Genomic DNA, 57,671 nt, shown 5'->3' with positions numbered 1-57,671 from the left:
GGCCTGAGCTTCAACTTGGACTCGAACGCGCTGGTGTTCGGACAATTGGATTTCAGTATAGTGAGAATACGGGCCAATTCAAGGTCATCAAGGAGGAAGTTGGCGCTTTCTCGGACTCGATCAAACTCTGGGGTTCCGGTGCTGACGGCTCGGAGCCTGACTCCCACATGTGGCTGCCGACCGTGATTGAAGATCTAACTGCAATCGCTTAATCTATGTCGAAAATAATCGCACCTCCGCCATTCTTAAAAGGCGCTGCCAAAGCTGCAGCGAAGCCCTCGGAAGTCATCAAGGAACGGAGCATGCTGCTGCAGAAGCAAATGCTCGGCGACCTTTTCCACGATCTTACCACTGCAAAAGATACCGGACGCAAAGTAGTCTATACGTTCGTGCCGGGTAATCTTTCGGAGTTGATCCTTGCATTCGATATGCTGCCGGTCTATCCGGAAATCAATGCGCTGCAATGGGGCATGCGCAAAAAATCGGGTTCGCTGATTCGCGATGCAGAGAAATATGGATATTCAGAGGATGTCTGCACATATGTGAAGTGTGACGTCGGCATGTTCCTGAATGGAAACATCGGACCGACCGGCGAGAAGCTTCCACCCCCTGACCTGCTTCTTCTGAGCTATACCGGTTGCTTCACTTTTCTGAAGTGGTTTGAGAATCTTCAGAAGCTCTATCCGGGCGTGCCAACGGCCATGCTCCACACGCCGTATGCGGCGGATGGTGTCATAACCGAGGACATGGTGACCTATATGGTACGCCAGCTCGAGGAGGACGTCATCCCTAAGATGGAAATGGTCTCCGGCAAGAAATTCAATCCCGAGAAACTCTCGAGGCATCTCGGACTTGCGAGTGAAAGTGAAGATTGGATTTCAAAGATCTTCGATCTGACGAAGATCGTACCGTCACCGATCGATGCATATTTTGCCGGTGTCTACTATATCGGCCCGATCAACGCCGGATTTCGCGGGGCCGAGAGCGCGGTTGAATATTACCATCAGTTGTATCTTGAAGTAGCCGAGCGCGCCAGAGAAGGTCGCACTCCCGTCACACCGGAAGGCGAACTAGAAGAGGAGCGATTCCGGCTCGTTGTCGAAGGACCCCCGAATTGGACCCACTTCCGCGAATTCTGGAAGCTGTTCTACGATATGGGTGCGGTAGTTGTGGCGTCTTCATATACGAAAGTCGGCGGGCTCTTCGATAATGGATTTCGTCACGATCCGGATAACCCGCTGGAAAGCCTTGCACGATATTGCATGGGGTGTTATACCAATATCAGCCTGCCGGAGCGTGTGAACCTCCTCGAAGGATTCATCAAGGACTACAAAGCCGACGGTTTCCTGATCAACTCGATCAAGAGCTGTAACTCCTTCTCCGCCGGGCAATTGCTGATCATGCGCGAACTCGAACAGCGTCTCGGCGTGCCAGTATCTTTCATCGAGTCTGATCTGGTCGATCCGCGCTACTTTTCTTACGCGAACATTAAGAATCGTCTCGATTCCTTCTTCCAGATGATGGACCAGCGAAAGCGAGTCGGTGGACGGCACCAGTTTAGTAAACCCGAACAGACTTCGTCCGGCGAGCAGTGTAGCATGATCCTACCAGTGCTTCAGCAGGAGGGTGCGCTATGAGCAGCTACTATCTTGGCATCGACTTGGGTTCGACCACTTCGAAGGCGGTCATCATCAATCAGAATGATGAGATCATTGGTCGTGGTATTACAAATACGCGAGCGAATTACGAAGTGGCCTCCGAAATCGCCCGACTGGCGGCGGTCTATAACGCTCGCTTCTCGCTACTGAAGCGAGTTCTTCACTCGGAATTAGAGGCCAACCCGGAATTGAGGCGCTATGTCGCCGATCTGGAAGATGCATTCCAGTATTTGGAATTTCGCGTCCGAGCCGACCGGCTGTATCGGCAGATGGTCTCGACGACGACCGCGTATTTTCCGATCGATCGCCAGCCACGGATCCTTGCGGCACTCGGAAACAATTTCGAAGTCGCAATTCCTGCGATCAAGCAAGAGTACCTTCACGGTAAGTTGGGTTCAAAGAACCAGTTCTTCCGAGACATCTTCTTCGAGCAGTACAATCATCGAGTTGGCAAACTGGATCCTATGCTATTCGAGCCGCTCATGACGGTCTTCGATAAGAGCATCACGCCCGTCGAGAATGAAATCCTCCCTATGGATTTCGCCGCACTGGTCCACGAAGCAATGGACATCCTGAAGGAGAAATATGCGGGATTTGCCGAACGCATTCTCCCACCGGGCGTCTCATTTGACGAGGAGCTTAATCTGCTGGCGGGCAATGTCCGCGAAGTATCCGAAACGATCAAGCGGCACATCGATCGCATTGCCGCTCAAGAGATCGCGATTGCGAACATGGTTGGTACCGGCTATGGTCGAGCGCTTCTTCCGTTTCCGAAGGAGTGCATTCGCTCCGAGATTCTCTGTCACGCCTTTGGTGCACACATCGCATTTCCGGACACGCGAACCGTTCTGGATATTGGCGGGCAGGACACGAAGGCCATCCAGGTAGACGATCAAGGGTTCGTCACGAGCTTTCAAATGAACGACCGCTGCGCTGCGGGTTGCGGGCGATATTTGGGCTATATCGCCGACGAGTTGGGAATCACTCTTAGCGAGCTCGGGGAGACAGCAACTCGCGCAACATGCGACGCGACAATCAGCTCAACATGCACCGTCTTCGCGGGCGCCGAACTTCGTGAACTGCAAAATCTGGGTGTTCCTCGTGAGGACATTTTAGGTGGCCTGCATAAAGCGATTGTGCAACGTGCGATGTCCTTGATCGCGCGTTCTGGTGGCGTCCGAAATGAGTTTACTTTTACGGGGGGTGTCGCCCGTAACCCGGCGGTGCTTAAGTATCTTCGAGGATTCATTACAGAGAATTATGGTGCCGATATTACGATGAACATCCACACGGATTCCATTTTTATGGGTGCGTTGGGTGGCGCCCGATTCGCGCGCTTAGGAGTCAATGTGGAATTGCCACGAGCGAAACGCTCGTCGGCACCAATCATGCCGACGATGGAGGAGGAAATAGGATGAGCGAGAACCGGTTCATATACACGCTCGGCATCGATGTCGGCGGCAGTGTCATCAAGGCGGTTCTCACGGAATATTCGGAGGATGATCGCGGCGTGGCACAGACACGTGTGGTCCGCCGGCGAATGGAGAAGATTCGTAAGCGTAACCCGGTCCCGGTAGCCGACGATTTAATCAAGAGTATTGCCGATGATTATGGGATTGGCCTCGATGGCGTATCCTATATCGCGTCGACGGGCGAGGGCGAAATGGTCGAACGCAAGACCGGTCACTTTTATGGAATGACCACGCACGCACGTGGAGCACACAGTTTCTGTGCAGAGGCACGGACTGTCGTCGACATGGGCGCCCTGTATGCCCGCGCAATCAAGATCGACTCGACTGGCCGAGTGCTCGATCATAAGATGACGGGTCAGTGTGCTTCTGGTTCAGGGCAATTTATCGAGAATATCTCCCGCTATCTAGGCCTTTCAATCGAAGAGGTCGGAGATATTTCGCTCCAGGCGACTAATCCCGAGCAACCCTCGGGGATCTGCGCGGTCCTGGCCGAGACGGACGTCATCAACATGGTTTCGCGGGGTATTGCGACCCAGAATATCATTAAGGGAATCCATCTTTCGGTGGCGACGCGCATTGTTCGATTGCTTTTGTCGCTCAAAGCCGAATCACCGATCGTACTGACCGGCGGGCTCGGACTGAACAAAGGCATGGTACAGGCCGTCGAAGAATTGCTCGCGAAGGATACTAAACAACAATATACTGTCCTGACGCACCCAGCGCCGATCTATGCCGGAGCAATTGGCGCATCTCTTTGGGGAGGATACCGCTATTTCCGTCTCGGACGGAATGGCCGGAACGGGACGGAGAATCGTGTTCCCACAGAGGGCGTGATGAGGGGTTAATCATGAGCGACTCAGTATCGACTATTCTCACGAACACGCAAGGTTCGCCGCTTGGTCCGGTGGTTCCAAACATTGCATCCATGCTCGAGCACAATGTTCGGCACCTTCCGCGAGGCGGGACCTTTTGCCAACTGACCCGGAATGGGTGGCAGGGTCCGAATTGGTTGAATCTTGTGGAGACCGTCTGCATGATTGCACGCGGACTTCGCGAGAACGGACTTCGTGAAGGTGAGGCCGTTGCGATCGTTTCGCAGAATCGGCTGGAGATGCTGGAACTCGAGCTGGCCGTGATGGCAAGCGGAGGAGTTGCCGTTCCGATCTTTCCGTTTTATCCTCCGGCGATGCTCGATCACCTGCTCGAGTTTTCCGGTGCGCGCATCGTCGCGGTTCAGGGAGCGGCGCAACTCCAGCGCATGTCACCGACGTCACAAATTGAGCGGCTGTTTGTATTTGATGATGTGCGAGATGTGCGATTTCCGGATTTATTGCCATTCGGATTGCTTACGGAGGGTGTCGTTCGTCAAACGGATGATGCGCATCTGGATCCATTCGATCTTTCCGCACTTTCATTCGGCGCCGATCCTGATGCGATTTGCCTGCGGCAATATACCTCGGGTACGACAGCAAAACGAAAATTAGTCGAGCTCTCCCATCGGAATATCCTTTCGCAGCAGGCGGCGCTCGAGGAAGTCTGGAATTTGAACGAGAACGATCGGCTGCTCTCGTATTTGCCATGGCATCATAGTTTCGGTGGGATTTTCGAGTTGTTTACCTCGCTCTACCGCCGCGTGCCGATGTGGCTCGAACCATCATTTGGAAAGGACCCTCGGTCGATTCTCGAACAGTGGGAGCAAATCCGCCCGACCGCATTCTTTAGTGTGCCGCGCGTCTATCAATCGCTCGTTGATCTGGTGCGTGGCGATCGTGAAGCACTCGAGGCGTTCTTCCATCCGGATTTGAAATTTGTTTTTACCGCAGCGGCTCCATTGCCGGAGTTCGTGGCGCGTGAGTTCGAACAGCATGGGGTCCGAATCATCGAAGGGTGGGGGCTTACCGAAACCTCTCCATGCTGCACGATCACCGGAGTTCAGTCGAAACGCAAATCCGGAATTGTTGGGCATCCCATACCTGGTATCGAATTGCGAATTGCATCTGATGGCGAAATCCAAGTTCATGGTCCAAATGTGATGCGCGGATATTTTGCCAACGACGAGGCCAATGCGGCCTCGTTTACCGAAGATGGATGGTTCCGAACAGGTGACATTGGGTCGCTTAGTGAGGAAGGCCTTCGGCTTATTGGCAGAAACGATCGGATCTTCAAACTATCGAATGGGGAGAAGATCGTTTCGGCTGACATCGAGCGCGCGCTGCAGGGCGCCTGTCCTTACCTGACATTTGTCGTGCTCGAAGGCCGCGGGGAGAAGTTTCCGGTGGCATTGCTCTTTCCAAATCGCGGGCTTCTTCGTGGTCAGGGCCACGAATCAGACCATCCTGCTAACGCGGGATGCGTATGTCCGCGATCGCTCGATGATCTTTCGCAGTGCTTGCATGGCTGCCTGGTAGAGGCAAACGAGACGATCACGCCGAAATTTGCGCGCGTTCCCTATGCGATCCTCGTCGATGACGAACTCTCGATCGATAGCGGTACCCTAACGCCTTCGATGAAAGTAATTCCGGACAAAGTTGTCGCTGCATATCGCTCGGCAATCGATCGTATCTATCGCAATGTCGAATCCGAGGCTACCCCTCCAATGGGCAATCACTTCGTCGTAGCACTTCAATCTTCCACGTCTGCTCATTAGGAATAACAATGGCAACCCAGGAATTGCACTCGACGCAACTGCTCAAAGAGACCATGCGGAAGTATTTCGCCCGGTTGGGCGAGTGCGAGCAGACTGGAAAGAAAGTTGCCTGGTGTACAAGTACCGGCCCGGCTGAACTATTGCGGGCGTTTGGATTCGAAGTGTATTTTCCGGAGAACCATGGTGCACTGCTTGGCGCAACCCGGCAGGCAAGCGATTTTATTCCGGTCGCTGTCAAGCAAGGATATGCTGCGGACATCTGCTCCTATCTTACCAGTGACATTGGTGCGTTCCTCGAGGGCAAAACGCCGCTAACCCAGCACTATGGCTTGAGCCATGTTCCGCGCCCAGATGTCCTGGCCGTGACGACAAATCAATGCCGAGAGGTACAGGACTGGTTCTCCTTCTACGCTCGGCATTTCAATGTTCCGCTCGTGACAGTCAATCCACCGCGGTTTGTAGATGAGGTTACATCCGAGCACGTTGCCGACGTACGGCGCCAATTTGAATCACTCATCCCGATCCTCGAACAGGTCAGCGGCGTCCATTTTGATATCGATCGGTTTCGCGAAACCGTCAGGCTCAGTAAGGAAGCGTCAGTCTTGTGGCGGTTGGTCCTTGAGACGGCAAAAACCTCACCTGCTCCACTCAACTTCTTCGATGGCTGCATTCACATGGGACCGATTGTGGTCTTGCGCGGTACTGAATACGCAGTGAGCTACTACGAAGCGCTCCTCGTCGAGGTCATGGGCCGGGTCGGCACCGGGGTTGGTGTTGCCCCGAATGAGATTTGCCGGATCTACTGGGATGGAATGCCGATCTGGGGCAAGCTGCGTGCGATCTCCAATCTGTTTCACTCCAACAATTCGGTTGTGGTTGCATCGACTTACTGCAACAGTTGGATTCTCGACACGATGGACGAGACGAACCCATTCGAATCGACCGCGCTCGCTTATACTCAAATCTTCATCAATCGGAGCGAACAAGCCAAAGAGAAAATGCTTGCCGAACTCATGGAGGAGTATCGCGTCGACGGGATCATTTACCATGATGCTCGGACCTGTTTCAACAATACGAATTCCCGGTTCGGAATGCCGCCAAGGCTGCAGGCGGTGACTGGTGTGCCCTCCCTGGTAATCGAAGGCGATCTTTGTGATTTGCGATTCTTCTCGGAAGGACAGTCCATCACCAAGATCGAAGCGTTTCTGGAACAACTGGTGGATGCCAAGCTCGGAGTGGAAGCCTGATGGAACAAACACAGATGGGCGAACCAAAACGCAAGCAGATTGCAGTCGTAGGACTGGGGCCCGTCGGCCAGATCCTCGCGGTGCACTTACAGGAAGCTGCGCAACAAGCGAATGGCGAAGAATTCGACGTATTGCTGTGCGATTTGGATAAGGCGCGGATGCACCTTATTCAAAAGGAGGGTATCGAATTGTCCGGCGTCATGCGCAAGAAGGCAACGTTCGAACATCTCTTCACGTCAGTTCGCGACTTGCTGGCCGTGAAGCCAGATATCATCGTGTTCTGTGTCAAGGCCTATCATCTCGCGGGGCTCATCCGTGAGATGGCGGACTTTCCGAGAGCAGGAACGTTGTTCATTAGCGTACAAAACGGGATCGATACCGAACTGGAATTGGCCGAGGCGTTTGGTGAATCGAACACATTTCGGATGGTGGTCAATTATGCCGGCAACCATCGAGCACCAAACGTGATCGGCGTCAGCTTCTTCAATCCACCGAATTACATCGCCTCAATCGATGACTCGAAAACCGAAGAGGCTCGCTGGTGGGCTGATCTGCTTTCGAGCGTGCATCTGGATACGCTGGCTGTCGATTCCTTCGAGATTCTCCGTCGGGTTTGGGAAAAGACAATTCTCAATTCCTCTCTGAGCGCACTTTGTGGTGTCGCTCAAATGAACATGAAGGAGGTCATGGCCCTGCCCGATATGGTCGATATCATCGAGCAGGTCATCATGGAGTCCATTGCGATTGCAAAAGCCGAAAACATTCATTTTGAAGTGAATTTCATTCGGCACTGCATGCGCTATCTCCGCAAGTCGGGAAGTCACTTTCCATCGCTTGCCGTTGATTTAATGCACAAGCGGCCAACCGAGATCGATTATCTCAACGGCAAGTTTGTCGAATACGGCAAGAAACACTATCTGCCAACGCCGATGCACCTGGCGTTCACAAATATGGTGAAGGCGATCACGCAAAAATCGTTGGCCGTTCAGGGTGCAGCTCCGGTGCGACCATCAATTCAGCGTGGTCAATTTGCACTGCCGAATATTCCGGCAGAAGCCAACGGCCAGAGTGGTAAATACTATCTCGGTGTCGATCTTGGTTCGGCTTACACGAAGATCGTCGTCATCAACGACCAGCGCGATGTCCTGTACCATGAAGTGGTCAAGACACTCACGCGAGATAAGAAACCACTTGCCAATACCCTCGATGAGGTCCGAGACCGCTTCCCGATTCACACAATTTGTGCGACCGGATATGGACGCGAGCAATTTCCCGGCGCGGACGTAACCAAGACGGAGATCCACTGTGCGGCACGTGGAGTCTTCCAACTGACAGGCGCAGGCTCCAACATCATTGATATCGGCGCCGAAGATATCAAGATCATTACTATCGATAAGAGTGGCGCCGTAAAGCATTTTTATATGAACTCGAAGTGTGCCTCTGGCACCGGCGCGTTCCTGACGGAGATGGCCGAGAAGGTCGAAATCCCGATCGACGAGATGAGTAAACTCGCCGCATTGTCTTCGACCGCAAAAGAGCTGAACAGTTTTTGTACGGTCTTTGCAAAGACCGAAGTAATGAAATGGAGCTTCGATCAAGTACCGATCGAAGATATCGCCCGAGGCGTCTATCTTTCATTAGCCAACCGTATCCATAAACTGAAGACCGATTCGGATCTTCCGATCGTGCTTGCGGGCGGTGTCATCGCTTACCATCCATTCCTCCGGACTTTGTTGGCCGAGCGATTTCAGAAGCCGGTTAGCATAGTTTCCAACCCACAGTTTTGCGTGGCATTTGGCGCGGCATTATTTGCGCAGCGCCATGCTAATATCCAGCCCGTGTCGCCGACGCAAGCGCCGACATCAGTGGCCACGGTAACCTCCTGCCCGGATGAGAAATCATCCATACCACTTCCCATCCTTACAGAAGCAACTGCATGAAGAGTTTTCATCATTCTGAGCGCGGAATCGGCATTACGTTCGATGACATCGTCCTTCTCGGAGGAGCTCGGACTCCGTTCGGAGATTTGGGCGGCTCGCTTTCGCGCATTTCACCGACAGATCTCGGTATCATTGCTTCGCGGGGTGCACTTGAACGGACCGGCACGTCCCCAGCCGATGTCGATCAGGCCATCATCGCGAATATCGGACAGGCGAGTTATGATGCGTATTTCGTAGCGCGACATATCGCACTCTATGCTGGCCTTCCAATCGGAGTCCCGGCGCTTCAAGTGCAGCGGATCTGCGCATCGGGAATTGAAACGATGGTGACCGGCGCGGAACAGATCATGCTTGGCAAGGCAGACACGGTGCTATGCTGCGGCGCCGAGAGTATGTCGCTTGCTCCGACGGCTAGCTTCGGCAATCGGATGGGCTATCACTTAGGGCAAGTCGTTTTCAAGGACATGCTTTGGGAAGCACTGGATGATACAGCAGCCGGATTCTCAATGGGGCAAACCGGTGAAAATGTTGCCGAGAAATACGGCATCCTGCGCGCAGACACGGACGCCTTTGGCAAGTGCTCACAAGACCGCGCGGCCAAGGCCCAGGAACGCGGATACTTCGCGCCTGAGATCACCGAGGTCCAATCCACAACATTTGCAGTTGAAGGATTGCAGCCACGGGCAATTCGCGTCGGTAAGAAGGGCAGCATCGTGTCGAAGGACGAGCATATTCGTGCGACGACCGCCGAAGCCCTTGCCGGGTTGCCAACATCGTTCCGGAAGGATGGTGTGCAAACGGCTGGAAACAGTGCAGCAATTGTGGATGGCGCCAGCGCGGTCATCATTAGTTCGGGCTCCAAAGCTGCTTCGCGAAATGGGTCGAAGCCGCTGGCTCGTCTCGTCGCTGCTGCAACGTGTGGCGTCGATCCAAAGTATATGGGCATCGGCCCCGTACCGGCAATTCAATTGCTCCTCGAGTTGGCTGGTCTGACTGTTTCTGATATCGGACTCTTCGAAATCAACGAAGCATTTGCGGCGCAAGTAATTGCATGCGAGCGGGTGCTCGGACTAGATCACGAGAAAGTAAACGTGAATGGTGGAGCCGTTGCGCTCGGGCATCCGCTCGCGGCGACAGGCACGCGGCTCGCGCTCACCGTTGCTCGCTCGCTGCAGGAGCGCAACGTCCGTTTCGGTATCGCCACCGCATGTATTGGCGGCGGCCAAGGCACGGCGATGCTACTCGAAAATCTCAACTAAGCACTTCAATGGCAAAGACACTCTCCTCCTGGCGCATGGTCGCCCGCGATGCGGACTTGGTGCAGACCTCGATTCCGATTCCGACGTTAGCGGCGGGCGAGGCACTCATCAAAATTGCCGGCTGCGGCGTGTGCCACACCGACATTGGATTCTGGCACGATGGCGTAGCGACGCGTCATGCGTTGCCTCTGACACTTGGTCACGAGATCAGCGGCGTGGTCGAGGATGGACCAACCGAACTCATCGGACGTAGTGTCATTATTCCGGCAGTCTTGCCATGCGGTGAGTGCGAGCTGTGCACGTCCGGTCGAAGCAATATTTGCCGCAATCAGAAGATGCCGGGTAACGATTTTGACGGAGGCTTTGCCTCGCACATCACTGTGCCTGCTCGCTTTCTCTGTCCGGTACCCGAGCGACTGCTGCAACATCATGATCTTGCAACGCTCAGTGTGATCGCGGATGCGGTGGCCACCCCATATCAGGCCGTGAGGAAGTCTGGCCTTGTGGCCGGCGATCTTGCGATTGTTGTTGGAATCGGCGGCGTCGGCATTTATGGCGCGCTGATCGCCAAGCTGTACGGTGGCAAGGTGCTCGCTATCGACATCAGCGATGAGCGGCTTGCATCGGCCTCGGCCATGGGCATTCCCGCAACACTGAATACAAGCGGACTCGAACTTAAGGCTATCAAGAGCAAAGTGCGCGAACTCGCGACGAAGCTTGGAACTCCCACCAACGGCTGGAAGATCTTCGAATTTTCTGGTACGAAGGCGGGACAAGAACTGGCATTCAATCTTATGTCCTATGCCTCAACGGTTTCGATCGTTGGCTTCACGATGGATAAGATGGAAGTCCGCCTGAGCAATCTCATGGCCTTCGATGCGACGATGATCGGCACCTGGGCTTGCAAGCCGGAGCTGTATCCGGAGATTCTGGATCTCTTCGCGGATGGCCGGCTCACTGTCGAGCCGTTTGTCGAGAAATTTCCGATGGACGATATCAATCAAATATTTCATAATACGCTCGCGCACAAATACACGAAACGCTCAGTCCTCGTACCGAACGGCAATCCATTACGACCATGAAGCAACTCATCAATCACAATTTGGTGCGGGCCGAATACTCGCACATCAACTTCGAGAAGCGCCCCTGCAGGACCAGTACCGGCGAAGCCATCGATGGCTTGTTCAATGCCTGGATTGTCCTGAACAATCCCGATCAGTATAACTCCTATACGACCGAGATGATCAAAGAGGTGATCCTCGCATTTCGCGAAGCCTCTAACGATCGCAGCGTGTCCTCCGTGGTATTCACCGCCGTCGGTGACAAAGCATTTTGCACCGGCGGCAATACCAAAGAATATGCCGAGTACTATGCCGGGAATCCGCCAGAGTACAAGCAGTACATGCGGCTTTTCAACGATATGGTCTCGGCCATTCTCATGTGTGATAAGCCGGTCATCAATCGTGTCAATGGTATGCGCATTGGTGGTGGGCAGGAGATTGGCATGGCCTGCGATTACTCTATCGCACAGGACCTCGCTCGGTTTGGTCAGGCTGGACCGAAGCATGGGAGTGCTCCGGATGGCGGCTCGACAGACTTCCTTCATCTGTTCGTAGGCATCGAGCGTGCGATGTTTTCCTGTACGGTCTGTGAACCCTGGACCGCACACGAAGCCTATCGATATGGTCTCATCACAGAAGTCGTGCCTGCAACTCGCATTGATGGCGCTTGGGTACCGAATCCGTTAGTGGTCACCGATCGCTGGGTCGATGAGAGTGGCCAGCTTGTATACGGTACGATGAAGACCGGTACTGCGCTCGCCGATGGCAAGGCGCTAATGAAGCGGGCGACGATTGATCTTTCGAAGCTCGATGACGCAGTCGAACGGCTGTGCATGAAGCTCATGAACACATTCCCGAACTGCCTCACAAAGACGCTTGGATCGGTGCGAAAGAAGAAGCTCGAGCATTGGGATGCGAATAAAGAGAGCAATCGCGAGTGGCTCGGGCTCAATATGATGACCGAAGCTTCTGCTGGCTTCAAGGCATTCAATGACGGGCCGAAGGAGCATCGCGAGGTCGATTTTATCCGACTGAGACAATTGCTCGCCGAAGGTACTCCCTGGACCGAAGAACTCGTTCGAGAAATTTCTCCGCAATTTGCGCAAGTATGAAGGTCTCTGACACAGAACTGAGATGCCTTCGCATTGAGCGTGCGCTTGCCACTGGCGCGCCCGAGCCCTCGTGCGTGCGTCTCACATTGACGGGTAGCAAGGGCAATATCCTTACTCGTGCGGCGATGGAGGAATTGCGGAAATCGCTTGCTGCAATCAAACAGGATCCGACGGTCAAGGCCGTTATTATTACCGGAGAGGGAAAACACTTCTCATTTGGTGCGAGTGTCGAGGAACATACACGCGTACATGCCGCCGATATGATCCACGATTTCCATGGCTTAATTCAGGACATCGCGACGCTTGGGATTCCAGTCATCAGCGTTGTTTCCGGATATTGTCTCGGCGGCGCAATGGAAGTGGTGCTTGCCACAAATCTCATTTTTGCCGATGAGACGGCGGTCTTCGGTCAGCCGGAAATCAAGCTTGGGGTCTTTCCACCACCTGCCTCGCTCCTGCTTCCGCTCAAGATTGGCTATGGTCGCGCCGAGGAAGTATTGCTTACCGGTGAGAATATCCCCGCGGCGAGCGCCTATGCAATGGGCCTTGTCAATCGATTGTACCAAACGACAGAGGCCCTGCGGGACGGCGCCGATGATTGGATTCGCACGCATCTCCTTCCGAAAAGTGCGAGTTCTCTTCGGTTTGCCACGCAAGCAGAACGATCGGTTTTTACAGAGACACTTCGAGTGCACCTTCCGCGGCTCGAACGACTCTATGTCCATGAACTTATGGAGACCCACGATGCCAACGAAGGGATCGCGGCATTTCTCGAAAAACGAAAACCAGAATGGATGAGCGCGCCAAAGATCGCGGACATCCAAGGAGTAATCAATGAAAGCGATTGAGACAGTTGGCGTGGTCGGCGCCGGGACAATGGGCGCGGCGATTGCGCAGAAATTTGCACAAGAAGGATTCACGGTTATCCTGCATGACCGAACGCTGGGTTTTGTCGAGCGTGGCATGGCTGCACTCAAAGCAAGTCTAGCTGAAGGAGTGGCTCGCAAGGTATTCACCAGCGATCAGGTAGAAGACATTCTAGGGCGAATCCACGGCACGGCGGAGGCAACGGACCTTGCAGTCTGTGATCTCGTCGTCGAAGCAATCTTTGAAGATCTCGAAGCCAAAAAGGCGCTCTTCGCAAAATTGAGTGCTATCCTGCGCGACGAGGCGATCATTGCCACGAACACGTCATCGTTCTCCGTATCGGTCCTTGCGAAGTCCGTATCGAATCGAGCTCGGTTCTGCGGAGTACACTACTTCTTCCATGCAGCAAAGAACCGGCTCGTCGAGATCATCCCGGGAGAATGCACATCCCCTGAGACAGTCCAGGCGCTGCAACGGTTTGCATTCGAGACCGGAAAAGACCCGATCGTATGCCGTGACCGGCCAGGGTTTGTAGTGAATCGTTTCTTTGTACCATGGCTGAATGAGGCAGCGCGGCTGCTTGAAGAAGGTATTGCAGGCGAAAATCCTGCCGAAGCCACGCGAATCATCGACAGTGTTTGCCGCTCCACGTTCCAAATTGGCATGGGGCCGTTCGCGTTGATGAACGCCACCGGCGTGGCCATCGCGTATCATGCGGAACGGACGCTCGAATCGCTCGGGCCGCTCTATGCTGTTGCGAAGGTACTAAGAGACCAGGGCTCGAAAGGCAACCCATGGGAGATCGCTGAAGATACCGCCGATTCTGCACCGGTCAATCCGGATGTTGAGCAAGCGATTCGCGACCGGATGCTCGGCGTGGTATTCTTTGTTTGCGGCGAACTGCTTGCCGAGGACGTCTGCACGCCTTCGGAACTGAATCGCGGAGCTCGCATCGGTCTGGCATGGCGTAAGGGGCCGATTGAGATGATGCAGGCGGCTGGCCGTGATACTGTGGATCGGATGATTAATGCAATCGCCAAACGGTATGAGTCCGAGGTGCTACAGGGAATCGCAACGGCATTCGAGCCGATGCAATTTGTGTCGCTTCGCTATTCTGCCCGCACGGCGATTATCACGTTCGAGCGACCCGAGGATCTGAACGCATTGAACGAAGATGTCATCACGCAGCTCTCGGAGCGATTCGAAGAAGCTGCGCGCGACCCGCGCTGCGACACGATCGTACTTACGGGAACAGGCAAAGCATTCGTAGCCGGTGCGGATATTGGGTTCTTTATCAAAAACATTCGCAAAGGAAGCATCGAGCGCATCATCGAATTTACCGAGCGTGCGCAACAAGTATTTGATCGCATCGACCGCTGCCCAAAGCGGGTGATTGCGCTGCTAAACGGTCTGACGCTGGGCGGCGGACTCGAGCTCGCGCTGTGCGCCGATGAAATATACGCGCTCAAGGATGCTCAACTTGCGTTTCCTGAGACTGGTATCGGTATCTATCCCGGACTCGGTGGTACGCAACGTACCGTGCGCCGAACCGGAAAAGGGATTGCGAAATATCTCATCTTCACGGGCGAGATGCTCGGTGCCACCGATGCCGCTCAGGTGGGGCTGATCGATAGCGTCATCGAGTCCGATGAGTATTTCCAGATATTACAGGGTAACATGACCCGGCGGCAACTCGAGCAGGCTTCTGCCACACATCCCTGGGCTGCGATCAATAGTCTCTTCGAGGAAGTGACGGTGGATAAGCTGATCAGTGATCAACCGCTTTCGAGCGGCCTGGCCAATGATGAAATCGACCGATTCCGTAAGCGCATTCGCCAGAAGGCGCCGATCGCGCTTCACGTTGCCGAACGGCTCGTCAACGAGGCCAGAGGTTGTTTTTCCGAACTCGAAGAACTTCCGGCCATCTTCCGCACAAGCGATGCCTTGTTAGGGCTCAGCTCGGTAGGGAAGAAGGTAACTTTCACTGGCAATTAGCCGAGGGAGGCGAGGCCGTTTCCTTCTCGCTCTACTGTCCCGTCACGACGAGCGGTGAGGGTGTGAAGCAGAGGATGAAGATCAGGATCGCGATGTAGCCAATAATCGAACGGCGAAGGTCCAACGGACTCTCGTCCTCGGAAGGCGGGTGATGGAAGCGAATGATGAGCGTTGTAATGATCGCCCACATGAGCCACATTTCTCCGCCGGGAATCATAAGGCTTTGCAGCCATCCCGGCGGGGTGTCGAAGATATAAAGCGCCGCCGACGGCAAAGAGATTGCGAAAAGTCCGATCGCGGTCAGTTGTCCGATCGTGCGATGGGCGCGGCGACCGAAGAGCGTGTAAGTCAAGTGTCCACCATCGAGCTGTCCGACAGGCAGCAGATTCAGAGCTGTCACGAATAATCCGAACCAGCCAGCGCAGAGCATCGGGTAGTGATAGATCTCCGTCATGGGCGGGATGTATCCATTGGAATTTGCGAAGAGCTTCTCCATGATCGTGAAGAAGATGGTCTTACCGAAGGTCAACTCCATTACACCAGGCCCGCTGGGCACATTCGGATAGCCGGGGTGAATCTGTTGCAGATACTCGATACCGGGCAGCGTCGCAAAGCCGATGGCAAGTATGATAATGCAAGCGATGAAGCCGGAGATTGGTCCGGCAACGCCGATATCGAACATAACTTTGTTCGATGGCACCCGAGAGCGGGTCCGGATTACGGCGCCGAGTGTACCAAAGTTGATCTGGCCCGACATATAGCCCGGAAATGGAATATAGTAGGGGAGTGTCGCATCAACGCCATGAATTCGCGCGGCGATGAAATGCCCGAACTCGTGCGCTGTCAGGAATGCAAGGATGAGCGCAGCGTATTCAAATCCGAAGTGGAGATTCGCAATATCGCCGAGATCGTGTGCAAGCCCGCGCCACTGAACACCCGCAACGGTCGTGGTGAAGAACGTGAGGACGAATAGCGTGATGTGCAGCCAGAGCCGCTGCTTGCCGAGCGCACGATCGAATAAGCGCTGGACTGGCGTTCGACCCGGAATCGGGGTGGAGATCGATGAGTTAGAGACCTCGGACATCGAGTTGTAATTTGAGTTGACTTACTTTTGCACCCGCATCCGTGCCAGCCCAGGAGGCGCCGTAATAGTAATAGCAAATTAGGTCGGATGTACCTAGGTGCTCTGCCGATTGCTCGAAACGAAAGCCAGTTGCTAAGGAAGGGAAGACCGGTCCCGAATCGCTCGAAACAAATAGGTTTAGTGTACGGCGTGTCCAGGAAAGAAGTCGTCCCTGTTCGCCGGCTTCCCGGGTTGAGTTACGAAAGAAACACCAAGTTAGGTCCGCGGGTGCTGCGATCCACGGCTCTATCTTTGTGACCTGGTGAAAGTAACTCCGAATGCCGATTGTAAGAAGGAAGTTATGATCGATCCAAAGCGGCGTTTGCCACATTGCCTCAACAAATTCGCGGCTATATTTGCTGCTCGATCCCGCTACAACCGTGTCTTTGCCATCTACATCGTGCGAAGAAATGTGACTGATTCGCGCGCGCCAATTTGAGATGCCGTCTCCCCATAGCAGGAAGGCACCAAAGAAATAATCAACCGTCTCGACCGGGAATCGGAAGTCTGAAAGTAATCGAAGACGGCTCCATGCTTCGCCCTCGAGGCCAAGACCGGCTCGGGTTCCAACCTGAAGAATAGGGCGACCAAATCCCATTTGTAGCCACATGGTGCGGTCTGATAATTCTTTCACAATAGCAAATCGATTCGGTTCAAGGAATCGAGTCGGTTCTGATGACCACTCTGGTATTGGGCTCGTGGAAGCCCAGGCGACCCCCGGCTGAGCATTACTAATCACCGGAGCCAGAAATAATATGACGAGTACGACTGCTCGTCTCAATGCTTGTACACCCGCCCCTTCCACTTGACATTCTTCTGCATCATCATGATTGGCATCGAAAAGATAAAGAGGGCAAGATAAACTTCATAGATCGGAAAGAACTTCAGCAACGATTGCTTGCTGGTCCGGGTGAGCACAGGCAGGATGATGAGCAGGTCGGCGGACCATTTTATCGCGATGACGGCAAGCGCTGCGGCGACGGGCAGCACGAAGAGTGCGGCGATCATCGCGGCGTGACCAAGAAGACCAATGATAAAAATAAGGTACCCGAGCGCCTTCAGGCTTTCGCCACCCTTGACCCATCGGTGCTTCTGCCGCCACCAGGCACGGAAGTTCGGGCAGGGCTGGCTCATTACCGTGAGGTCGCCATGGAGCGGGAAGCTGACCTTCCAGGGCTTCTTGCGCCAGATGGCCTGGAACAGTGCATAGTCTTCTGTCACGCTGAACGGAATTGTTCGATATCCACCAACATCTTCATAGGCGGCACGGCGCACCGAGATGTTATTGCCGATGACGCTGAGTGGAATATTCACGTTCGCGCTGGCCATTGCGAGTCCGAGCAGATACGACCAGTCGATCGACTGGATGCCATCGAGAAAGTACTTCACATCGAGCAGCGTGATGCTCGCGACCATTCCTGTGTCATCGTGATAGTACTTCAGATATTGCCGTACCCAGTTTGGCCGGACGTGGCTGTCAGCATCAGTGATCATGACAAATTCCCCGGTAGCGTGATCCATGCCTTGCGTGAGCGCATTGACTTTGCCGCGCATGTGCATGATTTCTTCACCGGTTCGGAGAACCTGCAAGTTTGGCATGCGTTGCTTCCACGCTTCGAGAATTTGCGGCGTGCGGTCGGTCGATTTATCATCAACAATCAAGACCTGAAGTCGGTCTTTTGGATAATCGATTTTCTCGAGTGATGCAAGGCATCGGTCGATGTTCAGCTCTTCATCGCGCGCGCAGACAAGAACCGTACAACTTGGCAATGGCGACAGATCCGCATCGCGATTGGCTATATCGAGATCATCACTTGGTTCTCGCATTGCCCGAAAGACCCCGATGGCATACAGAGCATGCTCGACAAAGTAGATCAAGACGGCCAGCAGAAACAAACCCGAAAGATAGTAGATATTCATCCGTTATGAGCGTGACCACAGAACCCTCATTACCCCGCCTTCATCCCGCATATTCCGCAAGGAGCCATCATCCCCATTCTGTTACTTGCGCGTGAAAATCGAGCAGTACTTCGTCTGGATTTGCGGTATGTAGCTGCATGATGATCTTGTCTTCGATTGCCAGAGGACCGGTGCCGCGGGGTGTCCCAGTGAAGAGAAGATCGCCGGGTCGGACGGCGAAGAATCTCGAGATATACGGCATCAGCATCTCTGGAGAAAAGATCATCTGGTTCGTTGATGCGCGCTGTCGAAGCTCATCGTTGACCCAGAGTGAAAAGCCAAGCTCTTCGAATGGCGGCGCCGATTCGAACGGAATAAAATGGCTGATCTGTGCTGCGCCGTCGAAGCCTTTTGCGACGGTCCAGGGCAAGCCTTTGCGCTTCGCTTCATTTTGGAAATCGCGCATTGTCAGGTCAAGCCCGACGCCATAGCCGGCAATGACGTCGGCTGCACTGTAAGCCTGAATATTTCGACCGCCCCCGCGCAGTAGCAGGATGAGTTCGCCCTCGAAATGAAGTTCCTTTGTACGCGGCGGATACTCGATGATGTTATATGAGCCATGCCGGATGGCATTGTACGGCTTCGTAAAAATAATCGGGTCTTGTGGCACTTCATTGCCGAGTTCTTCGGCATGCTCGACGAAATTGCGTCCGACACAGAAGACCGTTCCTGCTTCGTACTCTTCTTCACTGGGACGATCGAAAATTAGCCTCATAGTTGGTATGGCTCAGGAAGTTTATACAATATCACATTGAAACATAACACCCAAATGGCGTCTCGGAGTCCGCATTGCCCAAATAATGGCAAGGGCCTCATTTACTCCCTCGCGAACATCATATTATCGATCACGCCGTTCGTAATTGTAATCGACTGATGGCTACTGGTCTGCGCTGTAAATGAGAAGGTACCGGACATCCGGCGTGCGACGGTATCGAATTTTGTGATGGTAAGCGTGCCGCTTCCGCCATACATGTTGGAATATACATCCATGCCTGCGCTGTATTGCGCGAAGCCGGTTCCGGACTTTATCGCCCACGTGAGCGGGAATATGCCGACTGCTGGAGCATAGACGTTCAACTGAAGGCTTTGCTGCGTTGCATCCAGCTCGACACAGTGCACAACCAGTTGATCGCTGCCGACGATGTAATCGACCGTCGGATCATCGCGGTTTGGGTTCGGCTTGAACTGGAGGGTTCCGGCAGTGGCTGTCATCGAGCCCTGTCCGAACAATCCACTGTGAAAACAGACATTCCGGAACGTGCCCTTCAGCGTGTCGAACACATTCGGATTGTTCGGAGTCGTTTCCACGACGACAACCGAAAACGAACCGGACATCATGTTCTGGACCGTGTCAATGTTCGTGATTGTAAAGTAGCCGCTCGCATGTACGGAAGAGTACCAGTTATCGACGCTCCGCTCGCTGGCCCAGCAGCCCGTTTGGTCTGCGTTGCTTGTAATGGCATAGGTTGCGGGCACAAGGCCCTTCGTCAATCCGCACCAAATCGTCAACCCGAAATCGCCACGACTACTATATTGTGTCGAGGAATAATTGAAGCCAATGGCGATGCGGTTTCCCGGCGTACCGTCGAAATATTCATTGTAGTAGCTGGCCATCGCGTCGCAATAGGATGGGACGTTCGCGCGATCGAGCGTATCGCCATTGCGAACAAACTTGAACGAGCCGAGCGTGGATGGCAACGCAAATGTTGACGTGTCAATTGCGGTGTCCCTCGTCATGATTGTGATGATGGTCCGCGCAGAATCGCGCGCAACGCCAGTGGAATCCACGTACACCGCCTTGATCGAATGCTTTCCGGAGACATTGAATGTAAACGAACATGTGTCGAGGCTCGTGCGAAACATGCGCACTGTGTCAACTAACCACGTAATGGTGTAAGGCTTTGGCAAGGGGCTGGGCGTTGCGGAAATCTTGAACGTGACTGTGCTGTGAGGCTGGGCCGTGCTCGAATCAGGGGTGATTCGGAGCGCATGCCGAGCCGTGTCGCCTTTGGCGATGGAACCGGAAGATGCAGGCGGCGCAGCAGGATTTGATGAGCAGGAAATGAAGAATGCTGTGACCAGAATGCAGAGTAGGATTGGGCGAAACAGAGCCATGATTTACCTGGACTTAGAAAGGAATGAAACCGACACTGCAAATATACTACGCCGCGAGTCGCAATCTGTCCGTTGCCCTGGGATGGCATCAGAGCGCCCGGTTTCCAGAACTGTCCAAATACTCCTGCAAAATGATCCGCGCTGCCTCCTCATCGTGCAGCCCTTTTTGCTCGCGGCGCGATTTACTCATGCCGCGCTCGGCGATATTGGTCCCCGCAATGATGGAAGTCAGTCGCTCGTCACGTGCCACCACCGCAACGCCAATCGGATCAAGCGCAGCCTGAAGTCGTTTCCGAAATTTCAGGACTTCGCTTGTCATGGCGCTCTCCGTATTCTTAAGTGTGCGTGGGATTCCGAGCAGCACTGTGCGAACGGACTCTGCCTGCACCAATGCAACGATCGTTCGAATAAGATTCTGATCGTTCGGGATCGTGCCCCGAGCCGAGGCAAGCATTCGGCCTTGATCCGAAATGGCGACGCCCACTCGTTTCGTGCCGTAGTCGAGCGCCATTATGCGATAACGGTTATCGTCAGGCACTTAATATGAGGTTTTGGACTCGAGTGAGTTCAGCGTCCGGCATCCGTGGACCATCGTGGGTGGTGAGATAGCCCTGATAGATTTCGGTAAAACGCGGTTCTTTACTGAGGATCGGTTTCCAGGGACCATCAGGAATGCCGTGCATCGGAATGAGCTTCACATGAGCGTGGTCCACACCCATCCCTTCGGCAATCAACCCAACGCGCTTGCAGTTCAGTGCGCGTTCCAGGGTATGGGCGACATTCCGCGCAGCCATCATCAGGTCCAAGTACTTTTCTTCGTCCATTGAGAGGATCGCACCGGTCTCATGTGCTTTGGGGATGACGACAGTAAAGCCGGGGGTGTTCGGGAAAGGAGTTAAGAACGCTATATGTGACGCCGACTCGAAGACCTTCCAGGATGGAAAGTCGCCGCGGACAATCTTGCAAAAGATGCAGTCCTCATTGGTCATGGTCATTCTTCGAATCGTTCCACGCTGGTGACGCCACGGACTTTACGGAGCTTCTCGACCAACCGCGCGAGATGATATGTGTTTTTGACAAAGACCGTCATCTTGCCATCGAACATCGCGTCCTTCGAATCGATATTGACCGAGCGGATATTCGTATTGTTGTAGCTTGAGATTACGTGTGTGAGATCGCTGAGCATCCCAGGGCGGTCCTCGCCAAAAACGCGAACGCCGACTAAGTAGTCCGCGCCTTCTTCCGTGCTCGGCCACGAGACATCGATCAGCCGCTCTTCTCCGCTGGCCTGCAGCTTCTGGATGTTCTTGCAGCTCGTGCGGTGAATCTTGACGCCCTTGCCAATCGTCACGACTCCAATCACTTCATCTCCCGGCACAGGATTGCAGCACTTTGCATAGCTATAGAGCAGATTATCCTTTCGGCCCTGAATCAGGATGCCCGTTGTGGCACGTGAGTGCTCCATATAGGAGACCGTTGTTGGCTCGTCACGTTTCTCGGCTCCACGATCGTCCTTCGCGCTCCCGGGACGCAGCCAATCTTTCAGGCGCTTGAGATAGTCTTCGATCTCGATATCTGCCACGCCAATGGCCGCGTAAAACTTGCTCAGAGTTCCAAGCGGCGTGGAGGAGGCAAAGCGGACCAGCATATCGTCATTGACGTGCAGTCGCGCTTTCTCGAGACGTTTACGCCAGAGATCGCGGCCTTGCTGGATGCGCACGCGCTGCTCGTCGTTCAAGAATCGGCGAATGTGCGAGCGCGCTTTATGGGTGACGACGAACTTCTCCCAGTCCGATGTGGGCGACTGGTTCTTCGACGTGATGATTTCGATCTGATCGCCGCTCGAAAGCTTTTGATGCAGCGGGACAATGCGTCCATTCACTTTCGCGCCGATCGTACGAAGCCCCACTTGTGAGTGGATTTCAAATGCAAAATCGACCGCTGTAGCGCCCTTCGGAAGTATACGCAGCTCACCCTTCGGCGTAAAAACGTATATCTCGTCCTGGTAGAGGTTCAGCTTGAAACTTTCGAGCAGGACACTCGGGGCATCTTCGCCATGCTGCTCGAAGACATCGCGGACCCACTTGACCCACTCCTCCAAATCAGGATCGGCGGCTGTGATATGCTCTTTGTATTTCCAGTGCGCCGCGACTCCTTTTTCCGCAATCTCATTCATCGCCCGCGTGCGAATCTGAACTTCCACCATACGACCATTAGGCCCGATTACGGTTGTGTGAATGGACTGGTAGCCATTCTTCTTCGGCAGAGAGATGTAATTCTTGAATCGCTCAGGGACAGGCGTATAGATCGATGAAACCATGCCAAAGACTGCGAAGCAATCGTTATCGTTGGGCGTATCGAGTAAAATGCGGATCGCAAAAAGATCGTAGACTTCGTCAAGGCCTTTCCCTAAACGGATCATCTTGTTGTAGATCGAGAAGAGATGCTTCGGCCGCCCGACAATTTCGAATTTGAATTTCTGCTCGTTCAGCGCCTCGACAATCGGCTCGATAAAGCTCGCGATATAGGTTTCGCGCTCGATCCGCTTTTCGGCCAGGGCTTTCTTGATGTCATTGAAGGCTTCGCGGTTCAGGACCTTGAACGCGAGGTCCTCCATTTCCCACTTGATGCGACCAAGTCCGAAGCGATTGGCAAAGGGAGCGTAAATATCGAGCGTCTCCTTTGCCATGCGGAACTGCCGCTCCGGCGGCAAGTATTCAATCGTCCGCATATTGTGCAGGCGATCGGCAAATTTGACGAGCATGACGCGAACATCGCCGACCATCGAGAGCAGGAGCTTTCGATAGCTCTCGGCCTGTGTGATTTCGCGGGACTTGAAAATATCGGTTATCTTCGTGGCTCCATCCACAATGTCCGCGACTTCATTGCCAAATTCTTCGCGGATCTCCGAGAGTTGATAGACGGTGTCCTCAACCACATCATGCAGCAGTGCGGAGACGATTGAAATATCATCGAGCGGGATTTCCTGCGCGACGATCATCGAAACCTCGAACGGATGGATGAAATATGGCTCGCCAGAGGCGCGCCGGTCGTTCTTATGCGCTTCGTAGCATAGCCGAAACGCACGAATAATTAGCTCTTCATCGAGCGCACGAAGATTCTTGCGGCATGCGGCGAGAAGATCATTTAGCTTATCGGCATACAACTCATCATTCGTTGCGCTGCTCCACCGCGCAGCGCGTCCTTCCGGGCCGCGTCCTTCCGGGTTGCGCCCTTCCTGGGCGCGAGCATCGGCAGGACGCCCGTCCTTCGCCGGCGTGCGGCGTTCATCGCCATCAATGGATGGTGCGGTTGACCTCGTTGTTGTCAATATTTCTGCGGCCATAACGTAGTACCAATAATAGCAACGTACTGCCGCGCGTAGCTGGTTTCATCGGGACATTAACGGCGCTTCACCCAACAGGGGGACGCGCCACATTACCTGTTAATACAGGTGTATTTCACCGACTTCAGGAATAATCCCAGCTTCCGATCCCAAGCGGAATAGGTACTCCAGCGCCTTTTTGCCGCGCTCGCCCATGTCGATGGTTACATCATTGACATACATTTTGACGAATCGAGCGCCAGTGTCCGCATCGATGCCGCGGCCCCATTGCAGTGCGTATTCGACGGATTCTTTTTCGTCCTGATAGGCCCACTTAATTGAATCGCGAAGTGATTGTGAAATGATGCGAGCCATCTCTTCGCCCAGGTCTTTGCGCACGCAATCGAGTCCGAGCGGAAGTGGCAAGCCGCCGGTCTTCTCTTGCCAGATTTCTCCGAAATCGGCCAGCTTGTTCAAGCCATAGTCTTTCCAGGTGATTTGGCCTTCATGGATGAGCAATCCTGCATCTACGGAGCCATCGAGCACGGCGCTAATGATGGCATCGAACGCCATTTCGCGAGACTGGATATGCCCAAACCAGGCGCGAAGTAAAAGATTCGCCGTGGTCAGCTTGCCGGGTTGCGCGATGACCGCATTCGGGTCAGCTTCGAGTTCTTGAATCGTCTTATACTTCTTCGAGACGATAATCGGACCATAGCCTTCACCCATTGAGGCGCCGGTTTTCATAATCCAGTATTTGTCGGCCACATACGGATAGGCATGCGCGCTGATCGCCGTAACAGGCAGTTCGCCTGACATCGCGCGAACGTTCAGCGACTGAATATCATCGAGCACGTGGTCGATCTCGTATCCCGGGATGGTTGCCTTCTTGGTGGCAAAGCCGTAAAACATGAAAGCATCGTCGGGATCCGGGGAGTGGCCGATTTGTAATAAGTTCAAGGCAGGAATAGAAATGCGGAATTAGAAAAATGGGAATAGGAATTGTGCCGCGCCTGAACGAAGGAGACGGCGGTGGAAGTTCGCTATCTTCTGGGAGAATGTGACGTTCCGATTACGGCAGCGCCTGTTCCATGGCGTCTTTGAACTCGTTAAAATCGTTTGTGACGCCAAGCACGATGGTCTTATCATCGACGCCGCGCGATGGCGAGCCGAAATAGATCCGCGTGTTTGCGCCATCCATATTTGGTTGTGCCTGCTCGAAGCCGACGACCTGATTGGGATTGATATAGATCGTCGTATGCCATCCGGTGCCGGCACGCTCGACCGCGATCAGCTTTTTCCGATCGCTTCCTTCGAACCCCATGATGAGTAATGCGATGACAACAACGGTACTGCTAATGAGAAGTGACTTCTTCATAGGAGCGAATGATTTTGTTGGACGGATACGCAGAGAGGACTCTGCGCCGTTACTCTCAAAACGAAAGATACGAAGAAATGGCATCGTTTGACTCAAACATCGAGATGCCGGACTTAAACCACCGAGCTGATTCGGCGTCATATCATGAAATGACGAAGGCATAACCTTCACTCCCAATAACCAACTTCGTTTGAGAGGTAACCTATGAAACTTGCATCGAAACACTCCAGCCTGATCGGCCGGCTCATTATGCTCGCGATATTCGCATTTGGCGCATCCATGCTTGGTACTCAGGCCCTACAGGCCCGCACTCTGGCATTTGCGCCCGATTCCGTACGTCATGATTTGAAAAAGGACGCTAAAGCTGTGCGTCGCGACAAGCGCATTCAACATGCGCTGCGAAAGGATATTGCCAAGGATAAGGCCACACTTCGGAACGATCTGAAGAGCGGGAATACAACAGGAGCCAAGGCCGATGTGAAAGATTTGAAGAAGGACGTGAAGAACATTCGCAAAGTGCACCGCAATTTGACCAAGAACCGCCACGAGCTGCTGAAGGACAAAACCGGAAAGTAACCTGATTACGAACCGGTCAATTTAGGGACGTGCACTGCACGTCCCTTTTGCGTTATTGCAGTGGAAGGCCTCAGGCGTGACCGTTCTTCATAAACGAGACATCCGGAAACAGCACGATCTTTCCGACTTTCTTCGGCGATTCGATCATGAGTTCGAATGCCTCTTCGAAATTTGTAAGTGGCATCTTGTGTGTCACAACAGGGCGGACATTCAATCGGCCTGAGGAGAGTAAGTTCGAGACTGTGAACCAGGTGTCCATCATGAGCCGGCCATTAATGCCATAGAAGCGGCCGCCATTGAAGATAATATCATTGAGCGGTGTCGGGACCAAGTTCTCCTTGAAGATGCCGAAGTAGCAATAGCGCCCGCCACGGCGGAGCATTTTAATGCCATCCTGCATCGCGCTGGGTACACCGGACATCTCGATCACGACATCAGCACCAATTCCTCCGGTCGCTTCCTTGACAATTGAGACCGCATCTTCATTGGCAACATTGATAATACGGTCGGCGCCCATCTGCTTGCCAATGTTGAGTCGGAACGGCTCGATCCCCGTAAGGAAAATTTGTGTGGCACCGGAAGCACGAGCCACGCCGACGGAAAACAGGCCGATCGGGCCGTCGCCCAGAATTACGACACTCTTGCCGTGGACTGGTTCGATGAGGGTCGCATGTACCGCATTGCCGAGTGGCTCCTGAATACTGAGATACTCAGGCGGGATCGTCGTGTCGTTCTTCCAGAGTACAACTTCCGGCACGACGAGATACTCAGCGAACGCACCGTTCGTATCGACGCCCAAAATTTTGAGATTGTGGCAGATGTGCATTTGTCCCGTCATGCACTGTTTGCAGTGTAGGCATGGGATATGCGTCTCGACCGAAACGACATCGCCTTCCTGGACCCGTGAAACAACGCTGCCTTTTTTGACAATCACCCCGGTCGTTTCGTGGCCCACGGTATAGGGGACGTTCAGAACGCGTGATTGTGCCCAGGCGTCCCATTCATAGATATGGACATCGGTACCGCATAGGCTGGATGCTTGCACTTTGATGAGGACCTCATTGGGCTTGATCTCGGGGATCGGAATTTCCTGGATTTCAGCGCCCCGAGCCCGTTTGGTCTTACGAAGGGCGATCATTGTTTCTGGCATGGGAGTATTGCGTTTCCTTTCTTGAGCGCGTGCTAACAAGCGGAGCCCGGCAAGGATTCTGCCCATACGGATTTCGGCATGCGAAATCATCTCGGATGTGTCCCATATCTTTAACTGCTTGGACGAAGAAGTTGCCTCGCATGATTTTGAACGCCTCGGCGCCCGGTGCATACGCGTTGCGGGGCGTGCACACACGCCGTTGGCCAGGGGGCTTCGAACATGCTTACCAGGCAAGCAAATGGCGATGCGTGGATTGAAAGGGTTGAGTGACGAGAGCACGATTTGGAGATGCAAATTGTCCGGCAGTTTATTGGTTGATTGCACCTGGCTTTGTGCGTCCAACTCCATAACGAAATATTAGATCGCCTCCAAATTTATTGCCAACGAGCATCAAGACCGTGCAGAGGAGTTCGACGGCGAGGCGAATGACCTGATCGCCTGGGTGCGAGGCGAGGAATAATGCCCAGGTAAATCCTGATAAGGCCGATGCGTTAATACCGCCATGCACTAATCCCATCGACAGTTCGGGCGAGGCTTGTGGCAGACGGATTAGATCCCATAAGCCAAAGCCAACGGCGAGCCATCCCATGGTAACGCCGGGCCAAAGAAGCAGCGTAATGTCCAGCATGAACGACAGATGTCCGAAGATGCCTAGCGCATCGAATGCTGCCGCCGTTGGCAAAAGTGCAGCGGGAAAGTGTACGAGCATGACGTGGATGGGATGCCCGAAGAGCTTCCCCCTCAATAGATCGCGCAGCATGTTGTTGATGAATTATCCGAATGCTACTGTCAGCAAAATAAGAAACGAGGCGACGGCAATAAGCCCGTGGACGACCGCGAGCCATTTCGGTCCGGCCTTTTTCATCAGATCACGTGCGAAGAGGAGAAATCCGCCGAGCGCCGCAATGACGAAGAGTGTAATGCTCGTCGAGACACTCCTGGCGTCGGCGCCCATCGCATATACAATGAGGAGCACCAAACCGGTGGCTGCAACGAGGCCGTGCAGATAGACGACGGCCTTGTTGGTCGCCTGGCTTTTGAGTACGGCGATCAAATTCATCAACCCGAAGACGGCGGCGACTGCAAAGAGTACGATAGATACAGTAAGCATTGGATAAGATGTTTTTGTTTGAGAATTTTGTAACCTACGCGCATTAGATGCACCAAATGTGCATTGGTTACAACAATCGCTTATAGCGATTCCAAGCATTCGACCAAATCGAGCTTTTGCTGCTCTGAAAGATTCAATTTCTTCACGGTGGTATAATACTTTGCTGCCGTCCGCGCGGCCGAGGGATCGCTCACTCTCTCCAGCTTCTCGAAGCTTCGAGCCGGTTCTCCGCACCCGGAAAGAGTAGACATAAAGGTAAGGCCAAGTTGGCAAGTGTAAGAAGAATTGCTGGTCGGTGTGTCGTTTGCATGATTTTTCTCGATTGAGTGAGGCACATTGTAACGTACGCGCTGTGGATGCATCTAATCAGAAAAGGTTACAGTTAAGGAAACGCACATGCCGATTAAGAAGCCCAGCGTACAGAAGGGACCGACCGACCAGGAATTGGCCCAGCGAATCGTCGCCGGAGAGGCTGCACTTTTTGCGGTGTTGATGAAGAGATACAATCAGCGGCTCTACCGGATTGCGCGCGGCCTGGGCATTCCGGATATCGAGTGTGACGATCTGCTGCAGCAAACGTATATTCAGGCATATCTGAAGCTTCCGCAATTTCGCGGGGAGAGTGCGTTTGCAACCTGGCTGACACGCATTCTCATCAATCAGGGTCTGATGTTCCTTCGAAAGAAACGGCCGGCCATTAGCGAGCAAGGACAATTAGAGGGTCTGGGTCTCGATGCAGCCGAACACATAGCCTCTCCATCGCCGACGCCCGAGCGGGAGTTGCTGCGCCGCGAATTGCGGAGTGTCATCGAACACGCTATCGAACAATTGCCGAAGGATCACCGCATTGTCTATGTCATGCGCGAAATCGAGGACATGAGTATCGCCGATATTTCCCGAAGTCTTGGAATTTCAGAATCGAATGTGAAGGTCAGACTTCATCGCTCGCGAAGACTACTGCAAGCCCGGCTTCGCGATTACGTAGGCCCGGATCTTTATGAATTCGGTAATGCGCGCTGTGATGCGATCGTCCATCACGTTTTACGCGCGGTGAGCGTCACGCTATAGCGTCACGCTATTTCTAATCCGGTTCGCCATCTTCATCTTCATCACTCGGGATGCCGCGCATTTGGCGCAGGATACGGGCAGCCCGGCGCTGGATATACGCAGATGGATGGGAAGCACTCCATCGCTTTGGGTTCGGGAGCACCGAGGCCATTTGCGCGGCCTGCTGCTGTGTGAGTTGGCCTGCATGACGTTTGAAGTGGAATAGTGCACCTTCCTCCGCGCCATAGACATTCGGTGCGAACTCCGCCACGTTCGCATACATCTGGAGGATCCGCTCTTTCGGCCACATGAACTCGATGAGCACGGTGTAATAGGCTTCGACACCTTTGCGAATGAAGCTATGCCATGGTGGCAGGAAAAGATTTTTTGCGACTTGCTGCGAGATCGTGCTCGCGCCGCGCATGGGGCGGTTCGGGTGTCGGGCGTGAGATTGCTGTGCCTTTTCAATCTCGACCAGATCGAAGCCATGATGCTGATAGAACCGCTGGTCCTCTCCGGCAACGAAGGCGGAGTAGAGATATGGCGAAATTTCGTTGCGACCAAGATTTGTATGCGACCATGTGATCCGCTCGCCGGCGAACAAATGATCGAACATTCGGAAGACCATCATCGTCGTGACGGGCGGATTGATGAACCGCAGTGCGGCGACTTGAACGATGGGAATCGCGAGCGCAATCAGCGCAATCCGCCACAACCATGAATACCAACGGCGTTTGCGCGGCGCAATCGTTTGAGCTGGAAGTTCTCCTCCGGCGGCAAGCTGCGGAGCGACACTGGTTGTTTGACGTGTTGCGGTTTCCATGTTACAACTGCCACGAGAGTACACCGTAGCGCTCGAAGAGGTTCTTGGCCTGCGGCTTATCGACGATAGACCAGCAAGCAAGGAGACCCGAACGAAGCTTGCGAGGATTGCGCGGGATGTGATCCAACTTTCGGAGGGACTGACGAAGTCGCGCGAGGAATTTGTTCGCTCCGAATACTTGCGCGATGAGGATCAACAGCAGGCGTATTTTCTCTACTATACTACGACCAATCTTCTGAAGCTTTGGCCGCCATTACGCGAGCTTGCACGCTCCGGATTTTTCGCGAATCGTTCGGAGCTTCACCATCTCGATCTTGGTACGGGGACGGGCGCGGCAATTTGGGGGCTGGCGACCTATCTCGAACGTGAACAGCCAGCCATCAGTACACTTCACGCCGATGCGCGGGATAAGCTCGCGCGAAATCTGCGGACGGTCGGGCAGTTTGCATCTAATCTAAAAATGTCACTCGATCTTCGCGTATCGACATCCCAGATCGATTTAACCGCGCTTGCCATCGCGAAGGATGATCGCACATTCGACTTAATCTCGTTGATGAATGTCCTTGGGGAAATAGATGAAATGCAGGATGCGGAAATAATTGCATTCATCGATCGATCGCTCGCGGAGCACGGCGCGGCAATCATGATCGAGCCGGCGAGCAGAGAAGTCTCTCGCCGGGCGCTGAGATTTCGGGACCGGATGGTCGCAGCCGGTTTCCATGTGTTCTCGCCGTGTTGTCGGAGCGGCGACTGCCCGGCACTCGAGGATGAGAACAACTGGTGCCATACCGAGATACCTTGGAAGCGCCCCGGCTTTATCCAGACGATCGATGATGTTGCCGGGACACTTCGGCTCTCGCTCAAAGCGACGTATGCAGTCTTTCTCCGTGAGGATGTGAACCTCTCGGACAGTTTCCAGGCCCACCGCGATCTCAGCTCTGTTGGGCGTGTCGTCAGCGAGCGGTTCGATGAAAAGGGGCGCCATCGTGGGTTCATCTGCAACGAGCTTGGGCGGTGGGAATATGTCATGAACAAACGAGATAAGTCAACGACAAATCGACCCGTTACGAAGCTGGAGCGATACGATCTGGTCCAGATCTCGGGAGTCGAGGTGAGGGAACACGATGTCAAGATCGGGCACGAATCGGAAGTCCGAGTTATTAGTAATGCCGAATGCTCCGGAAGTGTGGATAACTACGGGTAACCATAAGATTGTGGATAACTATTTGCTGAATCCTGCTCATTTTTCACGGGCACCTATTGCATTCCGGCAAATAGATTCGTATATTTGTCCACAGCCATTTGTTCACAAGCTGTGGATGAGCCCTCGCTTTCACAAGGACTCATCCACTTGGAGAGACCCCAGATGATCGCAACTCTTGACCGTTTGATGGCCTTGAGCCAAAAAGTCCGCGACGCCGAGCGCACGAGCGAGCGGGAGCCAATCTATGTCGCGCTCGAACTCAACGAGGTGCGCTTGATCGAGCGGATGATCGAGTCCTATCTCGGTGATATCGATCCCTATGCCTCGAACGGCGTGGCTGATCGTTCATCAATGCATTCAGACGAATACTAAAATGTGAGTTTGCTCGCCACACCGTGTTCTTCCCACGGGTGGAATTATGTCGTTATCGCGTTGATCGGAATCAATCCGCTCGGCCGTTCGGTTGATCTTTCGCGTTGCCATTTTGCCGCCCTCTATGGGTAAGCCCTGAAGTCGTCAGGGGATCGTCCATCGCGCCGCCACTATCGGATTGTCTTATGTCGCAGACTGCTATTTCACGCCGTGGATTTCTTACGGCCTGGAAACCAAGCTCCTCGAAGAATCGCCTCGCACCGCTGACATCCGGCTTGGATCCGTTTGTACCGGACGCGAACTCGCCGTGGGATGCCTATCGGGCCGGGCACTTGCTGCGCCGAACAATGATGGGCCCGACGTGGGCGGACATCCAGACACTCCTCACACATGCCGATCCAGGGACCGCGGTTGATTTGCTTTTGTCTGGAACAACTTCTCCAACACCCCCAGCCGCCGCGAATGACCAAACCGAGAACCCATACCCGCTTGCGATTCAGGCGCAGTACGGAATATTTGGTCAGTGGGCAGCCGATGCGGCAGCGTTACGAGCCTGGTGGTCTGCTCTGCAACTGAATGCCCAGACTTCGATTCAGGAGAAGATGACCTTCTTCTGGAGCAGTCACTTCACGACACAATTTGATCTCGGCAATCTCGATTATACAATAGCACCACTTCTGTACCGGCAAAACGAGCTCTTTCGCTCGAACGCGTTAGGCAATTTTCAAGACCTGGTAAAGGCTGTCACGCTCGATGGCGCCATGCTTATCTTCCTGGGTGGCAACGAGAATAGCGGGAGCCATCCAAATGAGAATTATGCGCGGGAGCTCATGGAGCTGTATACCTGCGGACTCGGTCAGTACACTGAAGGCGATGTCCAGCAGGCGGCAAAGATCCTGAGCGGCTGGCGCGTTGGTCAGTATACAGATGCGCCCGCTCCGCATGGTATTTTCAATACGTATTTTAGTCCTGCCGATCACGATACCAGCGGCAAGACGTATCTGGGCCAGCAGTTTCCACCGATCGATACCTCGACGAATACGGAATTTCTGGTCAAGAAGAACGAGATCGATCGGCTGGTCGATGTGCTCTTTGCACAGCGGAGTCCAGCCATTGCGACGTTTCTCTCGACGAAGCTATACCGGTTCTTTGTCTATAGTGACCCGGCTTCGGTAGATCAAACCGTGGTCGCCGCTATGGCGGCTCTCCTGATCCAAAGTAATTGGGAAATCAAGCCGGTCATTTCGGCACTCCTGAAGTCCGCCCATTTTTTCGACAATGCCAATCTTGGCGCGCAGATCAAGTCGCCGGCGGAGTATGTGATCGGAATGGCGAAGCAGCTCGTCGCGAGCTATCCGGTGGATGCGAATATGACTGCAATCGGGCAACAACTCTTCCAGCCGCCGAACGTCTCGGGATGGACTGGCTATCACGATTGGATCACCACGAATACATATCCCATTCGGGGCACGCAAGCGAGCGCGGTCATTCAAACGTTGGATGATGCATCTGCGATCGCCTTTATCAAACAGTTTGCGAATTACACGGATGCGAACGCGCTGGTGACGCAGATTGGGCAACTACTGCTTCCACGTCCACTATCGACCGAGCGACAAACGACATTTGCCTCAAAGCTTACGGCGGGAGCGCCAGTCTACGAATGGGCGAGCATCCTGAACGGTAGTGACGCGACCGCGGCGCGCAATCTTCGCGATTTGCTGAGCGACATGGCATCGTTGCCTGATTTTGAACTCTGTTAACCAGTGAGGGAAAACTCGTAACAAGCGACGGCCGCACTGTGGCATTACATCCTGCCCGGGACCCATCACTCGTTACTTCGGAAATACTATGAAACGACGTACCTTCCTTCAAGGAGCATTGGGAGCAGCGGCGGTGACGCCCGTGCTGCTGGACAAGATCTATGCGCTGCCCTCTTCGCCACTGCATTTGCTCGCGCAACTCGATGCGAGCAATGACAAGATTCTGATCTTTGTCCAAATGTTCGGCGGCAATGATGGGCTGAACACGGTGGTACCAGCCGATGACCCGCAATATTATGTGCTTCGCGATCCGACCAATGGCATCGGAATCCTGAAACAGAATCTGTATAACTATGGCAACGGCTATCTGAACCCTGGTCTTGCCCGGGCCGGTGGCAATGGACAAACGGGCTTTGCCGGAATGCTTGGCGTCGGCACGCTCGCGATCATTCAAGGGATTGGCTACGATAATCCCAATCTTTCGCATTTTCGATCGACGGACATCTGGCTCTCGGGTATCAATGATAGCAACGCACAGGATGTGCTCGACACCGGCTGGCTCGGCCGATTTCTCGAACGGCAGTATCCCAATTTTCCAAACTCACTTCCGGCCGATCCCCTCGCGATCAACTTTGGAGGATTCTCACTGGCGCTGACCAGTGAGAAGGGCCGCATGGGCATCGAGGTTGCGAATCCAAGCTTGCAGGCTGGCGGTCTCAGCGCGGCCAACGATACGCTCGACGATCAGGCCACCGGAACTCGATATGCGACGGAGTATGCGTTTGTACAAGATATCGCCAACCGCTCGAATATTTACGCGCAACGCGTGAAGGATGCATACACTGCCGGCAAAGCCAAGCTGAAGGGAGCCTATGGCTCCGATAGCTTCTCGCAGCAAATGGCAAGCGTTGCTGCGCTGATTGCGGGTGGATTGGATACGAGAATCTATTACGTTAGTCTTGGAGGATTCGATACTCACGTGAGTCAGGCAAGTCCCGGAGGGACCGGCCAGGGTGCTCATTCGAATTTGTTGCACTCACTCTCGGATGCAGTCGCGCAGTTCCAGTACGATCTGCTTCAACTCGATGCTGCCGGGATGGACGTTTCGAAGCGTGTCGTCGGAATGACGATGAGCGAGTTTGGTCGACGTCCGCAAGAGAACGCGAGTTACGGCACCGATCATGGTGCTGCGTCCGTGCAGTTTGTCTTTGGCGCAGCAGTCGCTTCCGCGGTCTTCGGTCAGACTCCCGATCTTTCGCATCTGGATGCGAATGGTGATCTCGCGTGGCAAATCGATTATCGCACAGTCTATGCCGCGGTGCTCACCGATTGGTTTGGGTTATCGCTGGATGACACGCGGACGGTGATGAAGGATAGCACGCTCGAGCCATTTCCGGGGCTGTTCAAGCCGCAGGCTGGGGTTGCGAAGTCAAACACGCTCCCGCTGTCGCTTGCCGTCTATCCGAATCCATTGCCAGCAACCGGCACGATTGCCTTTGACCTGCCACGGAATGCGTATGTCAAGATTGAAATGACATCCATGGATGGCCGAATTGTGCAGCTGATCACCGAGCAGCCATTCATCGCCGGGAGTTATGCGCTGCCGATAGCTGCCAATGTGCCAACGGGGGCTTATGTGCTATCGATGCGTGCCGGTGATGCACAAGTCACGAGAATGGTAACAGTCATCAAATAGGACCAATTGGATGAGACCGATCGGTCGGATTGCGCGGAGCCTTCCCGGAATTGTTGCCATACTGCTATTGGCTTGTTCCGCGCGTGCGCAGTTTCCAGCAAGTTGTGATAAAGATAAAGAATGTGTCGGTCATGCGGTCACGATTTCGGTATCGCATGGCAAGGGGGCGCAATACGTGGATGTGGACACATCCTACCGGATTTATGGGATGGATACCGCGCTCACGTTCGAGGCCTGGATCGCACCGGAGCAGCAGCCGGGTAAGATCCAGTATATCGCGGGACTTTGGGGCCCGAACAAAGACAACAACGATCAGTGGGTATTCTATATACAGGATACAAAACTTGTCTTTGCGTTAAGCAAGGACAACTCATACAAAGGTGATAGCGATAATACCATTGCGATCGCGACCGTCCCCGATCTATATACGAACGGCTGGCGTCATGTCGCTGCTGTTTGGGATGCGCGGAGCACAGCCGCAAAGATTTATGTCGATGGCATGTTGCTCGCCACGGCGACGAATCCTTTGTATCCCTGCAATCGACTGCATACGCCGGAGGACCGTCTGCTGCCTTTGCAGATCGGAAGTTGTAATGCGCTGTATGATGACACTCTCCGGCATCGAGCGTTTCTGGGGCAGCTCGATGAGATACGCTTGTGGCATCGTGCCCTCAGCGGACAAGAGCTTGCGTGCCAGCGAATCATCTCGCTCAACGGCAACGAGCCTGGCCTTGAGCTTTATTACCGGTGTAATGAGGCTCGGTCTGCGCAACTCTTGTGCGATGCGACCGGCAACAATCACACAGGCTTTCTTCGTAGCGGCGCGTTTTGCGATACCAGCCTCCGCGTGATTCCAGTTACCTACAAGGCGTCACCCGCCGTGGTTACTGCGAAGTTGATTTGCACCGAAGACACGACCTTTACGATCACGCTGACCGATAGCTCTGCCTGTGGCGATCGTGTGACGCTAGGCACCTATGGCGCCGATGCGAAGCTCTTCAAACTTTCGACCAACACGCTGACGCTCGCACAAAATATACCTGCGACCTTCACGGTGCAGATGCACTCGGACCTGATCGGTCCTGTCTCGGCCGGGATCGCAGTTGCGAACGCCAACTCTTGTGGCAATCCGATTTACATCCCTTTGAAGATCCAGCGCACCACCGAACTCAACTACTCGGTCGATAAACTTGCGCTCGATACTATCTATGTGGGATGCCAGAACACGACCTATTCGGAAGCAACGCTCACGATCTGCAATCCGAGCGGGAGAACCGTCACCATCTCGAACATTTCACTCGATAGCGGTCACTTTACCTGGCGATCCTCGGCCGCATTGCCGACCGTGCTGCCGAAAGGGGCCTGCGTGACGATTACGGTACGCATGGATCTGCTGGATTCATCGAAGACCCTGCTTGATACGCTCCGTATCGTGAGCGACGAGACCTGTCCGGGTAGCGGCGTAATTCCAGTCTCGGGTCGTGTGCAAGATGTCCTGGGGCTCTTACTCGCCAGTGGCAAAGGTCCCATCACCACCATGAACTTCGGTGAGATTTGTCCGGGCTTTATCAGTGGAACGCAGACCTTTCAGTATCGCGATCTTGCGAGCGATACCTTGTTTGTTGATTCGATTATTTACGACCCACCGAATTTCTTCGGCGCCGGAATTACACTTCCGATGAAGCTGGCTCCCAAGGCAGCCTATCTTCCGACGTATGCGCGGTTCCGACCGCTCGTGCCGGGGCCGCTCGCGGGGACGTTGCGCGTGACCGCGAACTATCACGGCTGTGAACTGGCAAAGACCGTCACCCTATCGGGAAGAGGATATTCGGTCGATGTCGAATTTCTCACGCCAGCGGTGAATTTCGGTCCAGTCACCATCGGTAAGAGCGCGCAGCAGAATGCCGACCTGATCGATAGTGGCACCGACGTTCGGAATCTGGATGCTTACTTGCGGATGGGCGATGTCTTTACAGTCACCGGCGGGCGGACCCTGCATTTGAGCTCACACCAGACACTTCCGGTTCAACTGACATTTCGTCCTCGCCAGACGCAAATGTACTACGATACGCTCTGCGTCTTCGATGAGGGATGTTATGAGACGAAGTGCATTCCGGTCAGTGGAATGGGTACGTTTCAGGCATTCTCATTCAATCCGTCTTATCTCGATATATCCAACGTGATTGGCTGCGGCTCCGAAACGGGAAGCATTGCGATGACGAATATCTCCGGCCAGTCGCTCGCGATCACAAATTGTCAATTGATCGATCCGACGGGGAAGTTCCAGCTTGTCAATCCGATGCCGGCTGGTACGATGGCCAATAATTCGATTTACGTCTTTAACATAGTCTATACGCCGAACGATTTAGCGAACGATCGTGCGGACGAAGTGTATATTTCTGTTACGCTTTCGGATGGTCAGGTCTATAATATTATTGTCCGTGCGACGAGCGTCGCTCCAAAGCTCTATGTGACGCCGCTAACAACGTATGGCATCGTCGAAGCCGGCTGGCATAAGCAGCAATCGATCTTGATCGAGAATGCGAGTACGGTGCCACAGAAGATCACGAGCGTTGCTGTGCCGTATGGATATGCGTTGCTTAGTACCAACCCCGCGCTGCCGACTGTGCTAGGACCGCGTGACTCGTTGTGGCTGCAGGTCGAGTTCGATCCGACCGGCGACTCCGATTACAACGCAAATTTCACGGTGCAGGTGGATTCGCCATGCACCATGAGTCTTACAGGAATGCTGACGGGGCATGGACAATCCGTAAAACTTCAGGTGCCCGTGAGCTTTATGAACTACGGACTCGTGCGGCCTTGCGATTGTATCGCTCGTGAAGTCCCGCTGCCAAACTACAGCAATTTCGTCCCGATCTCGATCGACTCCGTTTGGGTCGATGGATTTGGCGTCACGAATCTGGTGCCATCGACTTTCCACTGGCAGTGGAAATCGACCGGCGATCGCTCGTTGCCGAAGACGATCGGCGCGCAATCTGCCGACACCCTGATCGTTACCTTCTGTCCGGATATCCCTGCGACGAAAGCGAATCTCATTAAGAATGACACGCTGCATATCAGCGCTCACTCTCAGGGATGGACGACGGAGTTTCGAACGATGCTTTCGGGGCGGCGCGAGATGAATTTTCAACCGAATGTCTCGCAAGTTCAATTTCCGGCCACGCGGGTCGATACGTCCGCGCAGCCTCAGGCCGTTACGATTACGGTGCCGGATATCACGCTCAATCCGGATGGGGATTATATTCAGATCGATTCTGTGACATTCGATCCCGATCAGCAGGTATTTTCCGCGCGGGATTCAATGGGCAACCTGCCGCCCTGGACGATCAAACGCACTCAGAAATTCAAGATCAGGCTCGGGTTCTTCCCGCGCGCGCCGAAACTCTATGTTGCTCGAATGCGGCTCTGGACTTCACATCCATGCGGCGGCTTCGATTCGACGGTGCTCGTGATGGGCTCGGGCTTCGCACCGGCGTATGGCCTGCAGTTGGCCATGTTCGATACGCTCGGAATCGGGAAGGATACGGTCCACCTTTCGATTTGCGACACTCTGGTGCTGCCAATCCTGACGAGTCGCGATGTGCCGCTGGAGCCGATGGACCTGTTCTATCATCTCGGGTATGATACGACCGAGTTGCAGGTGCTTGGCGCATCCTCAACCTATACGAATTCCATCAGCGCCCGCGACACCATTAATGGCGCTGGTGTCGCGATCACGAAGGCCGGCGGTGTTTCCGCCGGCGTAATCAATACGGTGCGGCTCAAAGTCATTGGCGGGCCAAAGGTATTCCCCATCACGCTGGACAGTATCGATTTCGAAAGTGATTCCATCGTGTTTTTCAAGATCGTCGCCGGGATCGACCGTCGCTGGATCGAGATCGACGAGCCCACGATCGCACTCACCAAAGTCACGGACTTCGATACCGTGAACGTGAAGCAATGCGGTGATGAAACCGTGACGGTCCATAATACGGGCTTTATGCCGGTGCGTTTGGACTCGCTGACCGGTCTGCCGCCATGGCACTCGGTTGTGCCACCGAGCGCGCCTTTTGGAAGTACGATTGCGCCGGGTGATTCCGTCACGCTCACGATCCGGTTCTGTCCGCGTGCCGACAGCGCGTGGGACACGACGATCACCGCAAACACGTCGGTCAATTGGCCGGGTCACGCCGCCTGCTATACGATCGATACCGGACATCTCCAGAGCTATGGATATGCGCCGCCGTTTCCATTTAAGCTTGAGTTGAAGCCTACTGTCATGTCGATAGACTCCATTGGAGGTCGCATTGCGGATACGATCGAGCTGCCGATTCTGATCGATCGCTCGGTGCCGCTCACGCCGCTGGACATGCGGTTCGCTCTGACATACGACGCGCGCTCGCTGGAATATCTCGGTATGTCTTCAGCGTATGCGACCGCAAGGGTGACCGATCAAACCGGTGCGCTCGACATTCTCTTGCCGGAGTCTCAGGACGTTGCGCAGGGTGAAATCGCGCGTGCCAAGTTTCTCATTACGGTCCCCGATAGCATTCTCTCGACCATGTTGCTGACTCCGGGCCGGTTCACGAGCGATTCGATCATGTTTATCAAGCCGATCCCGATCGGCGACACAACAACCGTTGCCATTGCGGGGCGCTGCAGTATTTCGCGGCTAATCTTTCACGAGGGACTGAATGCGATGACAGTGCCGACTCCGAATCCAACCACAGGGCGGGTATCGCTCGACGTGTCACTGCTGGAAGATTCGCAGCCGACGTTGCGCGTCCTGAGCAGTGTCGGTCAGAGTGTGCTGACGTTGCTCGATGGCAATAAGACGATCCAACATGGCTCCTATCACATCGAGTTTGGCACGGAGTCACTGGCGAGTGGCATGTATGTGATCGAGCTGCAAGGGGGAGATTACCATGCTACGCAACGGATGGTGGTGGTGAGATGAAGCGAATCTTCTTTGTCCTCGCCATAGCTACACTGCTCACCCGATCCGGGATTGCGCAGGACATGACCATCTCGCCGTTCCATCTTGGGTTTCGGGCGAGTTATTTGGAGAACTTCCACAACACGGACGCAATCTGTCCCACGTGTGGGCAATACTCGAACGGACGGGGCAGCGGCTATGCTGCTCAACTTTTTGGCGAAGTGCCGTTCAACTCGTTTCGGCGGTTGGACCTGACATTCGGTCTTGGCATGGCCGATCGTGGAGGCAGCTTTGGCGAAGCTCTTTCGAGTAATCTTCAGGTGCTCGATCCGAACACGAATAACTACGTCCCGTTTGTCCGGCAAAGCTCTTACAGCGCAAGCTTAACATACTTCGACATTTCGGGTGGTCTGCGCCTTCGACCGCTGGCGAGATTTGCCGGGTATATTGGTGCTGGCTTCAATGCCGGATTGCCGATGGGGCGCTCGACGACATACGTCCAGACCGAGAAGATTCTTTCGCCGTCCGGCGTGCTCTATCCGGAAACCGGTACGACGACGCGAACCGACAGCTCTGGGGTTATTCCCGGGATCCAAACAAGCTTTGGGCTTACCGGGACGATTGGGTATGAAGTCCCGCTGAGTACAATGATAACCGCTGCGCCGGAACTCTCATACTTTTACCCACTCAATAATGTGGAGAGCGGGTTCCGATGGCATGTAGTATCGCTTCATGCCAGTATAGCCCTGCGCTGGAACAAGCCTCCGCATTTCGATGCGCCTCCGCCGCCAAAACCACCGCCGCCCATCGTTCAGCAACGCGAGGACCCGCGCACGATGGCGCCGAAGCTGGCCGCCGTCTCGCTTTCTGGTGAGCCATTCCATATTATTGAGACGACGGTGACCGAAACATTTCCGATTCTGCCGTACATCTTCTTCGATAGCGCGAGCGCCACGCTCTCGGACCGCTTCGCGCAACTCACGCCATTCGAAATTGCGCAATTTCGAGAAAATGAATTGCCGCACAAGTCGCTCGAGTCCTATTATCAGATTCTGAATGTGATTGGCGGCCGGATGCGTGCGAATCCCGATGCGACGCTCACGATCAACGGTACAACCGATGGCCGCGAGGAAACAAACGAGGGAGGAGCGATGAAGGGTAATGGTGCTGCGCTTGCGATGTCACGGGCCGAAGCTGTTCGCAAGTACATTGCGACTGCATGGCGGATTGCTCCGGAACGGTTGATCGTGACGACCAGCACGACGCCGAAGAATCCTTCGAGCACGGAATATGCCGAGGGCTTCGAGGAGAACCGGCGCGTTGAGCTCTCCTCTTCGAGCGATATTCTACGTCCGATTGTGCACGAACGATTCCGTGAAGAGACCGCGACTCCGGCTCTATTGCCGCTCAGTCTCACTGCGACGAGCCGAATTGGTGTGCGTGATTGGCATCTTGCGATCCGCAAGAGTGGCGCGACCGTGTATGAAACCGCCGGCACAGATGCGCCGCCGCAAACAATTGAGTGGAAGCCTGCTGCCGGCCAAGTTGAATCCATCGCGAAGACATTGAACGAGCACGATTCACTGCAGTGCGAACTTACAGCGAGCGCCACTAATGGCGCGCAATCCACAGTGAGCATTGCTCTGCCGGCCTCGAAGACAGTCAATCCGCTCGAACTGAGCCGGCTCTCGCTCATTGTATTCGATTTCGATCAGTCCGATATCAATCGGCAAAATCAGCGGATGATCTCGCAGTTTGTGAAGAAGTCACTTTATCCGGCATCGACGGTCACAATCATCGGCTCGACAGACAATCTGGGAGAACTGCAGCACAATCAGAAGCTGTCCGAAGACCGCGCATTCCATGTGCGCGATCTTCTGCTGGCAGATAAACCGGATGCGAAGATTACCGAGACGAAAGGGATCGGGCCATCGAATCTCTTATACGATAATCATCTGCCCGAAGGCCGGTATTATTGCCGGACGGTACGTGTCGAGGTGGAGACGCCACTGGAATCGATTCTGAAGGCACAATAATGTGGGACATGCTTTAGCTTGTCCCTGGTGAAGCTAAATCATGCGCCAGAGATCACCGGTGCGTTTGGCAATCAGCTCGATCTTCTCAGTCAATACGGCAATGACGGAAGCGAGTTCGCGCTCGTCAGGTCCCCCAAATCTGTTCTTCATCGGTGCGTCGATATCCAGCACGCCGAAGAGCCGGCCATCGGAAAGAATGATCGGCAGCACGATTTCCGATTGCGATGCCGGATCGCACGCAATGTGACCGGGAAACTCGTTGACATCAGCAACACGAATGATTCTTCGCTCCATGGCGGCCGTGCCGCACACACCTTTCCCCATTGGAATCACCGTGCAAGCGGGTTTGCCGCCAAATGGTCCCAGCACCAACTGCTCGCCATTGAAAAGATAGAACCCGCACCAGTTCATACGATCGAGTGAGGTATAGAGCAGTGCCGCCGCATTCGAGAGAGCGGTGATGAGAGGTTCATCCGGGCTTATCAAATCGCGCAGAGAGGTGGATAACGAAGGCATGTGACCTTAACGAACCGTGCTTAATCTTAGATTCGGCAGAGGCCAAAGGAATTAAAGCAACCCGCTCACACTTTTTCTCTGTCATCATCGGAGAACAAACATGAACTGGCCAATTGTAAAAGGGAAGGCGACCAGGCAGGCGCACGTCGCGCTGCCGGAGGGGACATTCGAGGAAGAGCACGGACGCGAGGGTTTTTTTGGCCGCGTCTCGCATTTGTATCACACGCACCCGCCGACGGGTTGGACACGGATCGAAGGCAACCTGCGTCCCCACGCATTTTATCTCGACAAAGTCGAGCCTTCGGATATGCGGGACGCGCGTGGGGTGCCGGAGCCGGTCCTGTATAATGACGATCTGATCCTCTCCATTAGTCGCCGCGCGGAGGCTGCGCCATATTACTCGCGCAATGCCGATGGTGACGAGCTGTTCTTTGTTCATCAGGGTCACGGCACGATCGAGACGGACTTCGGCGTGATCGGCTATGAGCGCGGTGATTACATTGCGATTCCGCGTGCCACGACCTATCGATTCGTGCCGGAGACGAAAGAGAATTTCATTGTCGTGGTCGAAGCGCATTCGGAAATTCTGCCGCCCACGCCTGAGCAAAAAGGACTGATCGGGATGCACGCGCTTTACGATATGTCGGCCATCACCATCCCGGATTTCATCCCGTACGAGAAGAAGCCGGAGACGAACGGCAAAGAGTACGAACTTCGAATTAAGCGGCTGGGCGAATACACCTCGGTCTTCTATCCGTTTCATCCGATCGATCTCGTTGGCTGGAAGGGTGACCTCACGGTCTTTAAGATCAATATGCGCGACATCCGGCCAGTGATGTCGCCGCGCGTACACCTCCCACCGAGTGCGCACACCACATTCCTTGCGGAGAACTTCGTGATCTGCTCGTTCCTGCCGCGCCCGCTCGAAGAAGATCCGGATACGCTGCGTGTGCCGTTCTACCACCGCAACACAGATTACGATGAGGTGCTATTCTATCACGATGGCGATTTCTTTTCGCGTGATAACATTAAGGCGGCGATGATGACGCTGCACCCGCAGGGCATTCATCACGGTCCGCACCCGAAGGCGCTGAAGGCAAACCCGAATATCACGCGCACGAACGAGTACGCAATGATGCTCGACGCCAAGCATCCTTTGAAGATCGCACCCGCCGCGGAAGCCGCCGAATGGAAAGAGTATTGGGCAAGTTGGCAGGAGAAGAAGGAGACCGTGAAGACGTAAGAGTCAACAGCGCATACCTCCACTCTGGGGCACTGCGAAATGACCTTGCGCTATTCGTCGAGCTTTCGTATCTTTGTGGTATGACATCGCGCGCGACATGGGTAGTTTTGGCTCTCCTCACCGTGATTCCGCTTCGCGTCGAGGCTCAACATTGGTATGGGGGATTTTCACCAGAGTCGGTCTTCTTCGCAGCTCCGGCCAATTCAGGAGTTTTGAGCTTCGGAACAAACTTCACTGTTTATTCTGACTCGGTAATGAACTTCAACTTTGAAGGTTCATCAGGCATAACGGCCGATCCGAGCAGTGTGATGTGCTGGGGAGGGAGGTTTCCGACGCAAGCACACATACGGATATCTGTAAATTTGAAGGACTGGGTGCAGCCGCCATGCACTGGAATGCCAAATGGCGTGATCGTGCAACCGTCGGGGTTGTATGGTTACTTCATGATATTCGGGTATGTCTATGATCCGAAAATTGTGGGACGAGCCCGCAGTGATACCACACTACTAAGTTTCGGCCAAGTAGACACGGCCAGCATCGCATCGCAAAGCCTCTCGCGGCACATCTTCATCGATTCACTCGGGAGTCGTTACCGGTACCTCAAGATTCTCAACGTAAGAGCTCCTTTTTATGCAGATGATTCGATAGAGCCGATGTTTGCTGGGACAGGACCGGTGGGTGGATATTGTGTTATGGATCATGATCACGAAGGCTTCGCCCGTTTTCAACCGAAACAACCCGGACATTATGTCGACACCACATTTCTTTTCGACCCACTGAGGGGTGATTCAACAATGTTGCTTCTGGAAGGCGATGGCGTGAACGCTCCTGAGCAAGATGTGGAGTTTGCGCCTACCAAGGTCTCTCCAGTTTCGATTTATCCAAATCCGTGTTCGGATGCCGCGACGATTGCACTGCATGGGATGCGGTTCGATCAGATTACTATTCGCAATATTCTCGGCACTCGCGTGAAGGAGTTTCGCGATGTCAGCTCAGACCTCGTATTCGACGCTTCCTTGGTGCCTGACGGACTCTATCTACTCGAGGCTCAGACTCGGGACAAGGTTGTTACGATGCGCTTTTTGGTCGCGCACTAAGGAATGATCTCTCCGCTTCCTAAGATATTACGCGGCCGATCTCTTGTCTCTCAATTGGGACCGCTTCGCATCCTGATCTGTCACGACCCTGATGCTGCAAATAATATTTAGCACGTTGAATTTGTCGTGACGGTCCAATGTTTGCGCTGTCCAAATAACCGGAAAAGATCGTGACTCCAACCAAGCTTCAAAGCAAAACTGTATTTATCACCGGCGCCTCCTCCGGGATCGGTCAGGCTACGGCCACTGCATTCGCCGCCGAGAGCGCCTCGCTGCTGCTGTGCGCGCGGCGGATCGACCGGCTCAAAGAGCTGAAGGCCCATCTCTATCGCGTTCATCCCGAAGCGAAGATTCATGTGTTCGAACTCGACGTTCGCGATCGCAAGGCGGTGGACCAGGCGCTCGATGCGCTGCCGGAAGAGTGGAGGCACATTGACATTCTCGTCAACAATGCGGGACTTTCGCGCGGACTCGATAAGTTGCACGAAGGATCGATCGAGGATTGGGAAGAGATGCTCGATACGAACGTGAAGGGCTTACTCTATGTGACGCGTAAGGTCATGCCGGGCATGATCGAGCGCAAACACGGGCACATTATCAATATCGGTTCGATCGCGGGACATGAAGTCTATCAGAAGGGGAACGTCTACTGCGCTTCGAAGCATGCGGTCGATGCCATCACAAAAGGTTTGCGATTGGACGTCGTCGATACTCCGCTGCGGGTGACGACAATCGATCCGGGACTTGTCGAGACGGAATTTTCGGAAGTCCGATTCCACGGCGATACTGAACGCGCATCGACAGTATACAAAGGCTTCGAGCCATTGCAGGCTTCGGACATCGCCGATACCATCCTCTGGTGTGCGACGCGCCCTCCCCATGTGCAGATTGCGGAGATCGTTATCTTCCCGACCGCGCAGGCTTCGGCGACCACAGTTCACCGACAATAAGTTGGTAGTTTAATAAACGATGAGTCCCATGAGATATCGATCTCATGGGACTCATGGTAGTGGGTTGTTAAGAATTATCGTTACTGTTCCTTCGGAGCAACAGAATAGACCGAGCTGCTGATGCTTTCCGGCAATCCACCGGGTCGAGGGCTTGCGCCAAAGGCCGCGGTCGCGTCCTCGCCTTTATGATTGTGCGTTGGTGGCGCCTCGCCATGACGGTGCTTGAATAAACTAAAGTATAGCGGATCACCCGTCACGGGCACCGAAAACCCGCCGACGGTAACTGCCTTCGGCGGTGCATAGACCACCGAGGCATAATAGAAATAATTGGAGGGTATCTCAACTGCTGCTATTGATTGGGGCGCTCCGGAAGGCACAAATGCACTGGTCGTGGTTCCAGGCACGGGTACATTGCATTGTGCGGTATCGAGCGATGGGCACAGAAAGGCTGTGGTTGGACTTGGAGGTGGATCAGATTGATTTAACAAGTCCGGCGGAATGGTCCGCTCATGGACTTGCACGCCGCCACCCGCGCCAGCACCAACGTGAATGGGCCCGACGCCGACGCCGACGTTACCGTTGAGGTTCACTCCGTGCGAACGAGATGGTCGCGTGACAACCCTCGCAGCGACTCGATGGTATTTTCGGTGGTGATGTCGTTTGGCATCGGCATTCGAGGTGCCAACCGCCAGCAACATCACGAACGTAATGATCGTGAAAATAGCGCGTCTCATAGTAAAGCTCCTTTTCTTGTGTTAGCAAGCTAAATCCATTTTAGCCTTATCCTACAAGAATTCATGCGCTGTACCAGAAACCGTTTGCATAGTTTCTCTTCATCACGAATGTCAAAGCCGCCTGCCTCTCCTTGAAAAGGAGGGGGAACAGCCAATCGCTCAATAGGCCACTACCGAGCGATTAGCAAACGTTGGGAGGAGATTCTGCCAGAAGAGGCCTCGCTGATTCGAACGATATAGCTGCCATTCGGAATGGGACTGCCGATCCGGTCGACCGCCGTCCAATGCCAGCTAGTGCCGGTATGTGACGCCACAAGGTTACCGAGAATATCATAGATCTCGATGCGGGTGTCGATTCCATCGGAGCCGGTTTGAATATCGACAGAACCAGTCGAAGGATTTGGACTCAGCGATAACTGCAGCGGAGTTGGTGGGAGGCGTACTCCAGCGGCCGGCAGGAGATGGGTCATGGGGAAGGAGAGGACTTGCAGCGCGTTCTCGGCAACGATAAACATGGTGTCCGAGCAATCCCAACCGGCCGCGGTGGAGTCGCCGCAATAGTGGACGTCAACATTATAGAGATCGCCTGGCTGAAGCCTTGTCCCAAAGGGAGGAGATCCGCCATCTATCGCGAAGCACGTGCCGGGGTTCATATAGGCGGTATCGAGCTTGACCGGGACGCTGGAATTATTTCGAAATTCAAGTACGTGGTAAAAGACCGTCGAGTCCGCACTGAAGTGAAGTGCTAATGTATCCGAGCCGAACAGATTGACCGGCAGGCTGTCTTGTCGTTGCATGACAGTATAGCCGGTCAGAGGAACATCGCACTCATGGCAGAGAATGCCATCCGAAGAATAGACCTTGGTGACCGCGGTCGCTTCATAACGCTTCACTCCCGTCCGGCGGACCGGTGAGAAATAATAGGGTTCACTAATTCTCCCAAAGTAAGCGGAGGATTTGGGCATCGTGGTATCAATCAAATGAAAGGATGCCGCATCACGTCCGGTGATCTCGATGCTCATGATATGAATCGTATCCATCGGGACGTAGTCTACTTCATAACAGAGTTCGCCGAACGCAGTATCACCGAACGAGACTGGCTGGAGCATGACACAATCGTGTCCATAGAGGCACACGCGATTGCTGTCGGAGGAGCTGTCGGTTGTCGCGGTCCCGACACAGAGGCGCTTCACTTGCACCACATTTGTGCTGTCGTCCGTATAGGCAAATGCCGTAACGAGCGTATCGTAAACGGTGGTGTCGGCCTTTGGAGCTTTGAACACGAACCCCGTGGAACCCCATGACTGGGGCGGAAGGATATATGGTGGCCCCTGGAACGGAGGATTGACGAAGAAGATGCTGTCCGCCTGATTCACGAAGTACACGTTGACGACGTGCAAATACCGCTTCCAGGATAAATTCTGATAGGACACTCCACTATGGACCGTCCGGCCCACCACGGAGTGGAAGATAGTATCTCCCTGCCATGCGATCGGCATTTGGGCGCGCACGGTAACGATTTGAAGCGCGAGAAATAGAGCGCAGAATGCGAGAAGGCGTTTCATCATAATCAGAGTGATCGTATTAATTTGGGTAGATATGAAGTTGGCGATGCGATCTTCGTTATCGGTTTATCAATAAGCGTCGGGAGGCAGCATTGCCGGTGGCCCCATTACTGATTCGGACGATGTATGTCCCATTTGGTACGGAGCTTCCATCAGCGGCGATACCCATCCAGTGCCATTGTGCAGTGCTGCGTGATGCCACGAGATTGCCGAGAATGTCGTAGATCTCGATGTGGGTGCCGATTCCATCAGTGCCAGTCTGGATATCGACTGATCCATTCGAAGGGTTCGGAATCAATGACAATTGGAGTGGAGCCGGAGCAGTGCCCACTGTTGCCTGCGACCGGAATATGTTATGCAATGGGAAGCTGAGCGCTTGAAGCGCGTTCTCCGTAATAATAAACAATGTGTCCCTGCAATCCCAGCCGGCGGAAGTCGAGTCACCACGGAAGTAAAAGTTTGCCGAGAACGCTTCGCCCTGATGGATTTGCGTGCCGTATGGAGGATAAGACTCGTCGATTTCGAAACAGTCCCCCGAACCCATATACGCGCTGTCAATTTTGATCGTGGAAGGAGAATTATTGATGAAGAGGACTTGATGCCAGCGAGTGGTCGAGTCCTTGCTGAAATGAACCGGCAGCGAATCCGAACGGAAGAGATCCAGGACAGAAGTATCCTGCCCAGCAGTTGCAAGGTATCCCATTACGTCAATGTCCGACTCATGACAGAGAATGCCGTCCGACGAGTACATTTTTGCGATCGCCGTCGCAATATAGCGCTTTGGACCTGTCAGGCGCACCGGGCTGAAGACGTAGGGCTGGCTGATTCGCCCTACGGGTGTTTGGAACATAGTGCCGGACTTCGGGAACGTCGGATTCACAAGATGGAACGAAGCAGCATCACGACCGACAAACTCGATGCTCGTGATATAGACCGTGTCTCGAGGAAGGTATTCCAGTTCATAGCACAACAGCCCGTATGAAGTATCGCCCGGATTGATCGGGAACATGCTGTTGCAATCGTGACCGTAGACGCACGCGCGGTTGCTATCCGAGGAGCTATCGGTGGTGGTCGTGCCCACATACGCTCGCTTAAGAGTCATTACATTGCTCGGATCATCGGTATATGCACAGAGCGCGATAAGGTTGTCATGCACAGTCGTGGCGTATGCTGGCGATTTGAACCGAATACTAGCACCACTGACGGAGTTTGCGGGCAGAGTGAACGGCTTGGTGCTATAATGCTCGTCAACAATAAATACACTGTCGGCCTGATGCTCAAAGTACATGTCCTTGATTTGCAGTTCTCGTGTATTCGAGGCATTCTTAAACCCGACTCCGGTTTGGATCACCCGTCCGACTACGGAACGGAATACCGTGTCATTTTGCCAGATCAGCGGCGGCTGTTGGGCGCTGGCGCTGCCTGGCTGAAGCCCATAGATTACGAGACTGAGCGCAAGAAGACGTATCATTACAAGACATTTGCTCATGAGAGTCATGATGGCTGATAAAAGGGGCAACCTCTGGTCAATTGTGAATGGCACAAAAATACATCAAAAATCAAACACAGGTTGACAAGATAAGTCACGGCATTGCCATGACAAATCTCTTTCGAATCGTTTCTATCGCGGGGTTACTTTGAGGCTGCAGTATTTTGAAGTGGCAAGAGCTCGATCGCCAGCACCACGACCCAGAGCAAGAAGACGCCGATATTGATGCGTTCCCATACTCCAATCATCGGCGTGGGTTGATTTGTGCTGAGGCCCGGTGCATCCAAAAATGTGAGGATGCCGAAGACAAGAAGCACCACGAATGTCGCGAGGGAATAGACTCGAAACGATTTGCCGAGTGCCTTTGCCGCGAAACCGAGCGCGCATAAGTAGAGGACCTCGGTTACTGCCCCAAGGGTAAGGTGCAGGGTATCGGAGAATGTCGCTCCACCTGCTGCCAACGTTTCGCGTAGGTGCATCGGTGCAAGCGGCCATAAGAGCCCCAACGCGGCATAGGCCAGCAATAGATCGCCCGCGATGCGCAACGGTCTGCTTCCTCGTGCCGATTGCCAAACGCCCCAGCCAAATGCCATCATCAGGAATGTATAAGGTGTGCTCAGCACCAGCCAGAGTGTTCGAGTCGGAGCGTTGACCGCAGAGAGTTCGCTTACCGTTTGTGAAGCGGAATTGTAGGTGGGCCACTGCAATGCTACGATAATGTTAATTGCGACATACAGCAACGATGCGAGAATGCCGCCAATCAGGAATCCCTTGCGAAGTGTTTCCTCACGATCCGGTAAAAGAGGGATTGCGACCAAACCGCCGAGCAGGACTGGCAGACCCCACATGGCATGCAACCAGTGAAGCTCAAGCAGTATGGCAATCTCGACCCAGAACCAGATCGTGAGGCCGCCCAATGCAAGGCCAGCCATCAGCCAATCGGCGTGGGATCTTCGAAAGACTGCGAAAAACGCGGCGGCGTTCAGCAGTCCCAGTGCAAAGAGGATCATGCCGGGGATGAGGAAATCGGGGAAGGTGCCGTGCATAATGCTAACCGGCATGTCCATGAGTGAGCCCTCCGGTGCCGCGACAAGAAAGCTGCCTCCCACCAAACATCCTAAGGCCTCGTAACCAAGAACGCTTACCAGGGTGATCCGCTGCCACTTCGACTGAGCACCTGACGCTGGTGCCGGATGCATGACTCGGACGTAATCTACAGTTGTGGTTGCCATGGTTGACCTATAGAGGAAGATTCGCCCTGTCTTCTGCGTTGCTCCAAGGTTCCACTGACCTTGGATCTTCGGCGCAAAGTTCGCAGAGCGGTGTGTCCGCTGCGTTGCTCGAGTTCGGCGTGATAGTCGGCTTCGGCAAGGTGCTTCAGTTTTGTGAACTGTCGCATCTGCATGATCCAGTGTGAAGGTTCGAGAAGGAAGAAACTTGCTGGCAACTGGAGCCACTTCGGTTGGAGGTCCCAATAGCCACTTACGATAAGCCGCGTGCGGTTGCCGGGCAGCGGCTTCAGCAAAAAGCCCCAGATCGAATCGGTGTAATGCTCCGGCTTCTTGCCGTTCGGATCGAACCAGTGTCCATGGAGATCGATCGCTACGCGCAAGCCGAGAAAGTGTTCGGGTTCGAGCGCCGCCACTTCCCACCATTGGCTCTTGTCCGGCATAGAGTAGAAACGATCGCCCAATTTGACCTCTTGCCATTCCGGATGGACGTGGTCCGTGCTGGTGCGTCCCCAGTTATCGAGATTGTCCCAACTATACCAGCCGCCACGGTCCACCCCCATTTGTACCAAGTACGCCCAGACGTTCGGTGGTGGCGCATCGATCGTAATCGCCATCGTCCCGCTCCGCGTGCCACCCGGAATGATATTGGCGCCCGGAAAGGGCTCGTCGATCTCTTCCGGGGTCGCTCCCCACCGGACCATTCGAGGCCGTAGGCCAAACGTATACAGGCTCACAAGGCCAAGCGCCGCGGCGAGCTTGGCCGGTGTCGATGAGAGAATACCAGCAGGTTTCATAGGCAGTCATTCGCAGCCAAATGTAAGCCCCGTCAAATTCGGATGATTGTGACCGAAGTTGGGCGTTATCGGAAGAATTTTTGGTCAATATTCTTACCTTCCATTGACAGAAATATTACCGGATGCGGGCAGTAGAGTGCGAATGAATTGGGGGCAACCGGTATGCTTTCCCCGGAGCGCAAGCATCCTCGGAGGTGTTTAGCCGCTCGCTCAATGGATATTCAAGAAAAGCCTGAATGAATTCTTCGCAAACCTTCACGTTCCGCGACCAAGCATTAGTCCCCATTTGGGATAAAGTCCGCTCCGGCGAGCGGCTGACGAAAGAAGATGGCCTCGCGCTCTACGCCTCGGATGACCTCATCGGCGTTGGCCGGATGGCCAACGAAGTTGCGCGCGCGAAATCGGGAGACTCCGTCTATTTCGTGCTCAACCGGAAGCTCGAGCCGACCAACGTGTGCGTGCTCTCCTGCAAGTTTTGCGATTTCGCCGTTCGAGCGGACTCGCCGGAAGCTTACGAGATGACGCTCACAGAGATGCTCTCGAAGCTTCGTCCCGATTTGCACGAAGTCCATATCACCGCTGGTCTGCATCCCAAATGGCCGTGGGAGTTTTATCTCGATATGGTCCGGACGATCAAGACGCAATTCCCGAACGTGGACGTGAAAGCGTTCACGGCGGTGGAGATCGATTATTTTGCGAAAAAGTTCAAGAAGTCGCACGAGCAGGTGCTACGCGAGTTGCAGGAAGCCGGACTTCGGACGATGCCTGGCGGCGGCGCAGAAGTGTTTTCCGAGCGCGTCCGCAAAGAGCTGTTCAAGCAGAAGATTGGCGCGAAGACCTGGTTCGAGGTTCACAAGACCGCGCACCGCATGGGCATTCTCTCCAACGTGACGATGCTATACGGACACATCGAGACGATGGAAGAGCGCATCGAGCACATGCTGCGCGTCCGCGAGTGTCAGGACGAGACGAACGGATTTCTCGCTTTTATTCCGCTCGCGTTCCAGCCGGGCAATACAGGCATCAAGACACGCAATGATTTTACGAGCGCGATCGACGACCTGAAGACGATCGCCGTCTCGCGCCTCATGCTTGACAATGTCCCGCACATCAAAGCCTACTGGGTGATGCTCACGGCGGAAGTCGCGACGATTGCGCTGAACTTCGGCGCGGACGATATGGACGGCACGGTCGGCGAGGAGCGCATCGCGCACGATGCCGGCGCGATCAGTCCGATGGAGCTTGCAAAAGGCAAGTTGATTTCGATCATTCACGAAGCGGGCAAGCTTCCGGTCGAGCGCGATGTGTGGTACAATCCCATCGAGATTTATCCGAAGCAGGAGTGGTCGGTCGTAAGCAAAATGCCGTACCTGAACTCCGTGCCGTTTTACAATGGCTTTTCAGGATACTCCAACAATGTGAAGCTCGCTCCGCTTGCGCCGCATGCATTTGGTCAACTGGCGAAGCAGGGGAGTGTCGCCGCAGGACCGATGTCGCTAAGAGACTATATGTCGATGAGCGATGACTTCGAGCGATTGGATTATGGCGTGGCCGTCAAAGGCAAAGCGAATTCGGTGCTGCTCTTCAGCAAGTACGATTGGAAGGACTTAGCCGGAAAGCGAATCGGCATCACCTCGGAGACTTCCACCAGCGTCGAGTTACTTCGGCTTCTGTTGGAGAAGCGGCATGGCATCACTGACTATACATTCCAGAGAATTAACAGAATCTATCAGAGTGATTCGGATTTCGATGCTGTACTTCTGATTGGAGACGGCGCGCTCAGCAGCGCCTACGGTGGGGGACTTCCGGGATTCGACGGAGTGTTCGATCTTGCTGAAGAGTGGTGTGCGTGGAAGGCGATGCCGTTCGTCTTCGCCGTCTGGGCGATTCGTAAAGGGACGCCGGAGGCCGCCAGAACTGAGATCATCGATTCGCTCGAACGTTCGCTTCAGAACGCCGCCGGCAATTACGGCGAACTGGGCCGTGAGCACGGCGCGCGACTCGGCATGAGTGTCTCCGAAGTATCCGATTATCTCTCGCAATTCCGCTACCGCTTCTCGATCGATGAGCACGCAGCCATGGCGGAGTTCGAGATGGAATATGAGAGCCTGGGGAAGATGGAGATGCGTTCTACGTTGAAGGATGAATACGCAGGCCAAATTCGTGACTAAACGCAATCCGCTTGCTTCCGCCATTCGAATCGAGCAGATCACGATTGGTTGGATGGTCGTCGAAGCAGTCGCATCCATTGCGTCGGGTATTGCGGTGTGCAGCACTGCGCTTGTTGCGTTTGGGGCGGATAGTTTCATCGAACTCATCTCTGCTGCAATCTTGCTCTGGAGGTTGATCCTGGAGCGCCGGCATGGATCGGAGGAACAAGTCAATCACGCTGAGCGCATTGCTGCCTGGGTGAGTGCTTACGCTCTTCTTGCTCTGTGCGTTTACATCATCGTCGAGTCGATTTACGGCTTGGTGAATGCTCGTGCAATGGAGACTTCCGCGATCGGTATCGCTGTTTCGATCGCTGCCGTGGTTGGGATGCCTCTCTTGAGTGTGAAAAAGAAGACACTCGCCAAAGAGCTGAACAGTAGCGCACTCAGGGCCGATGCCGCCTGTTCCTTAACATGCGGATACATGGCGGGAGCGCTCTTAGCCGGTCTCGCTGCAAATGCCGTGACCGGGTGGTGGTGGGTTGATAGTGTGGTCTCTCTTGCATTTTTATTTTGGTTGATTCCGGAAGCGATAGAAGCACTGACCGCCGCAAAGCGGGGTCATATTGGTTGCGGCTGTGGAGATCGCGATCTAACCGTTTGTTCACCTACATCAATTAATCATGTTTGAAACAATTCGCAGATCGGTAAGTGATAACGCTCGCCTTAGCCGTGAGGAAGGCCTCTGGCTGCTGCAAAATGCGTCACTGCTCGATCTAGCCGAGCTGGCGGAGACCGTGCGGTACCGCAAGAACCCGAAACGTCGTGTCACCTTCGTGATCGATTCGAACCCGAACTACACGAACATCTGCAACATCGACTGCATCTTCTGCGCGTTCTATCGGCACGAGGGCGATGCCGATACCTACACGCATTCGGTCGATGACATGATCGCGCGCTTCAAAGCCGCTGCAAAGCGTGGCGTGCGGACAGTGCTGCTCCAAGGCGGCGTGAATCCTGCGATTCCATTCGAGTATTATTTGGAGATGGTCCGGCGCACTCGGCAAGAAGTGCCAGAGATACATCCGCATTGCTTCTCGACCAGCGAGATTATTGGGATGGGTGAAGTTTCGGGACTTTCGATTCCTGAAGTACTTGCGAAGCTTTGGGAAGCGGGATTGAATAGCATCCCCGGCGGCGGTGCGGAAATTCTGAGCGACCGCGTGAAGAAGAAAATCTCGAACCGCAAAGGCACGAGCGCCGATTGGCTATCGGTCATGCGGGAGGCCCACAAGCTCGGCTATAAGTCTACCGCGACAATGATGTACGGCCACCTGGAGAAAGACGAAGATATCATCGAGCACCTCGCGGTCATTCGTGATTTGCAGGATGAGTATGGCGGCTTCACCGCGTTCGTGCCGTGGAGCTTCAAGCCGGGCAATACGCCGCTCGAAAAGATTATCCCGACATACGCGACCGGCACGCGCTATCTGCAAATGATCGCGATCGCACGAATCTTCTTGGATAACTTCGATCACATTCAGGGGAGTTGGTTCTCGGAAGGGAAGAAGATCGGGCAAATCGCGCTCGCTTTCGGCGCCGATGATTTCGGCGGCGTGCTCGAAGAGGAGAACGTCCATGCCTCCGCGAATTTCGTCCACACGACCTCCGTGCGCGAGATGGTCGATCTCATCCGCTCGGCCGGCTACACGCCCGCCGAGCGAACAACGCTTTACGACATCATCGCGGAGTATGGGCAAGGCGAGTACCCTGCAGCCGCGCTGAACACCGCGCGTCTGGACGTGCAGATGGGTGCCAGCGGAATACTGACATCGCTGCCGGTGCTGCAGGATTGACGATTTTGGCGCGTTTTCGCCACACCGCTTGACTTTGCGCGCCAAATTAGCGATATTAGCAGGCTAAGGAATATGACTATGAAGATTCTCGCAGTTTCCTGCATCCTGTTCTGCGCGTCCATTGCATCACTTGCGGCGCCGGCGAAGCGGCCGAGCTACGAGCGCACCGTGCACCTGAAATCCTTCAAGGGCCGAGTCGCGCTGACCGAACTGGGCGATGGCCGCATCGAAGTGCGCATCAAAACATGGCGTACCTCACGCGACACTGTGCGCGGTGAGACGATTTTCCCCGTGCTTGCCAATGGCACGAAGGAAAGCTTCTATTGCGGACACTTCGGCGCCTCGCGATTGCCGATGCTGATTTTCACCGTGCGCGATCCCGATCGCATCGATGAAGCACGGTGCCTGACGTATCAGATTGCGCCGAACGGCGCGCTCATCGGTCAGCAAGTGATACTCGATGAGGCGACGAAACACTCGCACACCGATGAAGTCGCCAGCGGGCGCTATCAGTTAGCGGCGATCAATCCGGAGATCGGCGCGATCTACTCCATCGCGTATCAGGACGCGCATTTCGAGGGATACTTCGTCTCCTACGAGAAGCTGCGCGTTCGGCAGTGGGACCCGGCGATCAACGCGTTTATCGAGGCCGATCAGGGTTTCCTGCGCGATACGAAAGGACGACTCGTGCAAGCCACCCGCTACGGCGAGTGGAGCGATCGCTACCGCGCCGAAGTGTTTACCACGAACGTTCAATCGCTGCCGCATTACGTGCAGCACACGACGAGCGCGACGAAGATCGTACCAGTTTCCGCAATGCAGCAGAAGTAACCTCCCAAAGAACAATGATTAAACAATTCAAGGAATTTCTCACACAGAGCAACGCACTGGCACTGGCAATTGGTGTTATCATTGGCGCGGCAACGGGCAAGCTCGTGACCGGCGTCGTCTCCGATTTGCTGATGCCCATCATCACCCTCATCCTACCGGCGGGCGACTGGCGCGAAGCGCAACTCGTACTCAAACACGCGACCGATGCGGCGGGCAAAGAGACGATCACTGCGATCAAGTATGGCGATCTCGCTGGCACCGCGCTCGATTTCGTTATCATTTCCTACATCGTCTTTCTAATCACGAAGGCGCTCCTGCCGAAGAAGAATGAACCGGCCATGAAGGATTGTCCTGAATGTTTAGAGAAGATTCCGGCGGCGGCGAAGAAGTGCAAGTTCTGCACCTCGCCGGTGTGAGGTCGTGGCGCGTGGGCAACCGATTGTGACTGTACTGTATTTACAGAACAGCGGCCCATCGCCGCTGTGGATGATTGTGTAACCTTAAATTGTAAACGACCATGAAGTATACCCCTCGTTCATTTATTCTGGCAACGATTGGCGCGCTGGCATTTTTGGGTGCGGCGTGTAAGCGGACGCCGACCCAGCCCCCCGCGCCTGACCCTGGTATGACCTGCGTCGGACATGCACACAATGGTAACGATGGCGGGATTACGTCCGACTATCCGGCTACGGCATTATGGTTCGAAGCCAATAACCCGTCACGGGCCGAACTGCGAGTTACGATGAATGATGGCAATGGTTCAACGGACACACTCCATCTCTTGCAAGGCACGAAGGGCTGGACTTTCAACACCAGCGACTCCCGCTACAATACGCATGAGTGGATTTCCGTCATGACGGAAACCGCCGACTCGCTCATCGTTGGATATTCGAATGGAGCGGTCTGGAGAGATTATTATCTGAAGAAGATCGGCGTGGTGATGATTGATTGAGGGGCGTGCCGCGAAGTTGTGAAGCGATCAAATCCGCGAAGCGGCGCAACCCAGCCCCGGTTGGGGCGGCCCCGTCAGGGGCGAGATATTTGTAGCCCCCGGCGTGAGCCGGGGGTTTGCGTTTTGATTTTGGGATTCGAGCGCCGTAGGTGCGACACATTGCGCGCCCAAGAATATGTCGCTCCGCTGGAGCTTGGTGCACATTTGCAATTTGTTACCCCCGGCTCACGCCGGGGGCTACGAATATTGCGCTCCTTGTATACTGCTCACATTCTGTAGCAGCCTTTGTTACGGTATATAAACCGCAACAGACGGAGTGTAGCAGAAGCGTGGTGAACTTCACCGTTCCTTAGCGGCGATACTGTTAGATGCATTATCGACCCTGTTCCGGAG

50 protein-coding genes and 1 pseudogene (1 of these 51 running past the window's edge) are annotated in these 57,671 nt (G+C 54.3%); 30 read left to right on the top strand and 21 right to left on the bottom strand.

From position 1 onward, the window contains the following. The 12 genes in view from Q8902_09575 to Q8902_09520 are tightly spaced (at most 8 nt apart) and all read left to right on the top strand, a layout consistent with a single transcriptional unit that may run on beyond the window. Nucleotides 1-212, top strand: partial view of a 2-hydroxyacyl-CoA dehydratase gene (locus tag Q8902_09575; GenBank protein MDP4199809.1) — the 3' end only. It extends 1,054 nt beyond the left edge of the window; the window shows 212 of its 1,266 coding nt (coding positions 1,055-1,266); its start codon lies beyond the left edge, outside the window; it ends in the stop codon at nt 210-212. Between the two features lie 3 nt (nt 213-215). Then, nucleotides 216-1,637 (top strand): benzoyl-CoA reductase subunit B, encoded by a 1,422-nt coding sequence (gene bcrB / locus Q8902_09570; protein MDP4199808.1) that lies wholly within the window; start codon nt 216-218, stop codon nt 1,635-1,637. Next, nucleotides 1,634-3,076, top strand: a complete 1,443-nt coding sequence (locus tag Q8902_09565) for a BadF/BadG/BcrA/BcrD ATPase family protein (GenBank protein ID MDP4199807.1) — start codon at nt 1,634-1,636, stop codon at nt 3,074-3,076. Before bcrB ends, Q8902_09565 begins: the two co-directional genes overlap by 4 nt. Then, nucleotides 3,073-3,975, top strand: a complete 903-nt coding sequence (locus Q8902_09560; GenBank protein ID MDP4199806.1) for a BadF/BadG/BcrA/BcrD ATPase family protein — start codon at nt 3,073-3,075, stop codon at nt 3,973-3,975. Before Q8902_09565 ends, Q8902_09560 begins: the two co-directional genes overlap by 4 nt. A gap of 2 nt (nt 3,976-3,977) precedes the next feature. Continuing rightward, nucleotides 3,978-5,777, top strand: coding sequence for an AMP-binding protein (locus tag Q8902_09555; GenBank protein ID MDP4199805.1), 1,800 nt, complete (start codon nt 3,978-3,980; stop codon nt 5,775-5,777). Between the two features lie 8 nt (nt 5,778-5,785). Next, the gene (locus Q8902_09550; protein MDP4199804.1) at nt 5,786-7,024 is read left to right on the top strand and encodes a 2-hydroxyacyl-CoA dehydratase family protein; all 1,239 of its coding nucleotides are present in this window, start codon (nt 5,786-5,788) and stop codon (nt 7,022-7,024) included. After that, on the top strand, nt 7,024-8,964 hold the full coding sequence (locus Q8902_09545; GenBank protein MDP4199803.1) for a 2-dehydropantoate 2-reductase: 1,941 nt from the start codon (nt 7,024-7,026) through the stop codon (nt 8,962-8,964). The genes Q8902_09550 and Q8902_09545 overlap by 1 nt, the downstream gene beginning before the upstream one ends. Next, nucleotides 8,961-10,223 carry a thiolase family protein gene (locus Q8902_09540; GenBank protein MDP4199802.1) on the top strand — a complete coding sequence of 421 codons (1,263 nt, stop codon included), beginning with the start codon at nt 8,961-8,963 and terminating at the stop codon, nt 10,221-10,223. The genes Q8902_09545 and Q8902_09540 overlap by 4 nt, the downstream gene beginning before the upstream one ends. Nucleotides 10,224-10,231: 8 nt before the next feature. After that, nucleotides 10,232-11,305, top strand: a complete 1,074-nt coding sequence (had, locus tag Q8902_09535) for a 6-hydroxycyclohex-1-ene-1-carbonyl-CoA dehydrogenase (protein MDP4199801.1) — start codon at nt 10,232-10,234, stop codon at nt 11,303-11,305. Further along, nucleotides 11,302-12,396 (top strand): 6-oxocyclohex-1-ene-1-carbonyl-CoA hydratase, encoded by a 1,095-nt coding sequence (gene oah / locus Q8902_09530; protein ID MDP4199800.1) that lies wholly within the window; start codon nt 11,302-11,304, stop codon nt 12,394-12,396. The genes had and oah overlap by 4 nt, the downstream gene beginning before the upstream one ends. Continuing rightward, a complete protein-coding gene (locus Q8902_09525; GenBank protein MDP4199799.1) occupies nt 12,393-13,244 on the top strand; it encodes an enoyl-CoA hydratase/isomerase family protein in 852 nt (283 codons plus the stop codon). The genes oah and Q8902_09525 overlap by 4 nt, the downstream gene beginning before the upstream one ends. After that, on the top strand, nt 13,231-15,258 hold the full coding sequence (locus Q8902_09520) for a 3-hydroxyacyl-CoA dehydrogenase/enoyl-CoA hydratase family protein (protein MDP4199798.1): 2,028 nt from the start codon (nt 13,231-13,233) through the stop codon (nt 15,256-15,258). Before Q8902_09525 ends, Q8902_09520 begins: the two co-directional genes overlap by 14 nt. Before the next feature lie 31 nt (nt 15,259-15,289). Here the strand turns inward: Q8902_09520 and Q8902_09515 are convergent, their stop codons facing one another. The 10 genes from Q8902_09515 to Q8902_09470 all read right to left on the bottom strand — a co-directional run bounded on the left by Q8902_09515 (nt 15,290) and on the right by Q8902_09470 (nt 25,158). Then, nucleotides 15,290-16,342, bottom strand: a complete 1,053-nt coding sequence (locus tag Q8902_09515; protein MDP4199797.1) for a site-2 protease family protein — start codon at nt 16,340-16,342, stop codon at nt 15,290-15,292. Further along, the gene (locus Q8902_09510) at nt 16,326-17,015 is read right to left on the bottom strand and encodes a hypothetical protein (GenBank protein MDP4199796.1); all 690 of its coding nucleotides are present in this window, start codon (nt 17,013-17,015) and stop codon (nt 16,326-16,328) included. Before Q8902_09510 ends, Q8902_09515 begins: the two co-directional genes overlap by 17 nt. 143 nt (nt 17,016-17,158) lie before the next feature. Further along, a complete protein-coding gene (locus tag Q8902_09505; protein ID MDP4199795.1) occupies nt 17,159-18,301 on the bottom strand; it encodes a glycosyltransferase in 1,143 nt (380 codons plus the stop codon). Between the two features lie 67 nt (nt 18,302-18,368). Then, the gene (locus Q8902_09500) at nt 18,369-19,055 is read right to left on the bottom strand and encodes a fumarylacetoacetate hydrolase family protein (GenBank protein ID MDP4199794.1); all 687 of its coding nucleotides are present in this window, start codon (nt 19,053-19,055) and stop codon (nt 18,369-18,371) included. Between the two features lie 101 nt (nt 19,056-19,156). Further along, a complete protein-coding gene (locus Q8902_09495) occupies nt 19,157-20,455 on the bottom strand; it encodes a DUF6252 family protein (GenBank protein MDP4199793.1) in 1,299 nt (432 codons plus the stop codon). An 88-nt stretch (nt 20,456-20,543) separates the two neighbouring features. Next, the gene (gene ruvX / locus Q8902_09490) at nt 20,544-20,966 is read right to left on the bottom strand and encodes a Holliday junction resolvase RuvX (GenBank protein ID MDP4199792.1); all 423 of its coding nucleotides are present in this window, start codon (nt 20,964-20,966) and stop codon (nt 20,544-20,546) included. 19 nt (nt 20,967-20,985) lie between these two features. Further along, nucleotides 20,986-21,450, bottom strand: coding sequence for an HIT family protein (locus tag Q8902_09485; protein ID MDP4199791.1), 465 nt, complete (start codon nt 21,448-21,450; stop codon nt 20,986-20,988). Beyond that, nucleotides 21,447-23,801, bottom strand: coding sequence for a bifunctional (p)ppGpp synthetase/guanosine-3',5'-bis(diphosphate) 3'-pyrophosphohydrolase (locus tag Q8902_09480; GenBank protein ID MDP4199790.1), 2,355 nt, complete (start codon nt 23,799-23,801; stop codon nt 21,447-21,449). The genes Q8902_09485 and Q8902_09480 overlap by 4 nt, the downstream gene beginning before the upstream one ends. A gap of 99 nt (nt 23,802-23,900) precedes the next feature. Then, nucleotides 23,901-24,740: an MqnA/MqnD/SBP family protein gene (locus Q8902_09475; GenBank protein MDP4199789.1), complete on the bottom strand. Its 840-nt coding sequence runs from the start codon at nt 24,738-24,740 to the stop codon at nt 23,901-23,903. A gap of 112 nt (nt 24,741-24,852) precedes the next feature. After that, nucleotides 24,853-25,158, bottom strand: coding sequence for a hypothetical protein (locus Q8902_09470; protein MDP4199788.1), 306 nt, complete (start codon nt 25,156-25,158; stop codon nt 24,853-24,855). Nucleotides 25,159-25,362: 204 nt separating this feature from the next. Here Q8902_09470 and Q8902_09465 point away from each other — a divergent pair, with 204 nt between their 5' ends. Beyond that, complete coding sequence (locus tag Q8902_09465) at nt 25,363-25,734, top strand: hypothetical protein (protein ID MDP4199787.1); 372 nt, start codon at nt 25,363-25,365, stop codon at nt 25,732-25,734. Between the two features lie 70 nt (nt 25,735-25,804). On the opposite strand, the gene tdh is transcribed toward Q8902_09465, so the two are convergent. The 4 genes from tdh to Q8902_09445 all read right to left on the bottom strand — a co-directional run bounded on the left by tdh (nt 25,805) and on the right by Q8902_09445 (nt 28,246). After that, nucleotides 25,805-26,884: an L-threonine 3-dehydrogenase gene (gene tdh, locus Q8902_09460; protein MDP4199786.1), complete on the bottom strand. Its 1,080-nt coding sequence runs from the start codon at nt 26,882-26,884 to the stop codon at nt 25,805-25,807. Nucleotides 26,885-27,191: 307 nt separating this feature from the next. Further along, a complete protein-coding gene (locus tag Q8902_09455) occupies nt 27,192-27,644 on the bottom strand; it encodes a DUF2231 domain-containing protein (GenBank protein MDP4199785.1) in 453 nt (150 codons plus the stop codon). A gap of 12 nt (nt 27,645-27,656) precedes the next feature. After that, a complete protein-coding gene (locus Q8902_09450; protein MDP4199784.1) occupies nt 27,657-27,995 on the bottom strand; it encodes a hypothetical protein in 339 nt (112 codons plus the stop codon). A gap of 80 nt (nt 27,996-28,075) precedes the next feature. Further along, nucleotides 28,076-28,246, bottom strand: a complete 171-nt coding sequence (locus Q8902_09445) for a hypothetical protein (protein ID MDP4199783.1) — start codon at nt 28,244-28,246, stop codon at nt 28,076-28,078. 145 nt (nt 28,247-28,391) lie between these two features. Between Q8902_09445 and Q8902_09440 the strand changes: the two genes are divergently transcribed. Beyond that, nucleotides 28,392-29,063, top strand: coding sequence for an RNA polymerase sigma factor (locus Q8902_09440; protein ID MDP4199782.1), 672 nt, complete (start codon nt 28,392-28,394; stop codon nt 29,061-29,063). A 13-nt stretch (nt 29,064-29,076) separates the two neighbouring features. Here the strand turns inward: Q8902_09440 and mtgA are convergent, their stop codons facing one another. Next, entirely contained in the window at nt 29,077-29,865 is a 789-nt protein-coding gene (gene mtgA / locus Q8902_09435) for a monofunctional biosynthetic peptidoglycan transglycosylase (protein MDP4199781.1), read from the bottom strand. On the opposite strand from mtgA, the gene Q8902_09430 reads away from it, so the two are divergent. From Q8902_09430 to Q8902_09405, 6 genes are all read left to right on the top strand, one after another. Beyond that, nucleotides 29,864-31,069, top strand: a complete 1,206-nt coding sequence (locus tag Q8902_09430) for a small ribosomal subunit Rsm22 family protein (GenBank protein ID MDP4199780.1) — start codon at nt 29,864-29,866, stop codon at nt 31,067-31,069. The two genes, mtgA and Q8902_09430, sit on opposite strands and share 2 nt — an antisense overlap. Nucleotides 31,070-31,231: 162 nt before the next feature. Next, on the top strand, nt 31,232-31,441 hold the full coding sequence (locus tag Q8902_09425; GenBank protein ID MDP4199779.1) for a hypothetical protein: 210 nt from the start codon (nt 31,232-31,234) through the stop codon (nt 31,439-31,441). Nucleotides 31,442-31,626: 185 nt separating this feature from the next. Then, nucleotides 31,627-33,201 carry a DUF1800 domain-containing protein gene (locus tag Q8902_09420; GenBank protein ID MDP4199778.1) on the top strand — a complete coding sequence of 525 codons (1,575 nt, stop codon included), beginning with the start codon at nt 31,627-31,629 and terminating at the stop codon, nt 33,199-33,201. A gap of 88 nt (nt 33,202-33,289) precedes the next feature. Then, complete coding sequence (locus Q8902_09415; GenBank protein ID MDP4199777.1) at nt 33,290-34,897, top strand: DUF1501 domain-containing protein; 1,608 nt, start codon at nt 33,290-33,292, stop codon at nt 34,895-34,897. Between the two features lie 10 nt (nt 34,898-34,907). Then, nucleotides 34,908-39,854 (top strand): choice-of-anchor D domain-containing protein, encoded by a 4,947-nt coding sequence (locus tag Q8902_09410; GenBank protein ID MDP4199776.1) that lies wholly within the window; start codon nt 34,908-34,910, stop codon nt 39,852-39,854. After that, nucleotides 39,851-41,869, top strand: coding sequence for an OmpA family protein (locus Q8902_09405; GenBank protein ID MDP4199775.1), 2,019 nt, complete (start codon nt 39,851-39,853; stop codon nt 41,867-41,869). The genes Q8902_09410 and Q8902_09405 overlap by 4 nt, the downstream gene beginning before the upstream one ends. Nucleotides 41,870-41,902: 33 nt before the next feature. Here Q8902_09405 and Q8902_09400 read toward each other — a convergent pair whose 3' ends face one another. Then, complete coding sequence (locus Q8902_09400; protein ID MDP4199774.1) at nt 41,903-42,385, bottom strand: GAF domain-containing protein; 483 nt, start codon at nt 42,383-42,385, stop codon at nt 41,903-41,905. Between the two features lie 100 nt (nt 42,386-42,485). On the opposite strand from Q8902_09400, the gene Q8902_09395 reads away from it, so the two are divergent. The 3 genes from Q8902_09395 to Q8902_09385 all read left to right on the top strand — a co-directional run bounded on the left by Q8902_09395 (nt 42,486) and on the right by Q8902_09385 (nt 45,675). Beyond that, the gene (locus Q8902_09395; protein MDP4199773.1) at nt 42,486-43,628 is read left to right on the top strand and encodes a homogentisate 1,2-dioxygenase; all 1,143 of its coding nucleotides are present in this window, start codon (nt 42,486-42,488) and stop codon (nt 43,626-43,628) included. After that, nucleotides 43,574-44,725 (top strand): T9SS type A sorting domain-containing protein, encoded by a 1,152-nt coding sequence (locus tag Q8902_09390; protein MDP4199772.1) that lies wholly within the window; start codon nt 43,574-43,576, stop codon nt 44,723-44,725. The genes Q8902_09395 and Q8902_09390 overlap by 55 nt, the downstream gene beginning before the upstream one ends. A gap of 170 nt (nt 44,726-44,895) precedes the next feature. Beyond that, complete coding sequence (locus Q8902_09385) at nt 44,896-45,675, top strand: SDR family oxidoreductase (protein ID MDP4199771.1); 780 nt, start codon at nt 44,896-44,898, stop codon at nt 45,673-45,675. 80 nt (nt 45,676-45,755) lie between these two features. On the opposite strand, the gene Q8902_09380 is transcribed toward Q8902_09385, so the two are convergent. The 5 genes from Q8902_09380 to Q8902_09360 all read right to left on the bottom strand — a co-directional run bounded on the left by Q8902_09380 (nt 45,756) and on the right by Q8902_09360 (nt 51,489). Beyond that, nucleotides 45,756-46,409 (bottom strand): hypothetical protein, encoded by a 654-nt coding sequence (locus tag Q8902_09380; protein MDP4199770.1) that lies wholly within the window; start codon nt 46,407-46,409, stop codon nt 45,756-45,758. A gap of 170 nt (nt 46,410-46,579) precedes the next feature. Beyond that, the gene (locus Q8902_09375; protein MDP4199769.1) at nt 46,580-47,977 is read right to left on the bottom strand and encodes a T9SS type A sorting domain-containing protein; all 1,398 of its coding nucleotides are present in this window, start codon (nt 47,975-47,977) and stop codon (nt 46,580-46,582) included. 55 nt (nt 47,978-48,032) lie between these two features. After that, entirely contained in the window at nt 48,033-49,445 is a 1,413-nt protein-coding gene (locus tag Q8902_09370; GenBank protein ID MDP4199768.1) for a T9SS type A sorting domain-containing protein, read from the bottom strand. A 161-nt stretch (nt 49,446-49,606) separates the two neighbouring features. Continuing rightward, nucleotides 49,607-50,695 carry a DUF998 domain-containing protein gene (locus tag Q8902_09365; protein ID MDP4199767.1) on the bottom strand — a complete coding sequence of 363 codons (1,089 nt, stop codon included), beginning with the start codon at nt 50,693-50,695 and terminating at the stop codon, nt 49,607-49,609. Beyond that, on the bottom strand, nt 50,677-51,489 hold the full coding sequence (locus Q8902_09360) for a hypothetical protein (protein ID MDP4199766.1): 813 nt from the start codon (nt 51,487-51,489) through the stop codon (nt 50,677-50,679). The genes Q8902_09365 and Q8902_09360 overlap by 19 nt, the downstream gene beginning before the upstream one ends. A 236-nt stretch (nt 51,490-51,725) precedes the next feature. Here Q8902_09360 and mqnE point away from each other — a divergent pair. From mqnE to Q8902_09325, 7 genes and pseudogenes are all read left to right on the top strand, one after another. Beyond that, a pseudogene (gene mqnE / locus Q8902_09355) lies at nt 51,726-52,820 on the top strand (aminofutalosine synthase MqnE). 30 nt (nt 52,821-52,850) lie between these two features. Continuing rightward, on the top strand, nt 52,851-53,660 hold the full coding sequence (locus Q8902_09350) for an MqnA/MqnD/SBP family protein (GenBank protein ID MDP4199765.1): 810 nt from the start codon (nt 52,851-52,853) through the stop codon (nt 53,658-53,660). Then, nucleotides 53,653-54,330 carry a cation transporter gene (locus Q8902_09345; GenBank protein MDP4199764.1) on the top strand — a complete coding sequence of 226 codons (678 nt, stop codon included), beginning with the start codon at nt 53,653-53,655 and terminating at the stop codon, nt 54,328-54,330. Before Q8902_09350 ends, Q8902_09345 begins: the two co-directional genes overlap by 8 nt. Then, nucleotides 54,323-55,495: a cyclic dehypoxanthinyl futalosine synthase gene (gene mqnC, locus Q8902_09340; protein MDP4199763.1), complete on the top strand. Its 1,173-nt coding sequence runs from the start codon at nt 54,323-54,325 to the stop codon at nt 55,493-55,495. The genes Q8902_09345 and mqnC overlap by 8 nt, the downstream gene beginning before the upstream one ends. Nucleotides 55,496-55,573: 78 nt before the next feature. Then, nucleotides 55,574-56,326: a hypothetical protein gene (locus tag Q8902_09335; GenBank protein ID MDP4199762.1), complete on the top strand. Its 753-nt coding sequence runs from the start codon at nt 55,574-55,576 to the stop codon at nt 56,324-56,326. A 14-nt stretch (nt 56,327-56,340) separates the two neighbouring features. Continuing rightward, nucleotides 56,341-56,742, top strand: a complete 402-nt coding sequence (gene mscL, locus Q8902_09330; GenBank protein ID MDP4199761.1) for a large conductance mechanosensitive channel protein MscL — start codon at nt 56,341-56,343, stop codon at nt 56,740-56,742. 101 nt (nt 56,743-56,843) lie between these two features. Further along, nucleotides 56,844-57,278 (top strand): hypothetical protein, encoded by a 435-nt coding sequence (locus tag Q8902_09325; GenBank protein ID MDP4199760.1) that lies wholly within the window; start codon nt 56,844-56,846, stop codon nt 57,276-57,278. Nucleotides 57,279-57,671: the final 393 nt, after the last annotated feature.

Source organism: Bacteroidota bacterium (assembly GCA_030706745.1).
In the GTDB taxonomy this organism is placed as follows: Bacteria; Bacteroidota; Ignavibacteria; order Palsa-1295; family Palsa-1295; genus PALSA-1295.
This window is presented reverse-complemented; position numbering and strand designations above follow the sequence as displayed.

Coding starts and splice junctions, on each gene's coding strand:
- bcrB (MDP4199808.1), top strand. CDS start 216: ATGTCGAAAATAATCGCACCTCCGCCATTCTTAAAAGGCGCTGCCAAA.
- Q8902_09565 (MDP4199807.1), top strand. CDS start 1,634: ATGAGCAGCTACTATCTTGGCATCGACTTGGGTTCGACCACTTCGAAG.
- Q8902_09560 (MDP4199806.1), top strand. CDS start 3,073: ATGAGCGAGAACCGGTTCATATACACGCTCGGCATCGATGTCGGCGGC.
- Q8902_09555 (MDP4199805.1), top strand. CDS start 3,978: ATGAGCGACTCAGTATCGACTATTCTCACGAACACGCAAGGTTCGCCG.
- Q8902_09550 (MDP4199804.1), top strand. CDS start 5,786: ATGGCAACCCAGGAATTGCACTCGACGCAACTGCTCAAAGAGACCATG.
- Q8902_09545 (MDP4199803.1), top strand. CDS start 7,024: ATGGAACAAACACAGATGGGCGAACCAAAACGCAAGCAGATTGCAGTC.
- Q8902_09540 (MDP4199802.1), top strand. CDS start 8,961: ATGAAGAGTTTTCATCATTCTGAGCGCGGAATCGGCATTACGTTCGAT.
- had (MDP4199801.1), top strand. CDS start 10,232: ATGGCAAAGACACTCTCCTCCTGGCGCATGGTCGCCCGCGATGCGGAC.
- oah (MDP4199800.1), top strand. CDS start 11,302: ATGAAGCAACTCATCAATCACAATTTGGTGCGGGCCGAATACTCGCAC.
- Q8902_09525 (MDP4199799.1), top strand. CDS start 12,393: ATGAAGGTCTCTGACACAGAACTGAGATGCCTTCGCATTGAGCGTGCG.
- Q8902_09520 (MDP4199798.1), top strand. CDS start 13,231: ATGAAAGCGATTGAGACAGTTGGCGTGGTCGGCGCCGGGACAATGGGC.
- Q8902_09515 (MDP4199797.1), bottom strand. CDS start 16,342: ATGTCCGAGGTCTCTAACTCATCGATCTCCACCCCGATTCCGGGTCGA.
- Q8902_09505 (MDP4199795.1), bottom strand. CDS start 18,301: ATGAATATCTACTATCTTTCGGGTTTGTTTCTGCTGGCCGTCTTGATC.
- Q8902_09500 (MDP4199794.1), bottom strand. CDS start 19,055: ATGAGGCTAATTTTCGATCGTCCCAGTGAAGAAGAGTACGAAGCAGGA.
- Q8902_09495 (MDP4199793.1), bottom strand. CDS start 20,455: ATGGCTCTGTTTCGCCCAATCCTACTCTGCATTCTGGTCACAGCATTC.
- ruvX (MDP4199792.1), bottom strand. CDS start 20,966: ATGGCGCTCGACTACGGCACGAAACGAGTGGGCGTCGCCATTTCGGAT.
- Q8902_09485 (MDP4199791.1), bottom strand. CDS start 21,450: ATGACCATGACCAATGAGGACTGCATCTTTTGCAAGATTGTCCGCGGC.
- Q8902_09480 (MDP4199790.1), bottom strand. CDS start 23,801: ATGGCCGCAGAAATATTGACAACAACGAGGTCAACCGCACCATCCATT.
- Q8902_09470 (MDP4199788.1), bottom strand. CDS start 25,158: ATGAAGAAGTCACTTCTCATTAGCAGTACCGTTGTTGTCATCGCATTA.
- Q8902_09465 (MDP4199787.1), top strand. CDS start 25,363: ATGAAACTTGCATCGAAACACTCCAGCCTGATCGGCCGGCTCATTATG.
- tdh (MDP4199786.1), bottom strand. CDS start 26,884: ATGCCAGAAACAATGATCGCCCTTCGTAAGACCAAACGGGCTCGGGGC.
- Q8902_09455 (MDP4199785.1), bottom strand. CDS start 27,644: ATGCTGCGCGATCTATTGAGGGGGAAGCTCTTCGGGCATCCCATCCAC.
- Q8902_09450 (MDP4199784.1), bottom strand. CDS start 27,995: ATGCTTACTGTATCTATCGTACTCTTTGCAGTCGCCGCCGTCTTCGGG.
- Q8902_09445 (MDP4199783.1), bottom strand. CDS start 28,246: ATGTCTACTCTTTCCGGGTGCGGAGAACCGGCTCGAAGCTTCGAGAAG.
- Q8902_09440 (MDP4199782.1), top strand. CDS start 28,392: ATGCCGATTAAGAAGCCCAGCGTACAGAAGGGACCGACCGACCAGGAA.
- Q8902_09430 (MDP4199780.1), top strand. CDS start 29,864: ATGTTACAACTGCCACGAGAGTACACCGTAGCGCTCGAAGAGGTTCTT.
- mtgA (MDP4199781.1), bottom strand. CDS start 29,865: ATGGAAACCGCAACACGTCAAACAACCAGTGTCGCTCCGCAGCTTGCC.
- Q8902_09425 (MDP4199779.1), top strand. CDS start 31,232: ATGATCGCAACTCTTGACCGTTTGATGGCCTTGAGCCAAAAAGTCCGC.
- Q8902_09420 (MDP4199778.1), top strand. CDS start 31,627: ATGTCGCAGACTGCTATTTCACGCCGTGGATTTCTTACGGCCTGGAAA.
- Q8902_09415 (MDP4199777.1), top strand. CDS start 33,290: ATGAAACGACGTACCTTCCTTCAAGGAGCATTGGGAGCAGCGGCGGTG.
- Q8902_09410 (MDP4199776.1), top strand. CDS start 34,908: ATGAGACCGATCGGTCGGATTGCGCGGAGCCTTCCCGGAATTGTTGCC.
- Q8902_09405 (MDP4199775.1), top strand. CDS start 39,851: ATGAAGCGAATCTTCTTTGTCCTCGCCATAGCTACACTGCTCACCCGA.
- Q8902_09400 (MDP4199774.1), bottom strand. CDS start 42,385: ATGCCTTCGTTATCCACCTCTCTGCGCGATTTGATAAGCCCGGATGAA.
- Q8902_09395 (MDP4199773.1), top strand. CDS start 42,486: ATGAACTGGCCAATTGTAAAAGGGAAGGCGACCAGGCAGGCGCACGTC.
- Q8902_09390 (MDP4199772.1), top strand. CDS start 43,574: ATGGAAAGAGTATTGGGCAAGTTGGCAGGAGAAGAAGGAGACCGTGAA.
- Q8902_09380 (MDP4199770.1), bottom strand. CDS start 46,409: ATGAGACGCGCTATTTTCACGATCATTACGTTCGTGATGTTGCTGGCG.
- Q8902_09375 (MDP4199769.1), bottom strand. CDS start 47,977: ATGATGAAACGCCTTCTCGCATTCTGCGCTCTATTTCTCGCGCTTCAA.
- Q8902_09370 (MDP4199768.1), bottom strand. CDS start 49,445: ATGATACGTCTTCTTGCGCTCAGTCTCGTAATCTATGGGCTTCAGCCA.
- Q8902_09365 (MDP4199767.1), bottom strand. CDS start 50,695: ATGGCAACCACAACTGTAGATTACGTCCGAGTCATGCATCCGGCACCA.
- Q8902_09360 (MDP4199766.1), bottom strand. CDS start 51,489: ATGAAACCTGCTGGTATTCTCTCATCGACACCGGCCAAGCTCGCCGCG.
- Q8902_09350 (MDP4199765.1), top strand. CDS start 52,851: ATGCCGTACCTGAACTCCGTGCCGTTTTACAATGGCTTTTCAGGATAC.
- mqnC (MDP4199763.1), top strand. CDS start 54,323: ATGTTTGAAACAATTCGCAGATCGGTAAGTGATAACGCTCGCCTTAGC.
- Q8902_09335 (MDP4199762.1), top strand. CDS start 55,574: ATGAAGATTCTCGCAGTTTCCTGCATCCTGTTCTGCGCGTCCATTGCA.
- mscL (MDP4199761.1), top strand. CDS start 56,341: ATGATTAAACAATTCAAGGAATTTCTCACACAGAGCAACGCACTGGCA.
- Q8902_09325 (MDP4199760.1), top strand. CDS start 56,844: ATGAAGTATACCCCTCGTTCATTTATTCTGGCAACGATTGGCGCGCTG.